The following is a 57671-nucleotide window of genomic DNA, read 5'->3' as shown; positions in this document are numbered from 1 at the left end:
CGACCCGCGCACGAAGGCCTACAGCCAGAGCCTGGCCAACATCACCTTCGCCGGGATCCTGCCCGCCGACCACCCGAGGTTCGTCGTCGGCATCCGCCTCGACGCCCCCGACACCACGCTGCCGGCCGGGCACTCGGCTGGCCCGCTGTTCCACTCCATCGCCTCGTACCTCACGCAGCGCTACCAGATCCCGCTGTCCGACGGTCCGTCGCCGGAGGTCCCGCTCATCATCCCGTGACGGTTCCGCGACGTTCCCGCGACACGACCGGAACGCCTTCGCAACACACGGCCCGGGGCCGCCTCGCACCGAGCGAGGCGGCCCCGGGCCGTGTGTTTCCGGCTGCGATAGTCCACATCGGCTGGTGGCGGCGGGCGGAAACGCTTGCCCCGCAACGACGTTGCGCGCGCCGCATAGCACACACGGTGCGCGGCGGCGCTTTCGCCGTACCGCCTTGGGTCACCCGATCGCGCTCTCGGTAACCTCTCGGACGTGTCCGTGTCCTCGTCCAAACCCCAGAGCGGGCCGGCTGCCTCGTCGCTGCCGGAAAGCCCGGTGAAGGCGGTCGCCGCCCCGCCCCGCCCGGCCCGGATCGACCCGGTCCCGCTGGCCACCCTGCTCGCGCGCGCGGGCGCCCGGCTGATCGCCGAGAGCCCCGAGGCCGCCGACCTCACTGTCACCGGCACCACGCTGCGTGCGCAGCACGTGCTGCCGGGCGACCTGTTCGCCGGCTTGCCCGGCGCGCGCGCCCACGGCGCCGACTTCAGCGACCAGGCCGTGGCCGCCGGCGCGGCCGCGGTGCTCACCGACGCCGAGGGCGCCGAGCGCCCCGCGTTGCGCGACGCCGGTATCCCGGTCCTCGTGCACCCGGACCCGCGCGCCGCGCTCGGCGAGATGGCCGCGTGGATCTACGGGGAGCCGTCGCTGCACCTGTCGGTGCTGGGGGTCACCGGCACGTCGGGCAAGACCACCACCTCCTACCTCGTCGACTCCGGGCTGCGTGCTGCGGGCCTGACCACGGGCCTGATCGGCACGGTCGAGACGCGCATCGCGGGCGAGCGCCTGGTCAGCGGCTTCACCACGCCGGAGGCGCCGGACCTGCAGGCGCTGCTCGCGGTGATGCTGGAGCGCGGCGTGACCCACGTGCCGATGGAGGTTTCGAGCCACGCGCTGTCGCTGGGCCGCGTCAACGGCACGCGCTTCGCGGTCGGCGCGTTCACGAACCTCTCGCAGGATCACCTCGACTTCCACCACGACATGGAGGAGTACTTCGCCGCCAAGTCGCTGCTGTTCGACGGCCGTTCGACCACCGAGGTCGTGGTCGTGGACAGCGCGTGGGGCCGGGCGCTGCTCACGCCGCAGACGGTGACGGTGTCGATCGAGCAGGGCGTCGACGCCGCGTGGCGCGCCTCCGACATCGAGCCCACCGCGGCGGGGGAGCAGACCTTCACCCTCCATGGCCCGGACGGGCTCACACTCGCCGCGAAGATCCCGCTGCCGGGTACGTTCAACGTGGCCAACGCCGTGCTCGCCGCCGCGATCCTGGGCAGCGCCGGCGTGGACCCGGCGGCCATCATCGCGGGCCTCGGAGCCGTGGAGGTGCCGGGCCGGATGGAGCGCGTGTACCTGGGCCAGGACTTCACCGCCGTCGTCGACTACGCGCACAAGCCCGCGGCCGTCGCGCAGGGACTCGACGCACTGCGCGCCCGCACCGACGGCCGCATCATCACGGTGCTCGGCTGCGGTGGTGACCGCGACACGGCCAAGCGCCCGATGATGGGCGAGGAAGCCGTCCGCCGCAGCGACGTGCTGATCGTGACCGACGACAACCCGCGGTCCGAGGACCCGGCCCTGATCCGCGCCGCGATGCTCGCCGGTGCGCGGGGCGTCGGGCCGTCCCACGGCGGTGAGATCGTGGAGATCGGCGACCGCCGCGAGGCCATCACCCACGCCGTGTCGCTCGCCCGCGCGGGTGACATCGTCTTCATCGCCGGCAAGGGCCACGAGACCGGCCAGGAGGTCCAGGGTGTCGTGCACCCGTTCTCCGACCGCGACGAGCTCGAGGCCGCCATTCGCAAGCATCTCGAGGTGAGTGCGTGATCGAGCTCAGCCTGGCCGAGATCGCCGACGTCGTCGGCGGCCGGCTGCACGGAGCCGACGGCTCGTTGACCGTCACAGGGTGTGTCGAGTTCGACACGCGCAAGGTCGGGCCCGGCGGCCTCTTCGTCGCCCTTCCCGGCGAGCGCGTGGACGGACACGACTTCGCCGCGAAGGCCGTGGCGTCCGGTGCCGTCGCGGTGCTGGCCGGCCGCGAGGTCGACGCGCCCGCGATCGTGGTGCCGCCGCTGCCCGAGGGCCAGGCCAACGACCGTTCGGTCGCGCTGGCCGGCGACACCGACGGGTCCGGCGCCGCGGTGCTGGCCGCGCTCGCGAAGCTGGCGAACCACGTCGTCGGTCGGCTCGCCGCCGAGGGCCTCACGGTCGTGGCGCTGACCGGCTCGTCGGGCAAGACCTCGACCAAGGACGTCATCGCGCAGCTGCTGGAGCCGATGGGCCCCACGGTCGCGCCGCCCGGCTCGTTCAACAGCGAGCTGGGCCACCCGTGGACCGCGTTGCGCGCCGACCACCGCACCAAGTACCTGGTGCTGGAGATGTCCGCGCGCGGGATGGGGCACATCGCCGACGCGGCCGCGATCACACCGCCGCGCATCGGGGCGGTGCTCAACGTCGGCAGCGCGCACGTCGGCGAGTTCGGCTCGCGCGAAGCCATCGCGAAGGCCAAGGGCGAGCTCGTGGAGGCGCTGCCGAGCGCCGACGCGGGTGGAGTCGCCGTGCTGAACCTCGACGACCCGCTGGTCGCCGCCATGGCCGGCCGCACGAGCGCCCGCGTGGTCGGCGTCGGCGAGACCGCGTCCGCGCAGGTCCGCGCCGCCGACATCACGCTCGACGCCGAGGCCCGCGCATCGTTCCGGCTGATCACTCCCGACGGCGAAGCGTCGGTGACGCTGCCGTTGCACGGCGAGCACCACGTCGGCAACGCGCTCTCGGCCGCCGCCATCGCGCTGGAGCTCGGCGCGACGCCGGCCGAGGTCGCGCAGCGGCTGTCCGCCCTCGAGCGCCGCTCGGCCCACCGCATGGCCGTGACCACGCGCGCCGACGGCGTCACCGTCCTCAACGACGCGTACAACGCCAACCCCGAATCAGTGCGAGCCGCGCTGAAGGCCCTCGCGTCGATGCGCCGGACCGGCCGCCGCGCGTGGGCCGTGCTCGGGGTGATGGGCGAGCTCGGCGCCGACTCCGTGACCGAGCACGACTCCATCGGCCGCCTCGTGGTGCGCCTCAACATCGACAAGCTCGTCGTCGTCGGTGACGAGGCCGCGCCGATGCACCAGGGCGCCTCGCAGGAGGGCTCCTGGAACGAGGAGTCGGTGCAGGTACCCGACGGCGACGCCGCCGTGGCCCTGCTGAATGATCAGCTCCGTCCCGGAGACGTGGTGCTGGTCAAGGCCTCCAACGCCGCCGGCCTGTGGCACGTGGCCGAGGCGCTGCTCGCCCCCTCCGGGCCGGGCTCGCAGTCGACTTCCTCTTCCCCATCTCATTCCTCCCTGTCTCTTTCCTCCTCCCCGTCCCCCTCCTCTGAACGCTCGAACGGTGGTCACGCGTGATCAACATCCTGATCGCGGCCGCGGCGGGTCTGCTGGTCTCCATCCTGCTCACGCCCTACCTGATCCGGGTCTTCTCCCGGCAGGGCTTCGGCCAGGAGATCCGCGAAGAAGGGCCCCAGGGCCACAAGTCGAAGCGCGGCACCCCGACGATGGGTGGCGTCGCGATCATCATCGCGATGGTCGTCGGCTACTTCGTCGCACACCTGATCAGCTGGCTCGGCAACTCCCACAGCTCGGCGCCGTCGGCGTCCGGCCTGCTGGTGCTCATACTGGCCGTGGGACTCGGCATCGTCGGGTTCCTCGACGACTTCATCAAGATCCGCAAGCAGCGCAACCTCGGCTTGAACAAGACCGCGAAGCTGGTCGGCCAGCTCGTGGTCACGATCCTGTTCGCGGTGCTGTCGCTGCAGTTCGCCGACGAGCACGGCCTCACGCCCGCGTCGCAGAGCCTCTCCTATGTGCGCGACCTGGCGCTGATCACGTTCCCGTGGATCGTGTTCGTGATCTTCTGCTACGTGGTCATCTCCGGCTGGTCGAACGCGGTGAACTTCACCGACGGCCTCGATGGCCTGGCCGGCGGCGCCGCGGCGATGGTGCTGGCGACCTACGTGATCATCTCCTTCTGGCAGGCGCGCCTCTCCTGCGCCGACGGGCCCACGACCGCCTGTTACGACGTGCGCGACCCGCTGGACCTCGCTGTGGTCGCCGCCGCGGCGACCGGCGCGTGCGTCGGCTTCCTGTGGTGGAACGCCGCGCCGGCCAAGATCTTCATGGGCGACACCGGTTCGCTGGCGCTCGGCGGTCTCGTCGCCGGCCTGTCGATGACCACCCGCACGGAGCTGCTCGCCATCGTGATCGGCGGCCTGTTCATGGTCGAGATGATCTCGGTGGTCACCCAGATCGCGGTGTTCCGCACAACGCGGCGAAGGCTCTTCCGGATGGCGCCCTTCCACCACCACTTCGAGCTCGCCGGGTGGGCGGAAACCACGGTGATCATCCGCTTCTGGCTGCTGTCGGCCATCTGCTGCATGTTCGGCCTGGGGCTGTTCTACAGCGAACAGCTCGGTGTCGGGAGCTAGGTCGTGACCGACAGGGAGCTCCTGCTCGAAGGCAAGAACGTGCTCGTGGCAGGCGCCGGCGTCACCGGGAAGTCGGTGGTGCCGGTTCTGCGGGAGCTGGGCGCCCACGTGACGGTCACCGACGGCAACGCCGAGCGGCTCGAAGAGCTGGCGGGCCTCGGTGCCGAGCTGGTGCCGGGGCTGAGCGCTCCGCCGCCGGGCACCGTGCTCGTGGTGACGAGCCCGGGCTGGCGGCCCACGTCGCCGCTGCTGGCCGCCGCGGCCGCTGCCGGCGTCGAGGTGATCGGCGACGTCGAGCTGGCCTGGCGCCTCGGCCAGCTGCGGGAGCACCCGCCGTCGTGGCTGGTGATCACCGGCACCAACGGCAAGACCACCACCGTCGGCATGCTCGAGTCGATGCTGCGTGCGGGTGGCGTCGACGCCGTGGCCTGCGGGAACGTCGGCTACGCGGTGCTCGACGCCGTGCGGGCCGGCCACGCCGTGCTCGCGGTGGAGCTGTCCAGCTTCCAGCTGCACTGGTCCTCGACGCTCGCGCCCGACGCGTCGGTGGTGCTCAACCTCGCCGAGGACCACATCGACTGGCATGGCTCGATGGAGGAGTACGGCGCCGCGAAGGGCCGGGCTCACGAGCGCTCGCGCGTGGTCGTGCACAACGCCGACGACGAGTGGTCCACCCGCATCGCCGACGAGCACGCGCCCGAGAGCGCCCGGCGCATCGGGTTCCGCCTGGACACGCCGTACGCCGGTGAGCTCGGGTTGGTCGAGGACCTGCTGGTGGACCGCGCGTTCGTCGCCGACCCCGCCACGAGCGCGGAAGAGCTGGCGACCATCGCCGACGTCCGCCCGGCCGGGCCGCACAACGTCGCCAACGCGCTGGCCGCCGGCGCCCTCGCGCGCGCCCACGGCGTGTCGCCCGAGGCCGTGCTCAAGGGGCTGCGCGAGTACCAGCCGGCGCCGCACCGCGCTCAGGAGGTCGCCGAGATCGGCGGCGTGCGCTACGTGAACGATTCGAAGGCCACCAACCCCCACGCCGCGGGCGGTTCGCTGCGGGCCCACGAGAGCATCGTGTGGATCGCCGGGGGCCAGCTCAAGGGCGCCGCGGTCGACGAACTCGTGGCCTCGATCGCTGGCCGGCTTCGCGGAGTTGTGCTACTCGGCGTGGATTCACCCGTGATCGCAGCCGCTGTTGCGCGACACGCGCCGGATGTCCCGGTGAACCGCCTCCGTCCGGGTGACCATGAACCCATGACTGCGGCGGTGGATGCGGCCAGCGCGATGGCTCGCCCTGGTGACGTGGTGCTGCTCGCGCCCGCCGCCGCCTCGTTGGACATGTTCCGCAACTACGGCGAGCGCGGCGACGCGTTCATCGCGGCGGTGCGTGTCCTCGCGGGCGGTGCGGCGGGGGCGGCGAATGACGGTAGTTGACGACAAACGGACCCAGGACCGGCCCGAGCGGCCGCGGCGGCGCGAGCGCAAGGAAAGCCCGTTCGTGGCGTTCCGCACCGCGCTGACGGCGTGGCTCTCACGGCCGCTGGCGTCGTTCCACCTCGTGCTCGCGCTCACCGGCGTGCTGACCGTGATCGGCATCGTGATGGTGCTGTCGGCGTCGTCGGTCGCCTCTTACGACCCCAAGACCGGCAGCGGCGTGTACTCGCTGTTCTTCCGGCAGCTGATGTTCGTCGCCATCGGGTCGGTGGTGTTCTGGGTGGGGCTGCGGATCAAGCTCGAACGCATCCGCCGGATGTCGGCCACGATGGTGGTCGTCTGCCTCGGCATGCTGATGCTCGTGCTGACGCCGCTGGGCGCCACCGTGAACGGCTCGCAAGGCTGGTTCAAGCTCGGCGTGTTCACGTTCCAGCCGGTGGAGGCCGCGAAGGTCGCGCTGGCGTTCTGGGGCGCGCACATCCTGGTGATCAAGTACAACGTGATCCACCAGTGGCGCCACCTGCTCGTGCCGGTCGTCCCGGTCGCGCTCGTGATGTTCGCGCTGGTCATGCTGCAGCCCGACCTCGGCGGCACGGTCACGCTCGCCGTCGTGCTGCTGGCCCTGCTGTGGTTCGCCGGCGCGCCGAAGCGGCTCTTCGGCGTGATCCTCGCCGGCGGTCTCGCCGGCATCCTGGTGCTGGCGATCATCGCCCCGTACCGGCTCGCGCGCGTGATGTCGTTCCTGTCGCCGAACGCCGACACCACGGTGGAGGGCTACCAGGCCAACCAGGCCAAGCTCGCGCTCGCCGACGGCGGCCTGTTCGGCAAGGGCCTCGGCCAGGGCGCGTCCAACTGGGGCTACCTGCCCAACGTGCAGAACGACTTCATCTTCGCCCTCGTCGGCGAGGAACTCGGGTTCGTGGGCTGCGCCGTGGTGCTGGCCCTGTTCGCCCTCGTCGCCGTGGTGGGGCTGCGGATCGCGACGCGGAACATCGACCCGTGGATCCGGATCGTCGCGGGCACGCTCACGATGTTCCTGGTCGCGCAGGCCGCCATCAACATCGGTTACGTCGTCGGCCTGCTGCCCGTCACGGGCGTCACGCTGCCGTTGATCTCCTACGGCGGCACCTCCCTGGTGATCACGATGCTCATCATGGGCGTGCTCGCCAACGCCGCCCGGCACGAACCGGAGGCGGTGGCCGCACTGCGTTCGCAGGGCCCGGGTAAATTCGGACGCCTGCTGAGGCTGCCCGCGCCCGACCCGTACCGCCCGCCCACGACCACCCGCAAGGGACTGGCCGGGCGGGGGACCGGTTCGGGGGCCAAGGCGGCCCGGCCGGCGCCTCGCGCGGCCCGGCCCGCACCGGCGCAGGAGCGCCGCAGGTCGGTCCGCCAGCCGACGCGGCGCAGCACTGCCGCACGGACGAACGCGGCGCGGACAACAGCGAACCGCGGTGCCAGGGGTACCGCGAACCGGAGAGGTCATTGGTGAGTAACCCCGTCAAGGGAGCCGAGCGATCACCCTCGGGCAAGGTGCCCGTGGTGGTCGTCGCCGGAGGTGGCACCGCAGGACACATCGAACCCGCCCTCGCCCTGGCCGACGCCGTCATGCGGCTGCGCCCCGACGCCAAGGTGATCGCCCTGGGCACGGCGCGCGGCCTGGAGAACAAGCTGGTGCCGGCTCGCGGTTACCCGCTGGAGCTCATCCCGCCGGTGCCGTTGCCGCGCAAGCCGACCCCGGAGCTGCTGCGGCTCCCGCTGAAGGTCCGCGACTCCGTGCGCCGGACCCGCGACGTGCTGGAGCGCGTCGGCGCCGACGTCGTGGTGGGCTTCGGCGGCTACGTCGCGCTGCCCGCGTACCTCGCCGCGCGCGGCCGTACGCCGATCGTGGTCCACGAGGCCAACCAGTCGCCGGGCCTGGCCAACAAGGTGGGCGCCCGCTTCGCCGCGCGCGTCGCCGTCGCCGTGCCGGGCACGCCGCTGCCGAAGGCCGAGGTCGTCGGGATCCCGCTGCGCCGGTCGATCACGTCGCTCGACCGCGCCGCGCTGCGCGCCGAGGCCCGCGAGTTCTTCGACCTCGACGCGGACGCCCCGACGCTGCTGGTGTTCGGCGGCTCGCAGGGCGCGCAGTCGATCAACAGCGCCGTTTCCGGCGCCGCGAAGGAGCTGGCCGAGGCCGGCGTCGGCGTCCTCCACGCCCACGGCCCGAAGAACACCCTCGTGGTGCAGGAGTTCCCGGGCAAGCCGGCCTATGTGCCGGTGCCCTACCTGGAACGCATGGACCTCGCCTACGCCGCGGCCGACGTGGTGCTGTGCCGCTCGGGCGCGATGACCGCGGCCGAGGTATCCGCCGTCGGGCTGCCCGCGGTGTTCGTGCCGCTGCCGCACGGCAACGGCGAGCAGGCCGTGAACGCCCGTCCCGCCGTCGACGCGGGCGCCGCCTTCCTGGTGCCCGACGGAGAGCTGACCCCGGCCAAGGTGGCCGAGCTGGTGGTGCCGCTGATCACCGACGCCGCGCGCGTCGCGAAGATGAGCGAGGCCGCCGTGGGGATGGGACACCGCGAGGCCGACGAGACGCTCGCCAAGATCGTGCTGGAGGCCGCAGGTGCCTGAGCTGCCCGAAGAACTGCGCCGCGCGCACCTGATCGGCATCGGCGGGGCCGGCATGTCCGGCATCGCGCGGATCCTGCTCGCCCGCGGGGCGGCCGTGTCCGGTTCGGACGCCAAGGAGTCGCGCGCGCTGCTGTCGCTGCGCGCCCAGGGCGCCGAGCTGTTCGTGGGCCAGCGCGCGGAGAACCTCGACGCGCTCGCCGAAGCCCCGTCGGCCGTCGTGGTGTCGACGGCGATCAAGGAGTCCAACCCGGAGCTGGCCGCGGCCCGTGCGCGCGACATCCCGGTGCTGCACCGCGCGCAGGCGCTCGCGGGGTTGATGGAGGGCCACCGCGTGGCCTGCATCGCCGGCACGCACGGCAAGACGTCGACCACGTCGATGCTCACCGTGGCGCTGCAGCACTGCCGGCTCGACCCGTCGTTCGCGATCGGCGGCGACCTCAACGAGTCGGGTGCCAACGCGCACCACGGCGAGGGCGGGGTCTTCATCGCGGAGGCCGACGAGAGCGACGGTTCGTTCCTCACGTACTCGCCGTCGGTCGCCGTGGTCACCAACGTCGAGCCCGACCACCTCGACCACCACGGCACGGCCGAGGCCTACGTGAAGGTGTTCACGGAGTTCGTCGGACGCCTGCAGCCGGGTGGCCTGCTCGTGGTGTGCGCCGACGACCCGGGCGCCGCGAAACTCGGCGACGAGGCCGCGGCCGAGGGCGTGCGCGTGCGCCGCTACGGCCGCACCGCCACCGGCGAGGGCGACGCGCGCGTGCTCGACTACAAGCCCGCCCCGGACGGCGGCCAGGTCCGGCTTTCGCTCGACGGCGAGGAGCTCGACCTGCGCGTGGCCGTGCCGGGCGAGCACATGGCGCTCAACGCGGTCGCGGCTCTGCTGGCCGGGCTCGAGCTGGGCGCGCCCGTGGCCGGCCTGGCCGAGGGGCTCGCCGCGTTCGGCGGGGTGCGCCGGCGCTTCGAGTTCAAGGGCCGCTCCGGCGATGTCCGCGTGTACGACGACTACGCCCACCACCCGACCGAGGTGGCCGCTCAGCTCAGGGCCGTGCGCACGGCGGCCGGGCTCGGCCGGGTGCTCGTGGTGTTCCAGCCGCACCTGTACTCGCGCACGCAGACCTTCGCGGCGGAGTTCGCCGAAGCGCTGTCACTGGCCGACGAGGTCGTGGTGCTCGACGTGTACGGCGCTCGCGAAGAACCGGTGCCGGGCGTGACGGGCACGCTGATCGCCGACCGCGTGACGAGCCCGGTGCACTACCAGCCCGCATTCGACCTCGCGGCGAAGCTCGTGGCCGACCTCGTGAAGCCGGGTGACCTCGTGGTGACCATGGGCGCGGGTGACGTGACGCAGCTGGGCCCGGAGATCCTGGCCGAGCTCGACCGGAGGACCGCGGGCGCATGACGTCGACCAGGGAGCGCCGCAACCCGCCCTCGTCCGAAGAGGACGAGCGGGATCGCGCTGCCCTGGCCCGGGCCCGGCGGGGGCGGCGCTCGGAAGAGGAGCGCCGCCGTACCCGTTCGAGCCGCTCGACGGCACCGCGCTCGGGCCGGGCGACTCGGGCGGAGAGCCTGCGCGCGCGTCCGACGCGGAAGAAGGAGATCCGGCGCCGCTGGGTCGCGCTGCTCGTGGTCGTCACGCTCGTGGGCCTGGGGTATCTGCTGTTCTTCAGCTCCATGCTCGGGGTGAAGGACGTGGCCGTGCAGGGTGCGAAAGCGGTGTCGGCGGAGCAGATCCGGGCCGTCGCGGCCGTGCCGGCCGACAAGCCGATGCTGCTCGTCGACGTCGACGGGATCCGCGACCGCGTGGCGGAGATGCCGGGTGTCGCGACCGTGGACGTGTCGCGTTCGTGGCCCAACACCGTGGACATCGCGGTGACCGAGCGCACGGCCATCGCGTTCTTCGACAGCGGCCCGGGCGGCGACGGGGTGCACCTCGTCGACGGTGGCGGAGTCGTGTTCAAGACCGTGAAGACGCGCCCGGCGGGGCTGCCGGAGCTGAAGCTGCCGAAGGTGTCGGCCGACGACCCGGTGACGCGTGCGGTGACCGCGGTGCTCGGCGTGATCCCGCAGGCCCTGCTCAAGCAGGTCACCACCGCGACGGCCCAGACGCCGGCCAGCGTCCAGTTCACCCTCACCGACGGCAAGACCGTCCGCTGGGGCGACGCCGGCAAGACCGATCGCAAGGCGAAAGTCCTGGCCGCCCTGCTCACACAGAAGGGCAAGGTCTACGACGTCTCGGCGCCCGAGCTGCCGACCATCACGTCCTGACCTCGTCTTTTCCACTGGCACCACCTTCTCCGTATGCTGTACGCTGTTTTATTTCGTACGGCATACGAGAGAAGGTGGGGCAGCATGCCGATCCTGGTGACGGGTGCGACCGGAAACGTCGGGCGGCTCGTGGTCGACGAACTCCTGGCCCGCGGCGCGGCGGTGCGCGCGCTGACGAAGGACCCTGAGCAGGCGGCGCTGCCGGCCGGGGCCGAGGTGGTCGTGGGGTCGCTCGCGCGGCCGTCGACGTTGCCGCAGGCGCTCAAGGGGGTCGAGGAGGTGTACCTCGCGCCGATGGCGCGCACGGTCACGCGGTTCTGCGAGCTCGCCGCCGAGGCGGGAGTGCGGCGGGTGGTCGCGCTGTCCGGCAGCAGTGTCGGCGACGAGCACGACGGGTCGAGCGGGCCGGAGTTCGCGGCGGTGGAGGCCGCCGTGACGAAGGCCGGGTTCGCCAGGACGTTCCTGCGGCCGGGGGTGTTCATGGCGAACTCGCTCGGTTGGGCGCATTCCGTGCACACGCACGGGGAAATCCGCACCGCGTATGCGGAAGCGGCGCAGACGCCGATCGACCTGGCCGACATCGCGGCCGTCGCCGCGCACGTGCTCACCACCGAAGGCCATGACGGGCAGACTTATGTCCTCAGTGGACCGGAGGCGCTCACGTTGCGGGAGATGGCCGGGAAAATCGCCGAAGCGCTGGGCCGCGACGTGCCGTTCGTGGAGCTGACCCGGGAGCAGCAGCACTCCGAGTGGGTCGAGCTGGGGATCCCGGGGGAGATCGCCGACTGGCTGCTCGACGGGTTCGCCGCCGCGGTGGCGCGGCCGGAGGTACCGACCGGGGTCGTGGAGGACCTGCTGGGCCACCGCGGCGTGACCTACGCCGAGTGGGCCGCGCGTCACACCGGCGCGTTCTCCTGAGCGCGGGTCCGTTGTCAGTACTCAGTTGTCGGTGCTCGGTTGTCGGCGCTCGGTTGTCGGCGCTCAGTTGTCAGCAGAGCGCCGTTCGGTTGTCCACCAGGCCAGCGCGATCAGCGGGATGGCGGCGCCGAACACCGACACGGCCGTCCAGCCGCCCAGGTGGTAGAGGACCGACCCGATCTCCGACCCGATCGCTCCGCCCACGAAGAACGTGGCCAGGTAGATGCTGTTCACGCGGGCGCGGGCGTTCGGGTCGAGCTGGTAGATCACGTGCTGGCCGGACACCATCGTGGTTTGCACGGCCATGTCGAGGGCGATCGCCCCCACAGCGAGCAGGATCACGCTGTGCGCGCCGAACCCGCCGACGGCGAACGCCACCGCGCACAACAGGAAGGACGCGCCGGTGGCCACGCGGCCGTGGCCGTGGTCCGCCCAGCGCCCGGCGAGCGGCGCGATGGCCGCCCCGGCCGCGCCGACGAGCGCGAACAGTCCGACGCCGAGTTGCGAGTAGCGGAACGGCGCGGAGGTGAGTACGAACGCGATCGTGGTCCAGAAGGCGCTGAACACCGAGTAGAGCGCGGCCTGGTACAGCGCGCGGCGGCGCAGCGCCGGGTGGTCGCGGGCGAGCCGCAGCGTCGAGCGCAGCAGCTCTCCATAGTGGACGGACGTCTTCGGCGCGCGCCGCGGCAGGCTGAAGCGCAGTGCCACGGCGAGGATGGCCATCAGCCCGGCCGAGATCAGGAACACGACCCGCCAGGTCGTGACCTCGGCCAGCAGGCTCGCCGCGACGCGGGAGAGCAGGATGCCGAACAGCAGCCCGCTCATCACCCGCCCGACGATGCGCCCGCGCACGGCGTCGGGCGTGAGGTCGGCCGTGAGCGGGATCAGGATCTGCACCACCACCGACGTCGAGCCGGCGATGAGCGACGCGATCAGCAGCACGGAGAACTGCGGCGCGAGGCCGGTGGCCACGAGCCCGGCGCACGCGATGGCCAGCAGCAGTGACACCAGGCTGCGGTTCTCCACGCGGTCGCCGAGCGGGACGATCAGCAGCATGCCCGCCGCGTAGCCGATCTGGGTGGCGGTGACCACACCGCCGGCCGCGGCCTCGCCGACGTCGAACGTGGTCCGCAGCTCGTTGAGCAACGGCTGCGCGTAGTAGAGGTTCGCGACTGTCAGTCCACAAGAGACGGCGAGGAGCAGGACGAGCCACGAGGGTGGCGCCTGCTGGGGCGCCGCGGGAGACGTGGTCTCGGCTTCGGGCTGGGCCACGGGCACCTCGTTCTCGACAACCGGAATAACCGGTTCCCGATTCTAACAGCCGGTAACCGGCGGCCCGGGGTGATCTTCGCGACCCGGAACCGCTTGCGTACCGCCGGTTTCCGTCCGGAGTGTCCGGGTTACCCGGAGCGCGCTCCGGCCACTGTGGACAGTGTTGCGCTCGCTGGCGCGGCCGGAGCGGCCACCCGCCGGCAGGCGCGGGAATCGCCCTCGGGCGGTCCGGGTGACTTCGCCGGGCCTGTTTCGCCGCGGACGATCGTGGCCTCGGGCGCGCATGTCCGGCGTCGCAGCCCATTGGCGGGTGGCGGACAGCCGTGGGGCGGCATGGGGAGCGGCCCGGGTGACTTCGCGGGGCCCGTTTCGGCGCGGACGATCGTGAGGCTCGGCTGCTCTGGCGTCCGGCAGGCAGGCGAACACCTCGTGGACCGGACAGCGCGGTGAAAGCCCCTCGGGATGGAGGGGCTTTCACCGCCTGGTGAATCAAGCGAGCGCCGCGTCCATCGTGATCGTGGTGCCGGCGAGCGCTTTGGTGACCGGGCAGGTCTTCTCGGCGGTCTCGGCCAGCTCCGCGAACTGCTCCGGCGTCACGCCGTCGAGCTTCGCGCGCAGGGTGATGGCGATGCCGCTGATCTCGAAGCCGCCGCCCTGGGCCGGGCCGAGCGTGACCTCGGCGGAGACGTCGATGGACTCCGCCTCGAGCTTCTGTGACTCCAGCACGCCCGACAGGTTCATCGCGAGGCACGAGGAGTGCGCGGCGGCGATGAGCTCTTCGGGGCTGGTCTGGCCGTCGGGGTTGCCCGAGCGGGTGGGGAACGACACGTCGAAACTGCCGGCATTGGACGAGTCGAGCGTGACCTCGCCCTTGCCCTTCTGCAGTCCGCCGGTCCAGTGGGTCGTCGCGTCGCGGCTGGGCACAACTGCCTCCTCGGTGCCGGATCCCCCGGGGTGGGGGATCGCTGTGGTTCATCTGTCATGAACATATTGCGCAATCAGATTGTGCGCAACCTATCCGGCGAAAAAAGATTGCCCGGTGCGGAAGGCTGCACCTCGTGACCACCGCGCCGGAACGCCCCGACCCGCCCATGGACGCCGACGAGCGCACCCAGCTCACCGGTTTCCTCGACTTCCTTCGCGCGACCGTCGTCTGGAAAACCAGCGGGCTCACCGACGAGCAGGCCCGCCGCCGCCACCTGCCCAGCGAGCTGACCACCATCGCCGGCCTGCTGAGCCACCTCACGCTCGTGGAGAACTGGTGGTTCCGCGTGGTGCTCGACGGTCAGCCCGACGAGTGGGAAGAGGCTCTGGAGCTCGACCGCGACGCCGAGTTCCGCGCGGCGATGACGACCCCGATCGAGCAGCTCGTGGCCGGCTACGAAGCCGAAATCGCGCTCAGCCGCGAGGTCGTTGCGGCGCGCGAGTTCACCGACACCGTGCTCCACAAAGGCGACCGGCAGCTCAACGTGCGCTGGGTCGTGACGCACATGATCGAGGAGACCGCCCGCCACCTCGGCCACCTCGACCTGCTGCGCGAGCTGACCGACGGGCTCACCGGCGAGTGAGCCTCTTCGGCGGCAACGGGAAGAACCCGCTGGTGCGCTCCACGTACGTCGCGTAACCCGGCCGCGTGCGCGCCATGCTCTTCTCCAGCATCGGTTTCCCGGTGCCGCGGGCGAGGGTGAACGTCATGGCGATCGGCGAGAGGATCGTCGCCGCGCCGGGCCACGTCGAGCAAGCCAGCAGGTACAGGCCCCACCACACGCAGGCGTCGCCGAAGTAGTTCGGGTGCCGCGTGTAGCGCCACAGCCCGGTGTCGAGCACCTCACCACGGTTGCCGGGGTCCGCGCGGAAACGGCTCAGCTGGGCGTCGCCGACGGACTCGAAGGTGAAGCCGAGCACCCACACCGCGACGCCGATCCAGCCGAGCACGCCGAGGCCGGTGCCGTACACCGCGAACTGCACCGGCAGCGAGACGAACCACAGGATCCCGGCCTGCAGGAGGTAGACGCGGACGAAGATCCGCGCACCTGGGTTGTCGCCGGCGCGCTCGACCATCCGCTGGTAGCGCGGGTCCTCGTCGCCGCCGCGGTTGCGCAGGTGCAGGTGGACGGCGAGCCGCACGCCCCACACGACCGTGAGCGCGGCCGTGACCAGCCGCAGCACGAGTGGTCCGCTGCCCAGCGGGAACGCGACCACGGCGACCAGGGCGAACCCGAGCCCCCAGAACGTGTCGATGGTGTCGCAGCGGCGGCGCAGGCGGGCGATCCCGAACGTCACCGTCACCGCCACCAGCACCACGCCGGCGGTGATCGCGACGAGCGGGCCGAGGCCGATCACGCCCACTCCCGCGTGGCCGGCAGCCCGCTTCCGCCGGTTTCGGTCGGCCGCACGGCCAGGATCTGGTCCACGCCCATGCGGTTCTCCTCGAACGCCAGCGCGCCACCGACGAGGTAGAGCCGCCACACGCGCGCCTCGGCCTCGCCGACCAGCGCGACGGCCTCGGCCCAGTGGAACTCCAGGGTCTCGGCCCACTCGCGCACAGTCGTCACGTAGTGCTCGCGCAGCGCGTGCACGTCGCGGATCTCGAACCCGGCCGTCTCGAGGTGTCCGAGCGTGCGGCTCAGCGGCCGCATCGTCATGTCCGGGGCGATGTAGCGCTCGATGAACGCGCCGCCACCGGGCGCTGTGTCCCCGGCGCGCCCGCGCGACATCTGCTGCAGCACGAGCCGCCCGGCCGGGTTGAGCATGCGGAACAGCGTATTCGCGTACGTCGGATAGTTCTTTTCGCCGACGTGCTCGCCCATCTCGACCGACGCGACGGCGTCGAACGGCTCGTCGGTCAACTCTCGGTAGTCCTGCTGCCGCACCTCGACGCGGCCTTCGAGGTCGTGCTGGGCCAGGCGCCCTCGCACGTGCTGCACCTGCTCGGCCGACAGCGTCACGCCCACCGAGTGCACGCCGTGGTGCTTGGCCGCGTGCACCAGCAGCGAACCCCAGCCACAGCCGACGTCGAGCAGCCGCATGCCGGGGCGCAGGCCGAGCTTGCGGCAGATCAGCTCCAGCTTGTCGTGCTGCGCCTGCGCGAGGCCGTAGCCGGGCGCAGGAGGGTTTCCGGCCGTCCAGTACCCCGACGAGTAGGCCATCGAGTCGTCGAGCAGCAGCTGGTAGAAGGCGTTGGACAGGTCGTAGTGATGGGCGATGGCCGACCGGTCGCGCCGCAGGCTGTGCAGCACGCCGGTCAGCCTCGCCTCCTCCGCGGGCGGTTTCGGCGGCAGGCCCAGCACGCCCAGGCGCGCGGCGAGCCCCACCGCGCCGGCCCAGTCCCGTGGGGCGAGCTGCACCCTCCTCAGCTCGCCCGAGCGGGTCAGCGCCCAGATCCGCCGGAACCCCTCGGTGAGGTCTCCTTCCACGTCGAGGTCGCCCGACACGTACGCGCGCGCCAGGCCCAGCTCGCCCGGTGCGTAGAGCAGCCGGCGCCGCGCGCGGCGGTTCTTCAGGACGACGGTCGGGCCCTCGGGGCCCACGCGCTCGCCGTCCCACGTGCGGACGGCGATCGGCAGCGGCGCGCCGAGGAGGCGTTCGACGAAGGTGGCCAAGCGGTTCGCGGTGCTGTTCGGCATACCCGGGGTTCGGAGCCCTCCGCCAGGCGGATGGGGCCCGATTCCCACCAATCCACGGCGGCACCGGTCCCGAATCCCTGCCGTGCACCAGACCACAGGACACCGCATCGCTGTCATCGGCAGCGGGGTCGCCGGCCTCACCGCCGCCTACCTGCTGCAGCGCCGCCACGAGGTGCGGCTGTTCGAAGCCGACCCCCGGCTCGGCGGGCACGCCCACACCCACGACGTGCCCAGTGCCCACGGCGGCACGATCGGCGTGGACTCCGGCTTCATCGTCCACAACGAACGCACGTACCCGACGCTGCTGCGCTTGTTCGGCGAGCTCGGCGTGCGCACCCGCGAGACCGAGATGTCGATGAGCATCCGCTGCGACGGCTGCGGCCTCGAGTACGCCGGCGCGAAGGGCGTGCGGGGCCTGTTCGCGCAGCGGCGCAACGCCACCGACCACCGCTACCTGCGCATGCTCACCGAGGTCAAGCGCTTCCACCGGCACGCGGCGCGGCTGCTGCAGCGCGAGGACGCCGGCGACGTGGGCCTCGGCGCGTTCGTCGCGATCGGCGGGTACTCGCGCTACTTCGTGGACCACTTCGTGCTGCCGCTCGTGTCCACCGTCTGGTCGGCCGACCGCACGGACACGCTGAAGTACCCGGCGCGCTACCTGTTCGAGTTCCTGCGCAGCCACGGGATGCTCACGGTGAAAACTTTGGCGGACGGTCGAAGGCGGCTCGCGCGAGTACGTGGAGCTGGCCGCGAAGCAGCTCACCGCCGTGCACCTGTCCACGCCGGTGCGCTCGGTGCGGCGGACCGCGCGCGGCATCGAGATCCGCGACGACGGCGACACCCGCCACCGCGTCGACCGCGTCGTGGTCGCCACCCACGCCGACCAGGCGCTGCGGCTGCTGGCCGACCCGACTCCCGCCGAGCGCGAAGTGCTCGGCGCGTTCCGCTACTCCCGCAACGACGCCTGGCTGCACACCGACACGAGCGTGCTGCCGAACGCCGAGGCCGCGCGGTCCGGCTGGAACTACCGCACGCCCGTGTGCGGCGCGGGCAGCGACGCCGTGCAGGTGAGCTACGACATGAACCGCCTGATGCGCCTCGACGAACCCACCGGCTACGTCGTCACGCTCAACCCGCGGGCCGAGCCCGACGCGTCGTCCGTAGTCGCGAAGATGACCTACGATCATCCCGTTTACACGCCGGAATCGGTTGCGGCGCAACGGAAGCTCGCCGCGTTGAACGACGGGGTGATCGCCTACGCCGGCGCCTACCACGGCTGGGGGTTCCACGAGGACGGCTGCTCGTCGGGCGTCCGCGCGGCCGAGAGCTTCGGGGTGGGCTGGTGACCGCCGCGCTGTACGACGCCACGGTCGGCCACGTGCGCCGCGCCGACCCGCCGCACGCGTTCGTGCACAAGCTGTACCTGTGGCTGACCGACCTCGACTCGCTGCCGCGGCTGCCGTGGTGGCTGCGGCCCTTCGCGACATTCGACGGCCGCGACCACTTCGACCCCGGCGACCCGGGCGACATCCGGTCCAAACTGGACCGCTGGCTCGCCGACCACGGGGTGGACCTGCGCGGCGGGGCGGTGACGATGCTCGCGTCGGCGCGCGTGCTGGGCTACGTGTTCAACCCGATCACCGTCTACTGGTGCCACACGCCGGACGGGGCGCTCGAGTGCGTCGTCGCCGAGGTCCACAACACCTACGGCGGGCGGCACGCGTACCTGCTGCGCCCCGACGCGGCGGGTGAGTCCCGTGCCGAAAAGGAGTTCTACGTGTCGCCGTTCCAGGAGATGGCGGGGGAGTACCGCGTGCTCTTGCCGCGGCCCGACGCGCTGCTCGACCTCACCGTCGCCTTGCACCACCGTGCCCGAAACAGTGACACCGCGCCGTTGCTCGCTACGCTGCGAGGAGTCCGGAGGCCGGCCGGCGCGCGTTCGCTCGCGCGGCTCGTGCTCGGCCGGCCCCTGCAGCCGCAGCGCGTGGCAGCCCTGATCCGCCGCCACGGCGTCACGTTGTGGCTGCGCAAGGCCCCGGTGGCCACCCGGACCCCACAGAACTCGTCAGGAGCGCTCCATGGATGAGACCGCCCGCCCGCGCCCGGTCGCGGCCGTGCCGGTGGGCGCCGAGCAGGCGGCGCCCACCGCCGAAGACCTCATGGCCCAGGTCGCCAAGGGCGACGAGCGCGCGTTCGAGCTGCTCTACGACCAGCTCGCCGGACCGGTCTACGGCCTCGTGCGGCGGATCGTGCGCGACTCGGCGCAGTCGGAGGAGGTGACGCAGGAGGTGCTCGTCGAGCTCTGGAAGACCGCCACGCGCTACTCGCCCGAGAAGGGCAGCGCGCTCAACTGGGCGATGACGCTGGCGCACCGCCGCGCCGTGGACCGCGTGCGGTCCGCGCGGGCCGGCACCGAACGCGAGCAGAAGGCGACGTTCGAGGCCGCGCGCGGCCGGCCGTTCGACGAGGTGGCCGAGTCGGTCACCGCCCGGCTGGAGCGCTCGCAGGTGCGCCGCTGCCTCAAGTCGCTCACGGAGCTGCAGCGCGAGTCGGTGCTCCTGGCCTACTACCAGGGCTACACCTACCGCGAGGTCGCCGACGTGCTGGCGACTCCGCAGGGGACGATCAAGACGAGGGTGCGCGACGGGCTGATCCGGCTGCGCGACTGCCTGGGGGTGACCGCGTGAACTCGCCGGAGATGCACACGTTGACCGGTGCGTACGCGCTCAACGCCCTTTCGGACACCGAGCGCGCCCTGTTCCGTCGGCACCTCGAGCAGTGCGTGGCCTGCGCGCAGGAGGTCCGCGAGCTGCGGGCCACCGCGGCCCGGCTCGGCGCGGCGATGGCCGAGGAGCCGCCCGCGTCGCTGAAGCAGCGCGTGCTCGCCGAGATGCGCTCGACACCGCAGCTGCCGCCGTTGTCCGGGCCGGAGCCCGGGGAGCGGTCGCGCGGCCGGCGCCGTTGGCCGCTGATCCTGGCCACGGCGGCCGCGGTCGTGGGCCTCGCGCTCGCCGGAGTGTTCGGCGGGCTCGCGGTGACCACGCAGGGGCGCCTCGACGCGGCGCAGTCGCAGCTGGACCAGGCGCGCGTGCGCTACCAGCCCGTCGCGGAGATCCTCGCCGCGCCGGACGCGCAGGCGATCCACGGCACCGCGCCCGGCGGGGGCGGGGGCACGGTGGTCGTGTCGAAGCAGCTCGACCGCATGATGTTCATGGAATCAGACCTGCCGCCGTATCCGGCGGGGCACGTCTACCAGGCATGGCTGATGGGCCCGGACCTCGCGCCGCGCCCGGCCGGGCTCCTGCCGGGCGGACCCGCGGGTTCGCTGGTGGTGGCCGACGGGCTGGCCGGCGCGGACCAGTTCGCGATCAGCGTGGAGCAGGCCGGTGGCTCGCCGACCGGAAAGCCTTCGGACGACGTGGTTCTCGTGATGTCGATGCCCGCCTGATCTGGTGCTGACGCTGCGGTGATTCCGCCAGGAGCGGCGGTACCGGTTTCCCGCCGGTGCCGCCGCTCCCGTGTTTCTCCGGTGCCATAGCAGACGAGTGGATCACGGGGTGATCGGGTTCCCGGCCTTGCGCAGGCGTTCGCGTTGTGGCAAAACACCTTTGCCGCACACGGCGTGGCTACTGGATTAGAGCCTGCCTGGTGCCTACCGTCCTGCTCTAACGCCGGTGGTTGACATAACTCTCATTCTCGGGTTGAGGGTCAGGGTTGCGGCCCCGGTGGGCAGCACGAGCACATCACGATCAGGAAGGCGGCCACGATGACGCCCCCGCACAACTACCTTGCGGTGATCAAGGTCGTCGGCATCGGCGGCGGCGGCGTGAACGCCGTGAACCGGATGATCGAGGTCGGCCTCAAGGGTGTCGAGTTCATCGCGGTGAACACCGACGCGCAAGCACTGCTCATGTCCGACGCCGACGTCAAGCTCGACATCGGCCGGGAACTGACTCGCGGCCTCGGTGCCGGCGCCGCCCCCGAGGTGGGGCAGAAGGCCGCCGAGGACCACCGCGAGGAGATCGAAGAGGTCATCAAGGGCGCCGACATGGTGTTCGTGACCGCCGGCGAGGGTGGTGGCACCGGCACCGGTGGCGCCCCCGTGGTCGCGCAGATCGCCCGCAAGCTGGGCGCGCTGACCATCGGCGTGGTGACCCGCCCGTTCACCTTCGAGGGCAAGCGCCGCGGCAAGCAGGCCGAGGACGGCATCCAGTCGCTGCGCAACGAGTGCGACACGCTGATCGTGATCCCGAACGACCGGCTGCTGCAGCTCGGCGACATCGGCGTGTCCCTCATGGACGCGTTCCGGTCGGCCGACGAGGTGCTGCTGTCCGGTGTCCAGGGCATCACCGATCTGATCACCACGCCCGGTCTGATCAACCTCGACTTCGCCGACGTGAAGAGCGTGATGTCCGGCGCGGGGTCCGCGCTCATGGGCATCGGCTCGGCGCGCGGCGAGGGCCGGGCCATCCAGGCGGCGGAGAAGGCGATCAACTCGCCGCTGCTCGAGGCGTCGATGGACGGCGCCCACGGCGCGCTGCTGTCGATCGCGGGCGGCTCCGACCTGGGCCTGTTCGAGATCAACGAGGCCGCGTCGCTGGTGCAGGAGTCGGCGCACCCCGACGCCAACATCATCTTCGGCACGATCATCGACGACTCCCTCGGCGACGAGGTCCGCGTCACGGTGATCGCGGCCGGCTTCGACGCCGGCGCGCCCACGCACAAGAAGCTCGACCCGCCCGCGTTCGGTTCGCGCTCGGGCGGCACCACGGCGTCGGCCTCGGCCGGGCACGTGGGCGGCTCGCAGCCGCCGGCTCCGTCGGGTGGCGCCACGCCGGTGCCGCCGGCGAGCAGCTCCGGCTACCCGGTGGCGCCGCCGCGCACCCAGCCACCGCTGCCGCAGCCCGGCACCCCGCCGGGCGGCCTGCCCCAGCCGGGCGGCGGCTCGCGCGGTTACTCGCCGATCGGCTCCGGGCCCACGACCGGCAGCCTGCCGAGCCGTCCGGCCACGGTGCACGACGACCCGTCGGACGACGAGGTCGACGTGCCGCCGTTCATGCGCCGGTAGGGAACCCGTTCACCGCGAAGGCCACCTCGACCCGCCGTCGAGGTGGCCTTCGGCGTGTTCCGGCGTGCTTTGGAAGGATGGCCGGGTGCGAGTACGACGAGTCGTGACGACCAGGGCGGGCGGGGCTTCCCGGCCGCCGTACGACAGTTTCAACCTCGGCGACCACGTCGGGGACGAAGAGGGCAACGTCTTCGCGAACCGCGAGCGGCTGGCTTCCGAGCTCGGCCTCGCGAAGGAGCGGCTGGCGTGGATGGAGCAGGTGCACGGCCGCACGGCCACCGTGGTGGACGGCACCGAGACCCGGGCGGCGGAGGCCACCGACGCGCTGGTGACGGACAAGCCGGGCGTCGCGCTCGTGGTTCTCGTCGCCGACTGCGTGCCGCTGCTGCTGGCCGACCCCGAGGCGGGCGTGGTCGCGGCGGTGCACGCCGGACGCGTGGGCGCGCGCATCGGCGTGGTCCCGGCGGCGGTGGAGGCCATGCGTGGCCTTGGCGCCGAACCGGCCCGCATCGAGGCGCTGCTCGGCCCGGCGATCTGCGGCGCTTGTTACGAAGTGCCCGCCGACATGGCGGCCGACGTCGAGAAGCACGTGCCCGGAAGCGCCTGCAAGACCCGCCAGGGCACGACGGGGCTCGACCTGCGCGCCGGGCTGTGGCGTCAGCTGGCCGGGCTCGGTGTCGGGCGCATCGGCGTTGATCCGCGGTGCACGGCGGAGGACAAGACGCTTTTCAGCTACCGCCGCGACGGGACCACCGGCCGGATCGCCGGGATCACGTGGCTGGAGGCGGCGTGAGCACCCGATCGCGCCGGCCTGCGCGTGCCGCCGACCAGGTGCGGGTGTCCCGCAAAACATGGGAGGCGGCATGAGCGAGGCCGCCCGGCGGGACGAACTGGCGGCCTCGCTGGCCGCGATCGAGGACCGGATCGCCGCGGCGTGCGCGGCCGCGGGACGCGCGCGCGACGAGGTGCGGTTGGTCGGGGTGACCAAGACCTTCCCGGCGTCCGACGCGGCGCTTCTCGTGGATCTGGGGCTGCGTTACCTGGCCGAGAACCGCGACCAGGAGGCCGGTCCCAAGGCTGCGGAGGTCGGGCAGCTGCGCCCCGACGCCGCGCCGCGCTGGCACATGGTCGGCAGCCTGCAGCGCAACAAGGCGCGCTCGGTCGTGCGCTGGGCGGCGGAAGTCCAGTCGGTCGACTCGGCGCGGCTGGCCGACGCGCTGGGCCGCGCGGCGGGCACCGCGCGGGAGGCGGGGGAGCGGGCCGATCCGCTCGACGTCCTCATCCAGGTGAGCCTCGACGGCGACCCGGCGCGGGGCGGCACACCCCTGTCCGACCTCGCCGCGCTGGCCGACCACATCACTCACGTGAGTGAGCTCAGGTTGCGTGGCGTGATGGCCGTCGCACCCCGGGAAGAGGATCCGGGCAGGGCCTTTGCCCTGCTTGCCCAGGTGTCGGAGCGACTTCGCAAAGATCACCCGAATGCCGCAGAAGTCTCCGCCGGGATGAGCCATGATCTCGAACAGGCGATCACGCACGGCTCGACATGTGTGCGTGTCGGAACCGCACTGCTCGGTGGGCGCGGTTTAGCCTCGCCGTAGGGAGTCCGCGTGGCCGTCACGTTTCGTGATCGGTCGGGTGGGGTAGCACGGTGCGGGAGCGGTTAGGGCTAGGGAGAGGCATGAGCGCGCTGCAGAAGCTGAAGGCCTACTTCGGGATGGTGCCCGCGGACGAGGACGGCTACGACGTCGAGGACGAGGACTACCGGCGTGACTACGACGACGAGTACGACTCCTACGACGAACCGCCGGCGCGATCGCGCTCACGGTACCGTGAGGCCGATGACACTTACGACGAGCCCGCTTCGCGGGCCCGGTCACGGTCGGTCACCGCTGCGGAACCGACCACGCACGGCGCTCTCGCCGTGGACCGCCAGCCCGAGCCCGTCGCCCGGCTACGGCCGGTCACCGAGCCCGTGCGCGCGCCCGTCCGCGATCCGTTGAGCCGCATCACCACGCTGCACCCGACGAGCTACGTCGAGGCGCGCGCGATCGGCGAGCACTACCGCGAAGGCATCCCCGTGATCATCAATCTCACGGAGATGGAGAACGCGGACGCCAAGCGGCTCGTCGACTTCGCCGCGGGGCTCGCGTTCGCGCTCCGGGGGTCGATGGACAAGGTCACCAACAAGGTGTTCCTTCTCTCACCGCCGGATGTCGACGTGACCGCGGAGGACCGCCGGCGGATCGCCGAGGGCGGACTTTTCCTGCGCAGCTGAAGTGCGGCTGAAGTCCGGCAGACCGCTGGGCGCAGCCAGACGTGATTTTGTCGACTCGGCGCCACGCCGGGGCTGCTGGCTGCGACTTCCCCCGGCGTCCCCCGCTAGAGTGGTCGAGTGAATGCTGTGTGGCTGGTGGTCTGGTACGTGCTGTTCGCCTTCTGGCTTCTGTTGACGGCGCGTATCGTGATCGAGCTCGTGCGGACCTTCGCACGAGAGTGGCGTCCCGCCGGAGGGGTTGCGGTCACGCTCGAGACCATCTACACAGTGACCGACCCGCCGGTTCGTCTGTTCAGACGAATGATCCCGATGGTTCGGATCGGCGGGATGGGACTGGACTTATCGATTATGGTGCTGCTGTTGGTTGTGTTCTTCGCGATGCAACTGGCAACTCCCAGGTGATCGGGGAAACCTGGGTGGACCCTGCAGGCCATGGAGTGCGTGAGGTGATCTGATGTCGTTGACCCCCGCTGACGTGCATAACGTCGCGTTCAGCAAGCCGCCCATCGGCAAGAGGGGCTACAACGAGGACGAGGTGGACGCGTTCCTCGACCTGGTGGAGACCGAGCTTGCCCGGTTGATCGAGGACAACAACGAGCTGCGCCAGCAGATCGAACAGCTCGACAACGAGCTGGAGTCGACCCGGGGCGAGCTCGAGAACGCGAAGGTGAGCGGTCCTCCGCCGGTGCGGGACGAGCCGTCCCGCCGCCTGGCGCCCGTGCCGCCGCCGGCTTCGGCGATGGAGCAGACGCAGGCGCACTCGATGGTCGGTGACAGTGGTGAGCCGAACGTGCAGGCCGCCAAGGTCCTCGGCCTCGCCCAGGAGATGGCCGACCGGCTCACCGCCGAGGCGAAGACCGAGTCCGACGGCATGCTGGCGGAGGCGCGGACCAAGTCCGAGCAGCTGCTTTCCGACGCCAGGGCGAAGTCCGACTCGATGGTCAACGAGGCGCGCACTCGCGCCGAGACCATGCTGAACGACGCGCGCACGCGCGCCGAAACGCTCGAGCGCCAGGCGCGCGACAAGGCGACCACCATGGAACGCGAGTCGCAGCGCAAGTACACCGAGACGATGAACAACCTGAACGCCGAGAAGGGTTCGCTGGGCAAGAAGATCGAAGAGCTGCGCACCATCGAGCGCGAGTACCGCACTCGCCTGCGCGGCTTCCTCGAGTCCCAGCTGCGCGAACTCGACGATCGCGGGTCCGCGGCCCCGGCCTCGGCGTCGTCGAACTCGGGCCAGTCCTCCGGCTCCAGCAGCGGCCAGGGCTACTCCTTCGGCCCCCGCGCCGAAGCCGGCTGAGGTTCTTCGCTTCTCTGAGTCTCTGACTTGGCTGATGCCCCGCCGGATCCCCGCTCACCGGGGATCCGGCGGGGCTTCGTCATGCGCGTCGAACGGGTCGTCGTCCTGCGGTTTCCGCATTTTCGGTAGTCGGGTAGTGGCAATTCGTGATCGGCGTTTTCGGACGGCTTGGAATGCCCCTGCGCATTAGGTGATGGAATGCGCACGGAATGTCGCGGGCGTGAATTCCGGGATGGGCTTTCGGGCCGGGAAACTGCCCGTTCGGGCCGACCTTGATCGCAAGTTTTTTCCGGGTGGCCTGGCGATTTCCGGTTGTTGCTCCGAGGCGGTGCGCACGGAGTGCGCCGGCCCGCTCGCGCTCTGCGAGACCGGGGTTCGCTCGGTCGGCTTTGCGGCGCCCGACGCGCCCGGGGTCCGGACCGACTTTCCGTGACGTGAGCCTCGCCTGACTCGCGAGGCGCTGGCTCGCCGGGAGCGGACCGGTTCGGCGAGCGCGGCGACCCACGGCGGGCAGGTGTCCTCGGCGCCCCTGATTCGGGAGGGCTTCGGCTCGTTGGGTGCGTCGGGTGGAGTGTTCGGGTTGGCCAGTTCGAGTGGGTGTGCCGGAGATACCCCGGGGTTGGCGAGTGCGGTGCCGCCGCCGCAAGTGATCGACGGCAGGGCGAGTCTTGCGGCTGGGTGGAAGTAGTTTTCCTCGGCGCTCGGCGCGAGTACTCGACCGCCGGGCGAAGCCGGAGTGCTGCCGTTCGGTTCGGTGAATCCGGTGGCGCCCGCGGTTGGCGCGGCGTCGGCCCAGCGGGAGTGGGCGCGTCCGGTCGGTCCGGTGTTGCGGTGGATCGCCGGTTTGTGCGGTTCGGCGCAAGTGATCAACCGCTTGGCGACTGGGGGCCGGCGGGTGAGTGGTGGGGTGGTTGTCGCTGGGGGTGGTGTGGATCTTGGGGGCGGGGGCGGCGGTGGGGTGGCCACGGAATGCATCCGGTGCGGTACCCGGCGTGGGCGGGTCGTGTCCCGGGATCCGGGTTTCGCGTGCTGTAATTCAGCGTGCTCTACATCGTCCTCGTTCTGGTGCTGGCGGCGCTCGCGCTGCTCGTCACGGCGCTCATCACGGCAACCTCGCTGTGGGCGTGGGTCTCGATCGGCCTGTCGGTGCTCGCCGGGCTGATCCTGCTCGTGGACTGGCTGCGGCGGCGCAACCGCCCCGAGCCGGGCGAGGCCAAGGCGGCCGTCGAGGACGCTGGGGCGGGTGAGAAGGCCGCCGAGGTCGAGAATTTCGACGCCGAGCAGACCGCCCTGCTGCCTTCGCGGGGCGAGCTCGGCAACCTGGCCGACGTGCCCGAGCCCGAGATCGAGCCGGCACCCGAGGCGGAGGCCGAAACCGCGCCCGCACCTCAGCCGGCCGGAGCCGCCGCGGACAGCGATGCCACCGTGGACACCTCCGCAGCAGCCAAGGAGACCGCGACCACCGCGACCGCCGAATCCTCGACGGCTGCGACGGCCGCGACCGCTACCGCCGCGACGGCCGAGCCGGCGACCGCCGCCGCCGAAAAGGCGCCTGTCCGCGAAACCCCGCCTGCCGAGGAAAACACGAGCGCCGAGGATCTCGCGGTCGTCAAGGAGCTCGAGGACGTGGTCGTGGTGGTCGACGAGTACCCCCGCTACCACCTCGTCGACTGCCCCTGGCTCTCCGGCCGCGACACCATCCCCATCGGCGTCGGCGAGGCGCGCCAGCTCGGCTTCACCCCGTGCGCGCGCTGCGGTCCCGACGCCGTCCTCGCCGCCGCGCACCGCTGACCGGCCGCGCGCTAAATCCCGAGGATCTCGCCCAGTGCGGCGCTTCCCGCGGGCGTCAGCCGGACCGCGCGATGGGCCTGAGTGCGGCGGCGCAGCCAGCCCGCGTCCAGCAACCGCTCAGCAACGGCCGCACCGAGCGCACCCGCCAAGTGGTGCCGCTGTTCGCTCCAATCCAGACAGAAGCGCAACAACGGCCGCCGCGCTGCGGAAGCCGCCTCGAGATCGACGCCCAAAGAAGCGAACACCGCCGGAGCGGCGGGCCCCAATGCATACGGATGATCCTGTAGCTGCGCGGAAATCCGGTCACCGGGCCGACGCGCAGTGCTCGGGTCACCGTCCACAGTGATCAGTGCGTCGTGCGAAACCAGGGCCGCCGTGATGGCGACGCCCAGCTGACCGGCGACGTGGTCGTAGCAAGTCCGCGCCGAGCGCAAGGCGCCCGCCCGCGTGCCTTCGCGCAGCGAACGGACCGGTCGCGCAGGGGAGAACCGAGCCAAAGTCTTCAACAGCTCCGGGGCCGGGCCGGCGATGCGGTAGAAGCGGTGCCGGCCGGAGCGTTCGGCCGTGACGAGCCCCGCGTCGAGCAGTTTGGCCAGGTGGGAGCTCGCGCCCTGGGCCGACAAGCCCGCCTCGGCGGCCAGCACCGACGCGGCCAGCGCGCGGCCGTCGCCCAGGGCGAGCAGCACGCGGACCCGCGCAGGGTCGGCGAAGAGGGCCGCGGTCGCGGCGATGTCTGCGTCTCCGTCCACGATGTCCAGGGTGCACCCGCGACACTTCCACCGCGACGGAAGCGTCCACGAGGTCCACTGGGGACCATGAGACCGGCGCTCCTGATCACCCTGTGCACCGGGATGTTCCTGGTGCAGCTCGACGTCACCGTCGTCAACGTCGCCCTCCCCACCCTCGGCGAGCAACTCCACGCAGGACTGACCGCGCTGCAATGGGTCGTCGACGGCTACTCCGTCGTCCTCGCGGCGCTGCTGCTCGCGGGCGGCGCGCTCGGCGACGTCCTCGGCCACCGCGGCGTGGTGCTCACGGGGCTGGTGGTGTTCGGCGTCGCGTCCGCCGCGTGCGGGTTCGCCCAGTCCGCGTCCTGGCTGATCGCCGCCCGGGCCGTACAGGGGATCGGCGCCGCGCTGCTGCTGCCGGGCACACTCGCCGTGATCAACCGGCAGTGCCCGGATCCGAGCACCCGAGCCCGCGCCCTCGGTGTCTGGGCCGGCGTGTCAGCGCTCGCCTTGCCCGCCGGCCCGCTGCTCGGCGGGGTGCTCGTCTCCCTCGCCGGCTGGCGACCTGTCTTCCTGCTCAACGTGCCGATCGTCGTGGCAGCGGCGCTCGCCGTCCGGAAGCTGGTCCAACCCGGCGCCCGCACACCCGGCCGCATCGACCTGCCGGGTGCCGCCACGGCCGCCCTCGCCCTCGGCGCCGGCGTCTACGCCGTGATCGGACACCAGCCCGTCGCCGCCGTCATCGCCGTGACGGCGGCGGCGACATTCCTCGTCGTCGAGTACCGCTCCGCCGACCCGATGCTGCCCCTGGGCCTGCTCAAATCCCGCCGCACCGCCGGCGCCACCACCATCTCCGCCGCCATGAACTTCGTCGGACTCGGCGCGGTCCTTGTGTTCACCCTCTACCTGCAGAGCGTGCTGTACCTGAAACCGCTCGACGCGGGACTCGCCCTGCTCCCGCTCTTCCTGCCCCTGGTCCTGCTCGGCCCGTTCAGCGGCCGCCTCACCGCGAAGCTCGGCCCCCGCTCGCCGATCATCGGCGGACTCCTCCTCGGAGCGACCGGCCTCGGCGCACTCCTGCGCGTCGACACGACAACGACTTACCCCACCCTCCTGCCCGCGCTTCTCGGCCTCGGCGCAGGCATGGGGCTGCTCACCGCCGCCGTCGTCACGGCCGCCGTCACCGACGCGCCTCCCGAACGCGCGGGCGTCGCCGGCGGCGTCAACAACGCCGCCCGCCAAGCCGCCGGAGCACTCGGCGTCGCGGTTTTCGGCGCAGTCGCGGGAGATCCGGCGAACCACCCGGCCTTCGTGCACGGCCTCCACACCCTCGGCGTCATCGCCGCCGCACTCTGGCTCGCCGCCGCGGCCCTCGCCGCCGTCACCACCGGACCCCGGGCCACCGCAAACGCGGTTGCGCACCCGGGCTAACCTGGTACCAGCAAGGCGTCGATCCGGCCATCACCGGGGAGCCTCCGGAAGAACGGGGCGCGTGCGTCCCCAGTAGACCCGGACGGGGCGGCCCGTCACAGCCGACGAACGAGTGGCCCGGCAGTACGAACGCCGGGCAAGCGGGGTGGTACCGCGTGACGCGCGAGCGTCTCGTCCCCGTGTGGGTGACCGGTAGGCACCGGTCATCCGTACGCGAGCGACGAACGCAAGGAGCGCACCCCGATGTACCCGAAGGCCCAGGTGGACGGCGAGACGTCGGTCCCGGCCCAGCCGTCGTTCCCCGCGCTGGAGCAGCGCGTGCTCGAGTACTGGGAGACCGACCGGACGTTCCAGGCCTCGATCGACGCGCGCCCGGCCGGGGCGAACGGCGACAACGAGTACGTGTTCTACGACGGCCCGCCCTTCGCCAACGGCCTGCCGCACTACGGGCACCTGCTCACCGGGTACGTGAAGGACATCGTCCCGCGCTACCAGACGATGAAGGGCAAGCACGTCGACCGCCGGTTCGGCTGGGACACCCACGGCCTGCCCGCCGAACTCGAGGCGATGCGACAGCTCGGCATCATGGAGAAGGAAGAGATCGAGGCGATGGGGGTCGCCAAGTTCAACGACGCCTCCCGCGAGTCCGTGCTGCGCTACACCAAGGAGTGGGAGGAGTACGTCACCCGCCAGGCGCGCTGGGTCGACTTCGACAACGACTACAAGACGCTCGACCTGCCCTACATGGAGTCGGTCATCTGGGCGTTCAAGCAGCTGTGGGACAAGGGGCTGGTGTACGAGGGCTACCGCGTGCTGCCCTACTGCTGGCGCGACGAGACGCCGCTGTCCAACCACGAACTGCGCATGGACGACGACGTCTACCGCACCCGCCAGGACCCGGCCGTCACGGTCGGGTTCCGCTTGGAGGGCAACGGGAACGAGCTCGACGGCACGTACCTGCTCATCTGGACGACCACGCCGTGGACCCTGCCCTCGAACCTCGCCACCGCCGTGCACCCCGAGGTGCGCTACGTGGTGGTGGAGAGCGAGAACTTCCCCGGCAAGCGGTTCCTGCTCGCCGAAGCCCGCGTCGGCGCGTACGCGCGCGAGCTCGGCGAAGAGCCGACGGTCGTGGCGCACTACACCGGTGCGGAGCTGCTCGGAAACCGTTACGCCCCACCGTTCCCGTACTTCCTCGGCCGCGAGAACGCGCACCGGGTCCTGTCGGCGGACTACGTCACGACCGAAGACGGCACCGGCGTCGTGCACATCGCTCCCGCCTACGGTGAAGAGGACAAGGTCGTCACCGACGCCGCGGGCATCACGCCGGCCACCCCGGTCGACGCGCGCGGCCGTTTCGACGCGACCGTGCCCGACTACGAGGGCCAGCAGGTGTTCGAGGCCAACCCGAACATCATCCGCGACCTCAAGAACGGCACGGGTTCCGCCGCGCAGCAGAGCCCGATCCTGTTGCGCCACGAGACCTACGAGCACCCGTATCCGCACTGCTGGCGCTGCCGCAACCCGCTGATCTACCGGGCGGTGTCGTCGTGGTTCGTCGCGGTGACGCAGTTCAAGGACCGCATGGTCGAGCTCAACCAGCAGATCACGTGGTACCCGGACAACGTCAAGGACGGCCAGTTCGGCAAGTGGCTGGAGAACGCCCGCGACTGGTCGATCTCCCGCAACCGCTACTGGGGCTCGCCGATCCCGGTGTGGCAGTCGGACGACCCGACCTACCCGCGCACCGACGTCTACGGTTCACTCGACGACCTCGAGCGCGATTTCGGGGTGCGGCTGGACAACTTGCACCGGCCGTACATCGACGAGCTGACCCGGCCGAACCCGGACGACCCGACCGGGAACTCGACCATGCGCCGCGTGCCCGAGGTGCTCGACGTGTGGTTCGACTCGGGCTCGATGCCGTACGCCCAGGTGCACTACCCGTTCGAGAACGCCGAGTGGTTCGAGCACCACTACCCGAGCGACTTCATCGTGGAGTACATCGGGCAGACGCGCGGCTGGTTCTACCTGCTGCACGTGCTCGCGACGGCGCTGTTCGACCGGCCGGCGTTCCGCACCTGCATCAGCCACGGCATCGTGCTCGGCTCCGACGGGCAGAAGATGTCGAAGTCGCTGCGGAACTACCCGGACGTGACCGAGGTGTTCGACCGCGACGGGTCCGACGCCATGCGGTGGTACCTCATGGCGAGCCCGATCCTGCGCGGCGGCAACCTCGTCGTCACCGACCGGGGCATCCGCGACGCCGTGCGCCAGGCTGTGCTGCCGCTGTGGAACTCGTACTACTTCCTCGCCCTCTACGCCAACGCCGAGGGCGTGGAAGGCCGGTGGCGTACGGATTCGGCGCACCTGCTCGACCGCTACGTGCTCGCGAAGACCCACGAGCTCGTGACGGACGTCGAGTACGCGCTGGACAACTACGACATCGCCGGCGCGTGCCAGACCGTGCGCGACTTCCTGGAGGTGCTCACGAACTGGTACGTGCGCCGTTCGCGCGACCGGTTCTGGGCGGGTGACCAGGACGCGATCGACACGCTGCACACGGTGCTCGAGGTGACCTCCCGCGTCGTCGCGCCGCTGCTGCCGCTCACGACCGAGACGGTGTGGCGCGGCCTCACCGGCGGCCGTTCGGTGCACCTGACCGACTGGCCGAGCTCGCTCGACCTGCCGGCCGACGCGGCGCTGGTCACGGCCATGGACCGCGTGCGGCAGGTGGCGTCGACGGCGCTCTCGCTGCGCAAGGCCAACAAGCTGCGCGTGCGGCTGCCGCTGGCGAAGCTGCTGGTCGCGGCCGAGGACGTGGAGGCGCTGCGCGAGTTCACCGACATCCTGCGCGACGAGGTGAACGTGAAGTCGGTCGAGCTGACCACCGACGTCGCGGCGCACGGCTCGTTCGAGGTCGCCGTGAACGCGCGGGCGGCCGGGCCGCGGCTGGGCAAGGACGTGCAGAAGGTCATCAAGGCCGTGAAGGCCGGTGACTGGACCACGAACCCGGGCGGCGTCGTGGTGGCGGCAGGGGTCGAGCTGCTCGAAGGCGAGTACGAGCGGCGCTTGGTGGCCAAGGACGGCGGCGCGGCGGCCGAGCTGCCGGGCGGCAGCGGGCTGGTGCAGCTCGACACCGAGGTCACGGCCGACCTGGCCGACGAGGGCATCGCCCGTGACCTGGTGCGCGTGGTGCAGCAGGCCCGCCGCGAAGCCGGCCTCGACGTGTCCGACCGAGTCGCGCTCACGATCGACCCCCCGGACGAGGTCGTGGCCGCGGTGCGCAAGTTCGAGGAGTTCGTGGCGTCGGAAACGCTGGCCACCTCGGTGACCTACGGCGACGCTCCCGAGGGCTTCGAGGGCACTGTCGGCGACGGCGTGAAGGTCCGCGTGGCGGTCGAGAAGGCGTAGCGAACCGGCCTTCCCGGCGTTGATCACGAATCGGCGTCGGGAAGGCCGCTTTCTCACCTGTAACGCCTCTTGTCCGTCAGCGATGGGCAAGCTGGGCCGAGTGCGCGCACGTCGCACGGGCCTGGGGGAGAGTCGCAAGTGAGTCCAGCCGGTAAGAGAGCTGTCCTGATCGGTGGCGCGGTCGCGATGGTGGCGATCGTCGTCGCGGCGGTGGTGCTGCTGACCGGCGGTTCGCCGGCGCCCGAGGCAGCGGCCGAGCCGACCGAGAGCTCGGTCGCGGCGGGACCGGTCGCCCCGGACCCGACGTCGGCGGCGCAGCTCTACCTGAACGACTTCGCGGGCAACCAGACCGACGAGGCCAGCCTGCTCACCGACAACCCGCACGACGCGGCCGCCGCGCTGCGCGACGCCTGGTACACGCTCAAGCCGCAGGACGTGCAGGCCAAGATCGACAAGGTCGAGCCTGCCGCCGCGACTGCGACGAAGACGGCCGCGAGCTACACGCTCACCTGGAACCTCGGCCCCGGCCACGTCTGGTCCTACAGCGGCAGCTTCGACGTGGTGAAGTCCGGCGACAGCTGGCGGGTGCACTGGACGCCCGCCACGCTGCACCCGAAGCTGCAGGCCGGCCAGCGGCTCGTGATCGCGGCCGCGGCGGCCGACGAGGCCGTGGTGGTGGACCGCGACGGCAAGCCGGTGGTCATCAGCGGGCCGGGTGGCACGCACCTCGATCCTGCCGCGAAGTTCCCGTTGCTGACGCAGGCGCTGACCGGACAGGGCACGTCGGCGCCGTCGGACACCTTCGCGGTCCAGCGGGTCGACACCTCGGGCAAGGCGCTGGAAACGCTCTTCGGCAAGACCGAGAGCGGGCAGCAGGCGGTGAAGTCCACGGTGAGCGTCTCCGTGCAGAACGCGGCCCAGTCGGCCGTCGACTCCTACCGCGGCAAGGCCGTGATCGTGGCGATCCAGCCGTCCAACGGCGGGGTGCTGGCGGTGGCGCAGAACGCCGCCGCGGGTACGAGTCCCTCGGCGCTGAACGGCCTGTACGCGCCGGGTTCGACGTTCAAGATCGCGACCGCGACGGCGGCCCTGGAGGCCGGCGTTGTCACGAAGGACTCGCAGGTGCCGTGCCCGCTCACCGCGCGGATCGGCACCCGCACGATCTCCAACGAGGGCTTCGACCTCGGCACCACCACCGTGCACCGCGCGTTCGCGCATTCGTGCAACACCTCGTTCGGTCAGCTCGCCTCGCAGCTGCCGCCGGACGCGCTCGCCAAGGCCGCGAGCCAGTACGGCCTCAACGCCGACTTCGACATCCCCGGCCTCACCACCGAGATGGGCAAGGTCGGTGCCGCCGGCAGCGCCGACGAGCAGGTGGAGGACGGTATCGGCCAAGGCACCGTGCAGGTGAGCCCGTTCGGCGAGGCGGTGATGGCCGCGACGGTGGCCGCGGGTAAGGCGGTGACGCCGAAGCTGTGGCTGGACGCCTCGTCGGCCACGACCGTGAACGAGGGCTACCGGGCGCCGTCGGCGAGCGTGCTGGCCTCGGTGCGCGCGATGATGCGCGAGGTCGTCACGGGCGGTACCGCGACCGGACTGGCGCGCTCGGGCACCGTCTACGGCAAGACCGGCACCGCGCAGTTCGGTGACGGCGCCGAAGCGCACGGCTGGTTCGTGGGCTACCGCGGAGACGTCGCGTTCTGCGTGTTCCTGGAGGGCGGCAACGACTCCGGCCCCGCCGTCACGCTCGGCGCGAAGTTCCTCGCCGGCGTGAAGTAGCGCTTCGGCGGCGGCCGAAGCGTCGGGCTCCTACGGTGAGGGCATGGAGACCGTCGCGCTGGCCGAGGTGGCCGCGGTGCTCGCCGACCCGAGCCGGGCGACGATGTGCCTCGCCCTGCTGGACGGGCGCGCCTGGACGATCGGCGAGCTGGCCGCGGCGGCACGGATCGCGGTGTCGACCGCGAGCGAGCACGTGACCCGGCTGCACGACGCCGGGTTCGTCGCCCGGGTGAAGCAGGGCCGGCACGCGTACGTCCGCATCGCCGACCCGCGCGTGGCCGAGCTGATCGAGCACCTGGCGCAGCACGCCGAGCACCGCGAACCGGTGGGGCTGAAGGCGTCCCTGCGTACGCAGCGGCTGAGTTTCGCGCGCAGCTGCTACGACCATCTCGCGGGCACCGTCGGTGTGGCGCTGCGCGAGGGCTTGATCGCGAAGGGGATCGTCGACACGGGGGACGGACTGACGCTGACCGCGGCCGGGCGCGAGGTGCTCGGCCAACTCGGTGTCGCCGTGCCGGAGCGCGGCCGGCGCCCCTTGCTGCGTGACTGTCTGGATTGGACGGAGCGGCGCGACCACCTCGCCGGTGCCGTGCCCGCGGCGATCCTGGCGCGGGCCGTCGACGCGGGGTGGGTGACCCGGGACCGGCAACGCGCGGTGCGGTTGAGGCCGGCCGGGGAGAAGCCGTTCGCGGCGCTCGGTGTCGATCTGGCGACACTGGGTGGCGATCGAGTGTCCTAACACACCACTTTGCCCGAGTTGTCCAGTGGTGCACGAACGAGTGAACGCCCCCGTCTCTCTATTCTGGAAGCCCACGGCGACCGGGAGGGGGCGGAGATGGATCAGCTTCCCCTGCTGCTCGGCGTCGGCGGAGTGGTGCTGCTCGCGTCGGTGGTCGCCGTGCGCGTGTCGATCCGGCTGGGCCTGCCGTCGCTGCTGCTGTACCTCGGCATCGGCGTGGCGCTGGGCGAGTCGGGCATCGGCATCCAATTCGACAACCCCGGCCTGACGCAGTCGCTCGGGCTCGCCGCGCTCGTCATGATCCTCACCGAAGGCGGGCTCACCACGCGGTGGCAGGCCGTGAAACCCGCACTGGGGCTGGGTATCCTGCTGTCCACAGTGGCCGTGATCGTGACCATCGCGGCGACCGGCGCCGCGCTGCACTGGCTGCTCGGGCTCGACTGGCGGCTCGCGCTGCTGTGGGGTGCGGTGCTCGCCTCGACCGACGCGGCGGCGGTGTTCTCGGTGTTGCGTTCGGTGGGGGTGCGCCCGAAGCTCGTCGGCGCGCTGGAGTTGGAGTCCGGCATCAACGACGCGCCGGCGTACATCGCGGTGATCGTGCTCGCGTCGGGGGCCGCCGTGGACTGGACCCTGCCGCTGTTGGTCGTTTACGAGCTCGCCGCCGGGCTCGTGATCGGCTTGCTGTTCGGCTGGCTGGGCGCGATGGCGCTGCGCCGGGCCGCACTGCCGGCCACCGGCCTGTACCCGCTGGCGACGGTGGCCGTGTGCATCCTCGCGTACTCCTCCGGCCAACTGGCGCACGCGTCCGGGCTGCTCGCCACGTACGTCGCGGCGCTGGTGCTGGGCAACTCCAGGCTGCCGCACCGCTCCGACACGCTCTCGTTCGCCGAAGGCCTCGGCTGGCTCGCGCAGATCGGCCTGTTCGTGCTGCTCGGGCTCTTCGCGTCGCCGAGCCGGCTGCTGGAGACGCTCGTGCCCGGCCTCGTCGCGGGCGCGGTGGTGCTGCTGCTCGCGCGGCCCCTGTCGGTGGTGATCTCGCTGCTGCCGTTCCGGCTGCCGTGGCGGGAGCAGGCGTTCCTGTCGTGGGCGGGCCTGCGCGGAGCCGTGCCGATCGTGCTCGCGATGATCCCGCTTTCGCAGGGCGTGCCGGGTGCACAACGGCTGGTCGACGCCGTGTTCGTGCTGGTCATCGTGGTCACGCTGCTGCAGGGGGTCACACTCGGGCCGTTCGCGCGCCGGCTCGGGCTCACGAAGAGGGCCGAGGCCCAGGAGATCGAGGTCGACGCCGCGCCGCTCGACGAGCTCGGCGCGGAGTTGCTGCAGGTGCGCATCCAGAAGGGCTCGAAGCTGCACGGCGTATACATCTCCGAGCTCGGGCTGCCCGCCGGCGCCACCGTGAGCCTCGTGGTCCGCCACGGCTCCGGGTTCACGCCGCAGAAGACCAGCCGCCTGCAGGAGGACGACCAGCTGCTGGTGGTCACCACGGCGGCGGTCCGTGACGCGACCGAGCGCCGGATCCGCGCCGTCGACCGGGCCGGGCGGCTCGCGCGTTGGCGCGGTGAGCTGGGCCGCTGAGTCGAGCTGGCGTCCTCGAAGCGGGAGTTACCGCAGGGACGCGAGCACGGGCTCCAGCTCCTCCGGCGCGTGCCACAGCGGCAGCCGCAGATGCGTCCGGAACCCGTCGTAGACCGAAAACGCGGGCCCCGGCGCCAGTTTCACCCCCGTGGCGAGCGCCCGCTGGGCCAGGCGCACGGCGTCTTCGCCGGTGTCGGTCCACAGCCCGGTGCCGCCGGCCGGCCGCGTCCAGCGCCAGTGGGGGAACAGCCGGCCGAGCACGTCCACAGTGGACTCCAGGCGCGCGGTGAGCAGCGTGCGCCGGGCTTCCCGGGCTTCGGCGGCCCGCCGGAGCAACCCGACGGCGAGCAGCTGGTCGACGACCGAGCAGCCCAGGTCGATCGCCTTGCGGGCCTCGACCAGCCGGGCGACCGTCGGCGCGTCCGCGCGGATCCACCCGATCCGCACGCCGCCCCAGAACAGCTTCGACGCGGTGCCGATGCTCACCAGCAGCTCCGGTGGCACGTGTGCGGCCAGCCCTGGCGCCGTGCCGCGGAACACCAGGTCGGCGCTGCTGCGGTCCTCCACGGTGCGCAGACCGGCGGCCGTGACGAGCTCGCCGAGCTCACGCCGCGCGGCCGCGGGCATGCGCTCGCCGGTCGGGTTGTGTACGGACGGCTGGCAGTACAGCAGCGCGGGGGAGCGGCGCAGCGCGGCGCGCAGGTGGTCGCGGTCGATCCCGCCCGCGCTCCAGCGGATGCCCCGCAGCCGGGTCCCGGCGCCGGCGAACGCTTCGAGCGCGCCGCGGTAGCTCGGTTCCTCCACCAGGACCAGATCACCCGCCGCGACCAGCGTGTTGGCCACGAGCCACACGGCCTGCTGGGCGCCGGCGGTTACCACGACCTGCTCCGGGGCGGTGGGCACGCCGTCGTCGGTGAGCAGCCGGGCGATCGTGGCCCGCAGCCGCGGGACGCCGGCGGGGAAGTAGCCGTCAGTGTCGAGATAGGGCACCAGATCGGCGGGGCCGAGCGCGGCGAGCGCGTCCGCGGTCAGGGCCGAGCCGGGCAGGGCGCCGCTCGACAGGTCCGCCGGCGCCGCCGCACCGGTGAACGAGACGAGCCGGCCACCCGGCACGCCCGGGCCGCCGGGCTGGCGCCGCCGCACCCGGGAGCCGGAGCCGGCTTCGGCCGTGAGGAGCCCGTCGGCTGCCAGCCGGTCGTACGCCGAGGTCACCGTGCCCCGGGAAATGCCGAGTGCTCGCGCGAGCGGCCGCTGTGCCGGCAGGACGGCGGCTTCGGGCAGCACGGCGGAGTCGACCAGCTCGGCCAGCGTGGTGGCGAGCGCGGCCGGGAGCGTGGGGCCGCCGCCGCGCCACGCGCCGAGTAGCCGAGCCAGTTCGGCGGTCTCGACCCGGTGCATGGGCACCTCCTTCACCAGCCAGTTTGGACCACTTCCGGCCAACTGGCCCAGCGGCGGCGCCCGCGGGGGGCGACGATGGCGGGCATGGCCACGGTCTGCCTCGTCGGCACCCTCGACACGAAACACGCCGAATACGACTGGCTGCGCACCCGCCTCGAAATCGACGGGGTGCACACCCTGCTGGTCGACGCCGGTTCGTCGGCGTCCGACGGCGCCGACGTGCCCGCCGAGGAGGTGGCCCGCGCCGCCGGCGTCGACCTCGCGTCACTGCGGGGAGACCGCGGACGCGCCGTGGAGACGATGGCGCGCGGTGCGGCGGTGGCCGTGCGACGGCTGTTCGACGAAGGCCGCGTCGACGCCGTCCTGGCGGTCGGTGGCTCGGGCGGCTCGTCGATCGCGGCGGCCGTGATGCGCGAGCTGCCGGTGGGGGTGCCGAAACTGCTGGTCTCCACCATGGCGTCCGGCGACGTGCGCCCGTACGTGGGCGAGACCGACGTGACGCTGATGTACTCCGTGGTCGACATCGCGGGCCTCAACACGGTGTCGAAGACCGTGCTGGGCAACGCGGCGGCCGCGATCGCCGCCATGGCCCGCCACCACGAGACCGGCCGGGAGACCAGCGAGCGGCGGGTGGTCGCGGTGACGATGTTCGGCGTCACCACCCCCGCTGCCGACGAGGCCCGCGCCGAGCTGGAACGGCTCGGCTACGAGGTGCTCGTGTTCCACGCGACCGGATCCGGCGGCCGGGCGATGGAGAAGCTGGTGTCCGACGGCCTGCTGGCCGGTGTCCTCGATCTGACCACCACGGAGCTGGCCGACGAGCTCGTCGGCGGGGTGCTGTCGGCGGGCCCGCACCGGCTGGAGGCTGCGGGGCGAGCGGGCGTGGCGCAGGTGGTCAGCGTCGGCGCGCTCGACATGGTCAACTTCGGCCCGGCCGACACCGTACCGGAGCGGTTCGCGGGCCGGCACCTGCTGGTGCACAACCCGACTGTCACGCTCATGCGGACCACACCGGAGGAATCCGCGGAGCTGGGCACGCTGCTCGGGCGCAAACTCCGGGCGGCACAAGGGCCGGTCTCGGTGTTCCTGCCGCTCGGCGGAGTGTCCGCTGTGGACGTTCCGGACGGCCCGTTCCACGACCCTGCGGCCGACGCCGAGCTGTTCGCCCACCTCACCGAAGCGTTGTCCGGCAGCGCGGTGACCGTGACCCGGCGCGAAGAAGCCATCAACGACGCCGGGTTCGGCGCCGCCGCCGCGAGCGAACTGCACCGGCTCATCGGCGAAGGGAAGTCCTGACGTGGACCGCGAAACAGCGCTGACCCGGCTCACCGCGGCGGTCGCCGAAGGCAGGCCCGTGATCGGCGGCGGCGCGGGCACCGGCCTGTCCGCCAAGGCCGCCGAGGCCGGCGGCATCGACCTGCTGATCATCTACAACTCCGGCCGCTACCGCATGGCCGGGCGCGGGTCGCTCGCCGGACTGCTGGCCTACGGCGACGCCAACGGCATCGTCGTGGACATGGCGCGCGAGGTGCTCCCGGTCGTGCGCGACACGCCGGTACTGGCCGGTGTCAACGGCACCGACCCGTTCCGGCTGATGGGCCCGTTTCTCGACGAGCTCAAGCGGACGGGGTTCGCCGGCGTGCAGAACTTCCCGACGGTCGGGCTGATCGACGGCGTGTTCCGCCAGAACCTGGAGGAGACCGGCATGGGCTACGGCCTGGAGGTCGACCTCGTCGCGCTGGCCCGCGAACGCGACCTGCTCTCCGCGCCGTACGTGTTCGACCCCGAGCAAGCCGCCGACATGACCCGCGCGGGCGCCGACGTGCTCGTGCCGCACCTCGGGCTCACCACGAGCGGCACGATCGGCGCGCGCACTGCCGTCACGCTCGACGAGGCCGTGACCCGTGTGCAGGCGATGCACGACGCCGCCAAGCGGGTGAACCCGGACGTGCTCGTGCTGTGTCACGGCGGCCCGATCGCCGAGCCCGCCGACGCGCAGTACATGCTCGACCACACCGAGGGAATTGTGGGTTTCTTCGGCGCTTCCTCGATCGAACGGCTCCCGGCCGAGCGCGCGATCCGTGAGCAGACGGAAGCTTTCCGCGCCCTGCGGCGGTGATCGCCGGCGTGTGAGCGCCATCTCAGATCACGGGACGGGGCTTTCTTCGCACGGCCGGAATCAGTTACCTTCATCAACAGGTCATGAGTGCCAGCGTTCAGCCCCGGCTTGCTGGCCGGCAACCCTCCTACCGCGGTGGGGTGCCCCGGGTGAAGACCGGGCCGGTCGTGTTGTGCGACGGGCAAGCGCGGGCCCCTCGCCGGGGGTCCCCCGGACTGCCGAGGAGGCACCGCCATGACTCTCGCTCTGGACCGCACCGCTGAAAACACCGAAACCGTTGCCGCACAGGGGATTCCCGGCGTCGCGGGGGCGGCGCTGCGGGTGCCGCTGGTGACCGGCGGCGAGATCGGCTACGCGAACCTCGACCACGCCGCGAGCGCGCCGTGTCTCGACGCGGTCCGCTCCGCCGTCGACGAGTTCCTGCCCTGGTACGCGAGCGTGCACCGCGGCGCGGGCTTCGCTTCGCAGGTGTCCACGCGCCTTTACGAGCGCACGCGCGACATCCTGCGCCGGTTCGTCGACGCGCGTGCCACCGACACCGTCGTGTTCACCCGCAACACCACGGATTCCTTCAACCTGCTGGCGCGTTCGCTGCCGCGGCGCACGTCCGTGGTCGTGTTCGACACCGAGCACCACGCGGCCCTGCTGCCTTGGCGCGGCCCGAATGTGCGCCGCGTGCAGCTGCCGCGCACGCGCCTGGCCGCGGTGTCCGTTGTGGACGAAGCGCTGGCCGCCTGTCCGGAGGGACCGCGGCTCGTGGTGGTCACCGGAGCGTCCAACGTGACCGGCGAGCTGCTGCCGGTGGCCGAGATCGCCGCCGTGGCACGGAAGCACGGCGCCCGGGTGGCGCTGGACGCCGCACAGCTCGCGCCGCACCGCCGGATTTCCCTGCGGGAGCTGGACGTCGACTACGTCGCGCTTTCGGGGCACAAGGTCTACGCGCCCTTCGGCGCCGGCGCGCTCATCGGCCGGTCCGACTGGCTGCGCGCCGCCGAGCCGTACCTCGCCGGCGGGGGAGCGACGAAGCTCGTGACCGAGGACGCCGTGGTGTGGAACACCGGTGCCGAGCGGCACGAGGCCGGTTCGCCGAACACCGTCGGCGTCTACGCGCTCGGCGTCGCGTGCGAGCAGCTGTCCGCGCGCTGGGCCGCCGTGGGCGAGCACGAGGCCACGCTGCTGGAGCGGCTGCGCAAGGGCCTGTCCGGCGTGCCCGGCTGCGCCGAGCTGCGCCTGTTCGACGCGCCGGTGGACCGCGTGGGCACGGTGAGCTTCATCGTCGACGGCTTCGAACCCGGCTGGCTCGCCGCGGTCCTTTCGGCCGAGTACGGCATCGGCGTACGCGACGGCGCGTTCTGCGCCCACGTCGCCACCAAACGCCTCATCGGCGAATGCGGCCGCGACGGGCAGCAGGCCGTGCGCGTGAGCCTCGGCCTGGGCAGCACCGAGGAGCACGTGGACCGCCTCGTGTTGGCGCTGCGCCAGATCGTCGCCCGCGGCGCCCGCTGGGAGTACACGAAGGTCGACGGCCGCTGGGCCCCGGTGGGGGACCCGCGGGAGCTGCCGCCGTTCTGCGCCTGAGCCCGCTCGCTACCCTCGGCGCGTGGGGAGATCTTGGGGTTTCTGGGTTCCGCTCGCACTGCTGGGCTTCGCCGAGCTGATCCTGGCCGCGGTGCGGCTCGCGGCCGGTGCCGGTTCTGCCGTGGGCGAGTTCGTGAACCTGTCCGCGGTGCCGATGGACCGCGTGCACGTGGACTACTTCGGCACGGCCATCGGCGGTGAGCAGTTCCTGAGCCAGGATTCGCTGCCCGCGCCGGCCTCCACGTCGGCGCTGGGCTGGCCGATCGCACTCGCGCTGGTCGTGGCGATCGTGCTCTTCGGCTATGCGCGAGCCGGGACCAGGCCGAAACCCGGCCGGATCGCCCTGGTCCTCGCCGGCGGTGTGCTGGCGGTGCCCGTGCTCGACCTCGCCGCCTACGCCCAATTCGACCTCGACGCCGACGCCCGCGGCCCGGCGCTGGCCGCCGTGGGGCTGGTGGTGCTGGCGGGGTACGAGCGCAGTCTCCTGGTCCTCGCGGTCACAGTGGGCTTCGTGGCGGTGGCGGTGCTGCTACCGGGGGTCGCGGGGGTGGTTTCGTCGGCAGTGGTGCTGCTCGCGGCGGCGTTTCTGGTGGTCGCCGGACCCGTGAAGGGGCGTTCGCGGCCTGCCGCCGCGAACGGGTGAGGCCGGGGCGTGGACAATGGGGGCGTGAGCACCGAGCCCTCCTCGTCCGAACACGATCTGTCCGAGCCCGGTTCGCCCGAACCCGGCCGGCCCGAAGGCGCGCCCGCCGTCGAACCGGCGGTGAGCGGTGACGCGGCCTCAGCGGTCTCGGAGGAGCCCGAAGCGCCCGTGGTGCTGCCCAAGCGCCGGGTCGGGCTGGTGTTCGCGGTCGCGGCCCTGATCTGGGTGATCGACCTGGTGTCGAAGAACCTCGTGGCGGCCAACCTCGAGGGCAAGGAGCCGGTGCGCGTCCTCGGCGGGCTCATCTACCTGCAGGTGATCCGTAACCCCGGTGCCGCGTTCTCGATGGCCACGGGCATGACGTGGGTGCTCGCGCTGGTCGCGGCGGCCGTGGCCGTCGCCATCATCTGGCTCTCGCGGCGGCTGCGCAGCGTCGGCTGGGCCATCGGCCTCGGCCTGGTGCTCGCGGGCGCGCTCGGCAACCTCACCGACCGCATCTTCCGGGCCCCCGGCCCGCTGCGCGGCCACGTCATCGACTTCATCTCGGCCTTCGCCCCCAACGGCGAGGGCTTCGCGATCTTCAACATCGCCGACTCCGCGATCTGCTGCGGCGGCGTGCTCATCGTGCTGCTGTCGCTGCTGGGCAAGGACTACGACGGCACCTCGACCCGCGACAAGAACAGCAAGAAGGAGACCGCGTGACCGCGCGCCTGCTGCCCGTCCCCGACGGGCTCGACGGCATGCGCGTCGACGCCGGCCTCGCCAAGCTACTGGGCCTGTCCCGCACGGTGGTGGCGGAGCTCGCCGAAGCCGGGGACGTACTGGTGGACGGCCGGCCCGCCGGCAAGTCCGACCGCCTGACCGCCGGCGGCCTGCTCGAAGTGACGCTGCCGGAGCCGGAGTCCCCGATCCAGGTCGTCGCCGAGCCCGTGGAGGGCATGAAGATCCTCCACGACGACGACGACATCATCGTGATCTCCAAGCCGGTGGGCGTCGCCGTGCACCCGAGCCCCGGCTGGACCGGGCCGACGGTCGTCGGCGGCCTGGCCGCCGCGGGCCTGCGAATCTCGACCTCGGGCGCCGCCGAACGCCAGGGTGTGGTGCACCGGCTCGACGCGGGCACCACCGGCGTGATGGTGGTGGCCAAGAGCGAGCACGCGTACACGGTGCTCAAGCGCGCGTTCAAGGAGCGCACCGTCGACAAGGGCTACCACGCCGTGGTCCAGGGCCACCCGGACCCGACGCGCGGCACCATCGACGCGCCGATCGACCGCCACCCGCGCCACGACTACAAGTTCGCCGTGGTCGCGGGCGGACGCCCGAGCGTGACGCACTACGAGGTGGTGGAGGCGTTCCGAGCCGCGTCGCTGGCCCACGTGAAGCTCGAGACGGGCCGCACGCACCAGATCCGCGTGCACTTCTCCGCGCTGCGCCACCCGTGCGCGGGCGACCTGACCTACGGCGCCGACCCGGTGCTGGCGCGCCACCTCGGCCTCACGCGGCAGTGGCTGCACGCCCGAACCCTCGGCTTCGCGCACCCGGCCGACGGCCGCTGGGTCGAGTTCGAGGCCGAGTACCCCGACGACCTCGCCCGCGCGCTGGAGATCCTGCGCGAGGAGAGCTACTAGCCCTCGACGGCCCAGGTCAGCGTGCGGTCGTCCGGCTCAGGGCGGGGGGGCTCCAACGGACCGAGACCACGCGCGTCGTGTCCGGGATGACGTAGACGGTGTGGCCGCCGAGCGTCTCGCCGGGCCGCACGCCGATCTTGTGCGGCGGCCGGGAGGTCAGCGACACGGGCGCCTTGGCGACCGTCGTGCCGTCGGCCGTGACGAGCTCCAGATAGTTGTCCGGCAGCGACGCGAACGGCACGTTGCCGCGGTTGGTGATCTCGGTGTGCACGACCACCGCCCGCTCGCCCGCGTCGAGCCGGTAGCCGGCGGCGCCGAACAGGTAGTCGGCAGGGTCCTGCACTTCCAGCAGCTGCACGGTGAGCTGCTCGCCTTCGAGCCCCTGCGTCGCGAGCGTCTCGCCGATCCGGCCGCGTTTGCCCTCGGCGGGCCCTGCGCGGCGCGGTTCGTCGCCGCGCGCCCAAGACGCCGTCTGCGGCACCCCCCACGTGCTCAACGCGGGGTCGAGCGGGGGCGGTGCAGCCGCGTACGCGCCGGACGGCACGCCATAGGAACCCGAAGGGACTCCGTACGGGCCGGACGGCACGCCGTGCACGGGTCTCGACGGTCCACCGTGGACGGACGGCGCACCCGGCGTTCCGGGTCCGTTCCCGGGACGCGGAACGGGGGCGCTCGGTGGGGCCGCGGCCGGAAGTCCTTGTCCCGTCGGCATCCCGGGACCCGCTCCGTCCGGCATGCCCGGGCCGGGCCGTCCGCCGGGCGCGGCGACGGGCATCGCCCCCGAGGGCGGCGGGGCCTGCTGCCACGACGGCGGCGCCCCCGCGATCGCCGCGCGCAGCCCGGCCGGGTCGCTCTCCACGCCCACGAGCAGCGGCAACCCGCTACCGGACAAGGCAACCAGGCGGTAGGCGACCTCACGCGGGTCCATGCCCACCTTCGCGGCGAGGTCGTGCACGGCCGTTTTGCCCACCTCGGCGAGGGCGGCGAGCAGGCGGACATCGGCGGGATCGGTCACGGCCACTCGGGGAACGCTACCTTCCGGGCCGCTCCGGGCGAGGCCGGGCCGCGTCGCCCGGTCCGGTGGCCCCAGCCCGGTTTCGGTGGCTCCGGGTATCCGGAACGGCACGGATCCGCCGTTCACCATGGGTGAACGGGACGCTCGTGCCGGAACGCCACCCCGGGGCCTGGGTCTCCATTAGGGTCGGAATCGCACGGCACCACCGAACCCCGGGAGTCCGCACCCATGACCGTCGTCACCGATCTCGCCGACGAGCTCGTCGACGAGATGTTCGGCTTCGAACCGCTCTCCGCCGCGATCCTGGGCATCAAGCCCGACGCGCCGGGGCTCGGCGACCCGAGCGCTGCCGCCGAAGCCGCATACCGCGAGCGGCTCGCCGGGCTGCTGGAGCGCGCGCGGGCGATCGAGGCCGGCGAGCTCGACGCGACGGACCGCGTCACGCGCGAGGTGGTGATCAACTCGATCGAGGGCAAGCTCGACCTCATCGACAGCCACTTCGGCGAGTTCACCGTGACCGACCTGTTCGTCGGACCCGCGGCGGGCCTGCTCTCGGCGCTGCCGATGGTGCCCGTGCTGCCGGGGGACAAAGCCGCCGTCCACCTCGACCGGCTGGCCGGGATCCCGGCCTTCCTGCGCGCGGTCGCGCTGCGGCACCGCGAGGGCATCGAGGCCGGGCTGGTGCCGGTCGAACGGCTGGTGAAGGGCGCGATCGCCCATGTCGACCGCTACCTCGCCGAGCCGGCGGGCGACCCGCTGCTGCGCCAGCCGGCGCCGGACGCGGGGTTCGCGAGCCGGCGTGAGGAGCTGCTGCGCGACGTCGTGCGCCCGGCGTTCAAGGAATACCGCGACTTCCTCGAAGCCGAGGTGCTCGCCCACGGCCGGCCCGACGACCGCGTGGGCGTGTCGTGGCTGCCCGGCGGGGACGAGATCTACGCGCGCCTCGCGCGCATGCACACCACCACCGACCGTTCGCCGCAGGAGCTGCACGACACCGGCCTCGAGGTGATCGCGGGCCAGGTCGAGCAGTACCAGGCACTGGGCGAGCGCGTGTTCGGCACGCGCGACCTGCAGGAGATCTTCGAGCGGCTGCGCACCGACCCGAAGCTGCGCTGGACGAGCGCCGAGGAGCTGCTCGACACCGCGCGCTCGGCCATCACGCGCGCGGCGGCCGAGTCGCCGAAGTGGTTCGGCACGATCCCGCCGCAGCCGTGGACGGTCGAGGCCGTGCCGGAGGACTCCGCGCCCGGCGCACCGCCCGCGTACTTCATGCCGCCGGCCGTCGACGGCTCGCGCCCGGGCACCTACTTCGCCAACACCTACGAGGCCACCGAACGGTTCCGGCACACCGCCGAGGCCACGGCGTTCCACGAGGCGATCCCGGGCCACCACTTCCAGCTGAGCACCGCGCTCGAGCTCACCGACCTGCCGCTGCTGCGCCGCCTCGGCGATTTCAACGCCTACGTGGAGGGCTGGGGTCTCTACACCGAGCGCCTCGCCGACGAGATGGGCCTGTACTCCGACGACGTCTCGCTGCTCGGCATGCTCACGCTGGAGTCGATGCGCGCCGGGCGGCTCGTGGTCGACACCGGGCTGCACGCGCTGGGCTGGACCCGGCAGCAGGCCGTGGACTACCTCGTCGGCAACACGCCCATGGGCCGGTTGGAGATCGAGGCCGAGGTCGACCGCTACATCGGCTACCCGGGCCAGGCGCTCGCGTACCTGGTGGGGCGCCTGGAGATCCAGCGGATCCGTGCCGCCGCCGAGACCCGGCTGGGCGGTGAGTTCGACGTCCGCGCGTTCCACGATGTGGTGCTCTCCGGCGGCGCGCTCCCGCTGTCGGTGCTCGACACCGTGGTCGCGCAGTGGGTCGCCGGCCACGGGGACACCGTCGCGGGCCTGGCCGAAGACCTGTTGGAGCTCGAGTTCGAACGCGAGCCGCTCGTGCGCACGATGTACGGCTTGCCCGGCGACCACGGCGCGCTGCCCGACCCGAGCCTCGCCGCGACTGCGAGCTTCCGCGCCCGCTTCGCCGACCTCGCCGACCGTGCGGAGGCCATCGACCGCGCCGGCCTTTCGGCCACGGACGCCGTGACGCGCGACGTGGTGATCGCCCGCGCCCGCGGCGTCGTCGACACGCTCGACTCGAGACTGCCCGGGTTCGCCGTGAGCGACGGGTTCAGCTCGCCCGCGCTGAACCTCGTCACCACTCTCTCGGCGATGGTGCCGGACGACGAGGAGAAGGCGCGGGGCTACCTGCGCCGGCTCGCGGGCTACGGCGGCTACCTCGACGCGGTGATCGAGGCCCAGCGCGCCACCCTGGCCGACGGGTTCGCTCCGCCGGACTTCCTCGTGCGCGTGGGCATCGAGTACGTCGAGCGCTACCTCGCCGCCGGGGACGCCGACCCGCTGCGCGTCAGCCCGGCCATCGAGATCGCGGGGTTCGCGGAGGAACGCGACCGGCTGCTGGCCGAGGTCGTGCACCCGGCGTATGCGCGCTACCGTGCGTTCCTGGCCGACGAGGTGGCGCCGCTGGCCAAGCCCGAGTCGGAGCCGGGCATCGGGCACCTGCCGGGCGGGCAGGAGAAGTACCAGGGCCTGATCCGCGCCGAGACCACCACCGACCGCACGGCGCAGGACCTGCACGACACGGGTCTGCGGATCGCCGAGAAGCTGGCGGGGGAGTACCGCGAGCTGGGCGGGCGGGTGTTCGGCACCGAGGACCTCGCCGAGATCTTCGAGCACCTGCGCAGCGACCCCGAGCTGCGCTGGCGCGACGGCGAGGAGCTGCTGGCCGGCGCGCGCGCCGCCATCACGCGGGCGGAAGCCGTTGCGCCGCAGTGGTTCTCACGCGTGCCCGCGGCGAAGTGCGTGGTGGCGCCGGTGCCCGAGGCCGACGCGGCCAGCGGCACCATCGCCTACTACCTGCCCGCGTCGCTCGACGGCTCGCGGCCGGGCACATACTACGCCAACACCCACGAGGCGAGCTCGCGGCCGCGGTTCACCAGCGAGGGGATCGCGTTCCACGAAGCCGTGCCGGGGCACCACTTCCAGCTCTCGTTCGCGCAGGAGCTCACGGACCTGCCGCTGCTGCGGCGGCTGGTGCCGTTCAACGCCTACATCGAGGGCTGGGGCCTCTACTCCGAGCGGCTGGCCGAGGAGATGGGCCTGTACTCCGACGACGTCACACGCCTGGGCATGCTCACGCAGGACTCGATGCGCGCCGCCCGCCTCGTGGTCGACACGGGCCTGCACGCGCTGGGCTGGACCAGGCAGCAGGCCGTGGACTACGCCGTGGCCAACACGCCGATGGCACGGATCGAGATCGAGGCGGAGATCGACCGCTACGTCGCGAACCCGGGCCAGGCGCTCGGCTACATGGTGGGGCGCCTGGAGATCGAGCGCGTGCGCGCCGCGGCCGAGGAGGCGCTGGGCGCGGACTTCGACATCCGCGAGTTCCACGACGTGGTGCTGGGCAACGGGAACCTGCCACTGTCCACACTGGACACGCTCGTGACCGGGTGGATCGCCGCCAGGCAGGCGGAGGGCGCGCGGTGACCTGGCTCGACCTGTCCGAGGACACGGACTTCGGGCTCGACAACCTGCCCTACGGCGTGTTCTCCCGCGGCGGCGAGCCCGAACGCCGCGTCGGCGTGGCGGTGGGCGAGCACGCGCTCGACCTGTCGGCGGCGGCCGAGGAAGCGGCGGCGCCGTTCGCACAGCTGCTCACGAGCGGCGTGCTCAACCCGCTGCTGGCGGCCGGGCCCGCGACGTGGCACGACGTGCGCGAGCAGGTGCGGGAGTGGCTCACGGCCGAGCGCTACGCCGGCCAGGTGCGCCCGCACCTCGTGCCGCGCACGGAGATCACGAACCACCTGCCGTTCGAGGTCGCGGACTACGTCGACTTCTACTCGAGCGAGCAGCACGCGATCAACGCCGGGCGGATCTTCCGCGGCGCCGACGACGAGCTGATGCCGAACTGGAAGCACCTCCCGATCGGCTACCACGGGCGCGCCGGCACGGTCGTGGTGTCGGGAACGCCGGTCGTGCGGCCGTCGGGGCAGCGCAAGCCGCGCACGGCCACGGAGCCGTCGTTCGGGCCGTCGCGGCTGCTCGACATCGAGGCCGAGGTCGGCTTCGTGGTGGGCACCCCGTCGACGCTGGGCACGCGGGTGCCGGTCGAGGACTTCGCGAAGCACGTGTTCGGCGTGTGCCTGGTCAACGACTGGTCGGCGCGCGACATCCAGGGCTGGGAGTCGCAGCCGCTGGGGCCGTTCCTCGGGAAGTCGTTCGCCACGTCGGTGGCGCCCTGGATCGTGCCGCTGGCCGCGCTTGAGCACGCGCGCGTGCCGCAGCCGACGCAGGATCCGGAGCCGCTGGAGTACCTGCGGGTCACCGAGCCGTGGGGGCTGGACCTGGCGCTGGAGATCCGGATCAACGGCCACCTCGTGTCGAGCCCGCCGTTCGCCACGCAGTACTGGACGGCGCCGCAGCAGCTCGCGCACATGACCGTGAACGGCGCGAGCCTGCGGACCGGCGACTTGTACGCGTCGGGCACCGTCACCGGCGCGGCCAAGGAGCAGCGCGGGTCGCTGCTGGAGCTGAGCTGGGGCGGGCGCGAACCGTTCGCGCTGGGCGACGGCGAGACGCGGACGTTCCTCGAAGACGGCGACGAGGTCTCGATCAGCGCCACCGCGCCCGGGCCGGCCGGCAGCCGGATCGGCTTCGGGGAGGTGGCCGGGCGGGTCGTGCCCCGCTAGGCCGGGAGGTTCCGCTCCCGTCGCGACCACCGGCGCCGCACCGTGAGAGCTCCGTCGGAGTGCCGCATGGGTGCGAGGAGAGCGGCGTGCAACTGCTGCGGACGGTGCCCGACAACCCCTGCGCGTTCGCGCCGCAATCCGTGGTGGCAGCACGCGAACACCCCAAGGGGCCGTACCCGCGTGGGCACGGCCCCCGAGGCGCGCAGGCAGATCCGCGCAGCCGAAAACTCCGAGGTGATCGGGGATGGAGTGATCACACGGAGTCGAGGTCGGCACTCCCTCGGGCCAGTGCCGCCCGGCTGACGCCCAGCACGCAGCCCAGCGACAGCAACGACACCAGACAGACGTAGACGGCGACCGAGACGACCGAGCCGGTGGCCCGCACCAGTGAAGCCGCGATGATCGGCGCGAGCGCGCCGCCCAGCAGGACACCGATCTGGAAACTGGTCGACGCGGCGCTGAACCGGACCCGGGCGTCGAACATCTCGACGATGAAGGTGGCCTGCGGCCCGTAGCTGATGCTGAAGAAGACCGCGCCCACGAGGTAGGCCGCCATCACGGCGGCGAAGTTGCCGCTCGCGACCGCGAGGATCGTCGGGTAGATCCACGCCGCCATCGCGGCGAGGCCGATCAGGATCATGCGGCGCCTGCCGAACCGTTCGCTCATCGAGCCGAAGTACGGCAGTGCCGCGCACGCGACCACGCCGGAGACCATGATGGCGGTGAGCAAGGAGGCCCGGTCGATGGTTTTCGCCGAGGCGGCATAGCTCAGGGCGTAGGCGTTGACGATGTAGTAGTAAGCACCGGTGCTGACCATCGACCCGATGGCGAGCAGGATCTGCTTGGGGTACGCGCGGATCGCGGTGATCAGCGGCGCGCGCTGAGCCTCGTTGCGTTCACGGACCTTCTCGAACACCGGCGTCTCGCGCAGCTGCAACCGCACCACGAGCCCCACGGCCACCAGCACGATGCTGATGAGGAACGGAATCCGCCAGCCCCACGCCATGAACTGCTGCTCGGGCAGCTGCGAAACCAGCAGGAACACCAGCGTGGACAGCACCAGCCCGGCCGGGACGCCGATCTGGGGGAGGCTGCCGTAGAGGCCGCGCTTGCGGGGCGAGGCGTATTCCACGGCCGTGAGCACGGCGCCGCCCCATTCGCCACCGACTCCGAAGCCCTGCACCAGGCGCAACAGCACCATGAGGATCGGCGCCCACACGCCCACTTGCGCATACGTCGGCAGCACGCCCATGAGGAAGGTCGCGAACCCCATCATGGTCAGCGACAGGACCAGCATCTTCTTGCGGCCGATCCGGTCGCCGAAGTGGCCGAGGATGATCCCGCCGATCGGCCGGGCCCCGAACCCGATCGCGAAGGTGGAGAACGCGAGCAACGAGCCGGCGAGCGGGTCCGCGGATGGAAAGTACAGCGGTGCGATGACCAGGGCGGCGGCGATCCCGTAGAGCTGGAAGTCGTACCACTCGATGGTCGTGCCGATCAGCACCGACAGGGCGACCCGCCGCATCGGTGGACGAGCTTGGGGCGACGGCCCCGCGGAAGCACCCTCCGCGGTCGCGGATCTCGATGTGCTCGGTGACCGGTCCGGCGTCAGCTCACTCGCCATGTACCTCTCCTCGTCGTTTTGGGGGCGGCGGGAAGCGCCGTCCGAACCCGATGACTGCATTGGCATCCAGGAGCGAGGGCGGCCGCGTGGCTGTGGCTGAGTCGGCCGTTCGCGAGATCGATCGGCCGGAGTCGGCCGATCGACGGTTAATTAACGTTCATTAATGGGTGGAAAAGGACGATAGTCTGGAGCTGTGACCAAGTCAACGGCCGTCTCGCCGCAGGCCGTGCACGAAGCCGCTCGCGATCTGTTCGCGAGCCGGGGCTACAGCGGCACCTCGATGAAGGACATCGCGCAGGTCTTGGCGGTCTCCGCGCCGAACCTCTACAACCACGTCACGTCCAAGCAGGATCTCCTCTACCGGATCATGGACGTGGCGATGGACCGCGCCCTGGCCGCGCTCGCCGCCGCCCTCGACGGGGTGACCGACCTGGCGGACCAGCTGCGGCGGGCCACCGAGGTGACGGTGCTGGACTTCCTCGAGAACCCCGCCGAGGTCACGGTCTGCAACAGCGAGATCCGCAACCTGGAGACACCGTTGCGCCAGGCCATCATCGACAAACGTGACGCCTACGGCGCGCAGATCCTCGCCATCGTCGACCGCGGGTGCGCGCAAGGCCGGTTCGACGTGCCCGAACCGCGGGTCGCCTCGTTCGCGATTCTGGAGATGGGCAACAACGCGAAGGCCTGGTTCCACCCGGACGGTCACTACACCGCGGCCGAAGTGGCCGCGCTCTACGGCACTTTCGCCCTGCGGATCGTCGGCTGCCGGCCCGCGCAGCCGTGATCCGTGCGGGCGGTGGTCGCGCGGGTCGTGCCCCGCTGGGCCAAGCGCGCGCTTAGTAGAGAGAACTGCGGAAACATCCCTGGTCGGGGATGGCGGGACAGGGGAGCTTCCTGTCGATTGAGGCTCGGACCTTCCTCTCAGGGCAGGACCAGGGCGCCTGACCTGGAAGGGTGCAGGTCGGCGGCCGCGCCTCCCGCCCGGCGTGCCCTCAGCGGCGACGGGTGCCTCGGGCTGCCCGCGCAAGTCCGCCACCTTCGCCGAACCGGGAAATGCGCGGCTCGGCAGTGATGCGACCTTGATTCGAAGAAAAGAAGCCAGGGTGGGAGAGAATTCCGACTCTCCCGCCCTGGCTTCTTCTTGCCCGGCATGCCGCTCAGTGGTTACCGTGCGGTGCCCAGATCCTGAATTGGCCGCTGTCGTAGAGCAGCCCGAGCAGGTAGAGCATTCCGTCGTAATAACGGGCCCGCCCGGTCGGGATCGGCGTGTTCCAGAAATCCCGGATAAAAGCGTTCTTGTCCGGATTGGTGGCCGAGATCGCGGATGTCGAGTTCATCGCCACGAGCCCCTCGGCGTGCGCGGGTTCGTAGGTGTTCTGGCCGGAGGTCAACGGTGTGCCGTCGAGGTGGTAGCGGCTGACATACGTGCTGACGCCCTGGCCCTGGAAGAAGCGCTCCAGCGTGTTGGAGTACTGCGTCTCCCACGGCTTGACGCCGTACCAGGAAGCGTCGACGTTGGCGTTGGCGATGGCGCGCCACGCGTCTTCCTGGAAGTTGTGGTCATAGGCATTGTCGGTGGCCGTCTCGGTCGGCCGCAGGTAAGGCGTGCCGTCGAAGTGGGCGTAGTCCGGCGCCAAGCCCGTCGCCGGGTTCGCCGCTTTCTGCAGCAGCTTTTCGCCCGCGGTGTAGGCCTTGTCCCACAGCTCGCGATCCGACGGATCGGCCGCGGCGAACACCCTGTAGAACCCGGTGAGGCTGTAGGAGGGATCGGTGTAGCCGACCGCGAACGGCGGCGAGAACGTCGGCAGGGAGGACTGGCGGTCGAACATGTCGACGCCGCCGTGGTCGGACTCGTGCCACATCGCGTGCAGGATCTGCTCCGCCTGCTGCCCGTAGTCGTAAGTCCCACGCCCGTCGCCCCACCGGCCGGACGCGAAGTCGAGCGCCGCGGCGATCCACTGGTCCCCGTCGGGTGCCACGCCGGTGTCGATGATCTTCCCGGTGGTGTCGGTGTGCCAGGCGAAGTAGTACTGCTCGGGCCCGCTCTGGATCTGCATCTTCGTCTTGGCGAAGTTCCACAGCGAGTCGAACTCCTGCTTGTGGCCCAGTTGCACCGCGATCATCATGGCGTAACCCATGCCTTCGGTGCGCACGTCCTGGTTGCCGATGTCCTCGACGTAGGCCAAGTCCGGCGCGAGCTGGTAGTACAGCGTCTGGCCGTCGTAGCGGTTCGCGTCGGTGCCCGGGCTGCCGTGGAAGAGCTGTTGCCAGGTGGCGTTCACCTTGGCATCGACCTGTCTCTTCGAGTACCCGGCGCGGGCGAACGCGTCGGGGTACGGCCCGGCGTGCAGATTTCCGGGTGGATTGTGGGCGGGGAATGGTGCGGCGAATGCGGTCGCGGATACGGAGGACAACAAAGCAGCGGTCGCGAGAATCAGCGTGCTGAGTTTCATCGTCTTGCGCACACGACACCTCCTCGTGTCAGGGCGGGCACGGTGGCTGCGGGGCCGTCGTCAACTTAAGAGGCCGAGATAGAGCGAGTCAATGGCCAACCCCCGCCAGAAATGGGGGAGGTTATTTCAATTATGGGGCTAACCTTGCTAACGTGACCGGAGTGGAAACGCGACAAATGCGCAATCGGCGCACAGTTCTCGCCGCGGCACGATTCGGGCGGCCGACGACTCGTCTCGAGATCGCGCGCATGACGGGCCTCTCGGCGGCCACTGTCTCCGGCCTCGTCGCCGACCTGATCACGGACGGTGTCCTGGTCGAGCTGGCCCAGCGAGTCCCCGCCGCGGGCGTGGCGGGCGGGCGCCCGGCGGCGGCGCTCGCCGTAAACCCGGCGCTGGGCGCGCTGATCGGCATCCACCTGGCCCACGCGGGGGTCCGGATCCTGCTCGCCGGTGTGGACGGCACCGTGCGCGCCGAACACACCCACGACATCGACGTCGAACACCAGCCGGCCGACACCCTCGAGTATGTGGCCTCCACGGCGCTCGACCTCGTCGCGGACCTCGAAATCCCGCACCGGGAGCTGCTGGGCGTCGGGGTGGCGGTCTCGGCTCCGGTGTTGCTGCGTTCGCAGACCCTCAGCTCGCCGCCGATGCTGAGCAATTGGGGGGAGGTCGACATCGCGGCCCGGCTCGGGAAGCGCATGGGCCTGCCGGTGCACGTCGGCAACGACGCCGACCTCGGCGCGCTCGCCGAATGGCGCCTCGGCGCGGCGGCGTCCGCGGACAACTTCGTCTACGTGATGCTGTCCGAGGGGGTCGGCGCCGGCCTCGTCCTGCAGGGCCGGCTCTACGAGGGTGACGCCGGTGCCGCGGGCGAGCTCGGGCACGTCACGGTGGTACCGGACGGGCACATCTGCCGATGCGGCAACCGGGGCTGCCTGGAGACCGTCGTCGGGGCTCGCGCACTCGCCGCCACGCTCGCCCACAGCCACGGCCCCACCTGCAGCTTCGCCGATCTGATCTCCCTGGCGCGCCAGGGAGATCCCGGCGTCCGGCGCCTGCTCGGCGACGCGGGCCGGGCCGTCGGCATCGCGCTGGCCCCCGTCTGCACCGTGCTCAACCCGAAACTGGTCGTCGTCGGCGGCACCCTCGCGCAGACCGGCGAGCCCCTGCTCACCGGTATCAGGGAGACGCTGGCGCGCAACGTTTCGCCGGTCACCAACCGGACGCCGGAGGTTCTCCCGGGTGCGCTCGGCACCGGCGCCGAAGCGCTCGGCGCGGTGATCACGGCGAACCAGTTCGCCGACCTCGGCTGAGAGCCGTCACCAACGCCGATCGCTCGACTCCACGGCGCCGATCGCGTTCGTCACGCACCCTCGCCCCGTGTGCCTTCCGGACCCGAGGCTCTTTCGTACCGGGCGCACGGCTGTGGTTTCCCGGCTTTCGATGGGAGCGCGACGCGCCGAGACGCTGCGGGGTCGACGGAACGCTGGTGGCGATCCGGCGAAATGCCGGCGGCGCCGGTGGCCGGGAGAGCGGACGGTCCGGCCATTGCGCGTCGGTGCAGGAGGTGCGGGAAACGTGCCGGCGCCGATGAAGTCGGCGCGGGCGCCGTGTCAGCCGCGAGAGCCCCGGTAGCCTCCACTTAGCGCACGCTTAGCCAGGCTGGCGCGCCGGGCCGTGGGAACGAGGGAGCACGATGAGGATCGGGACGGGCATCAACTACTCCGGCGGGTTCGCCGACAGCGTGGCGGACATCGTCGAGCTGGAGAAGGTCGGGCTCGACATCGCCTTCGTCCCGGAGGCCTACAGCTTCGACGCGGTGAGCCAGCTGGGGTACCTCGCGGCGAAGACCGAGCGCGTGCAGCTGGCGTCGGGGATCTTCCAGATCTATACGCGCACGCCGAGCCTCACCGCAATGACGGCGGCGGGCCTGGACTTCGTGTCCGGCGGCCGGTTCACGCTCGGGCTGGGCGCGTCGGGCCCGCAGGTGATCGAGGGGTTCCACGGCGTGAAGTACGACGCGCCGCTGGCCCGCACGCGCGAGATCGTGGAGATCTGCCGGCAGGTGTGGCGGCGCGAGCGAGTGGTGCACGAGGGCAAGCACTACCCGATCCCGCTGCCGCCGGAGCAGGGCACGGGGCTGGGCAAGCCGCTGAAGCTGATCAACCACCCGGTGCGCGAGCGGATTCCGATCCTGCTGGCGGCGCTGGGGCCGAAGAACGTCGCGCTGACCGCGGAGCTGGCCGAGGGCTGGGAGCCGATCTTCTTCCACCCGGAGAAGGCGAACGACGTGTGGGGCGAGGCGCTGGCCGAGGGCAAGGCCAAGCGCGACCCAGCGCTGGGTGAGTTGGACGTGTTCGCGGGCCCGGCGCTCGCGATCGGTGACGACGTGGAGCACCTGCTCGACCGGATCCGGCCGCACCTGGCGCTCTACATCGGCGGGATGGGCGCGCGCGGCAAGAACTTCTACAACACCCTCGCCCAGCGCTACGGCTTCGAGGCCGAGGCGAAGGAGATCCAGGACCTCTACCTGGACGGCAAGAAGGACGAGGCCGCGGCCGCCGTGCCCCTGGAATTGCTGCGCGCGATCTCGCTCGTGGGCCCCGCGTCGTACGTCAAGGAGCGGGTGGCGGCTTTCGAGGAAGCGGGGGTGACCACCCTTGTGGTCAGTCCACTGCAGCCCGGCCGTGAGGCCCGGGTCGACGCGGTGGCGAAGCTGACGGAGATCATCGGCTGACCTGCGCCGACGCGCCGGTGAGCGGGACGAACCGGAGTCGCTCAGGCGTTCGGTTTATCCTGTCGTAATAGGAAGGTGTGAAGAAGTCGCACCTCGAGCCCAGCGGCGGTGGTGGGAAAACCGTAAATCTGCCTCTGATGGGTCACGTCAGGTGTAGGAACGGTGTTCCGGGGGAACACGAAGGCGAAAGCGAGGTAGGCCTGACTGTGCGCAGAATAGCGGGGCCGGCTGCAGGAGTTCTGGACGTGGGTTCGTTCAGCGCTCGGCTCGTCGTCCTCGAGCCCGGGGGTACGCCGCTGGCCCCCGCCCTGAGCCATCAGACGCGGCTGCGCCTCGACCGTGAGCTCGACAACGACTGCCGGCTGAGCCCGCGTGGGATCGCTGCCATCTCCGCGGCGGTGGCCGACGGGGTGGGCGTGGCGAGGGATCACGGCGTAGGCGACGTGTTCCCGCTGGCGACGTCTTCGATCCGGGACGCGGCCAACGCCACCGAGGTGGTGCGCCGCGTCCGTCGCGACACCGGTGTGGAGCTGCAGTTCCTCTCCGGCCGGCGCGAGGCCGAGCTGACCTACGTGGGCGCGCGGCGCTGGTATGGCGCGTCCGCGGGCCCGCTGCTGGTGCTCGACATCGGCGGCGGCACGGTGGAGCTGTCCGCCGGCGGCGGTTCGCAGGCCGAGTTCGCCCGTTCGCTGCCGCTGGGTGCCCGCTCGGTCATGCGTGACTGGCTGCCGGCCGAGCAGCCG

45 protein-coding genes, 3 pseudogenes and 1 riboswitch (1 of these 49 running past the window's edge) are annotated in these 57671 nt (G+C 71.8%); of the genes and pseudogenes, 39 read left to right on the top strand and 9 right to left on the bottom strand.

The window, feature by feature from the left end; genetic code table 11:
- From AB0M56_RS41080 to AB0M56_RS41035, 10 genes are all read left to right on the top strand, one after another.
- Positions 1-238, top strand: the end of a protein-coding gene (locus AB0M56_RS41080) for a penicillin-binding protein 2 (RefSeq protein WP_364186387.1). It extends 1682 nt beyond the left edge of the window; only the last 238 of its 1920 coding nucleotides appear in the window; its start codon lies beyond the left edge, outside the window; its stop codon occupies positions 236-238.
- A gap of 315 nt (positions 239-553) precedes the next feature.
- On the top strand, positions 554-2098 hold the full coding sequence (locus AB0M56_RS41075) for a UDP-N-acetylmuramoyl-L-alanyl-D-glutamate--2,6-diaminopimelate ligase (RefSeq protein ID WP_364186430.1): 1545 nt from the start codon (positions 554-556) through the stop codon (positions 2096-2098).
- Complete coding sequence (murF, locus tag AB0M56_RS41070; RefSeq protein ID WP_364186385.1) at positions 2095-3663, top strand: UDP-N-acetylmuramoyl-tripeptide--D-alanyl-D-alanine ligase; 1569 nt, start codon at positions 2095-2097, stop codon at positions 3661-3663. Before AB0M56_RS41075 ends, murF begins: the two co-directional genes overlap by 4 nt.
- On the top strand, positions 3660-4742 hold the full coding sequence (mraY, locus tag AB0M56_RS41065; protein ID WP_364186384.1) for a phospho-N-acetylmuramoyl-pentapeptide-transferase: 1083 nt from the start codon (positions 3660-3662) through the stop codon (positions 4740-4742). Before murF ends, mraY begins: the two co-directional genes overlap by 4 nt.
- A gap of 3 nt (positions 4743-4745) precedes the next feature.
- Positions 4746-6167, top strand: coding sequence for a UDP-N-acetylmuramoyl-L-alanine--D-glutamate ligase (gene murD, locus AB0M56_RS41060; protein ID WP_364186382.1), 1422 nt, complete (start codon positions 4746-4748; stop codon positions 6165-6167).
- The gene (gene ftsW / locus AB0M56_RS41055; RefSeq protein WP_364186380.1) at positions 6154-7659 is read left to right on the top strand and encodes a putative lipid II flippase FtsW; all 1506 of its coding nucleotides are present in this window, start codon (positions 6154-6156) and stop codon (positions 7657-7659) included. Before murD ends, ftsW begins: the two co-directional genes overlap by 14 nt.
- Positions 7656-8780 (top strand): undecaprenyldiphospho-muramoylpentapeptide beta-N-acetylglucosaminyltransferase, encoded by a 1125-nt coding sequence (gene murG / locus AB0M56_RS41050; protein WP_364186378.1) that lies wholly within the window; start codon positions 7656-7658, stop codon positions 8778-8780. Before ftsW ends, murG begins: the two co-directional genes overlap by 4 nt.
- Entirely contained in the window at positions 8773-10182 is a 1410-nt protein-coding gene (gene murC, locus AB0M56_RS41045) for a UDP-N-acetylmuramate--L-alanine ligase (protein WP_364186376.1), read from the top strand. The genes murG and murC overlap by 8 nt, the downstream gene beginning before the upstream one ends.
- Positions 10179-11048 carry an FtsQ-type POTRA domain-containing protein gene (locus AB0M56_RS41040; protein WP_364186375.1) on the top strand — a complete coding sequence of 290 codons (870 nt, stop codon included), beginning with the start codon at positions 10179-10181 and terminating at the stop codon, positions 11046-11048. Before murC ends, AB0M56_RS41040 begins: the two co-directional genes overlap by 4 nt.
- Positions 11049-11132: 84 nt before the next feature.
- Positions 11133-11966, top strand: coding sequence for an NAD(P)H-binding protein (locus AB0M56_RS41035; RefSeq protein WP_364186374.1), 834 nt, complete (start codon positions 11133-11135; stop codon positions 11964-11966).
- Between the two features lie 63 nt (positions 11967-12029).
- Here the strand turns inward: AB0M56_RS41035 and AB0M56_RS41030 are convergent, their stop codons facing one another.
- Complete coding sequence (locus AB0M56_RS41030) at positions 12030-13238, bottom strand: MFS transporter (protein WP_364186373.1); 1209 nt, start codon at positions 13236-13238, stop codon at positions 12030-12032.
- A gap of 489 nt (positions 13239-13727) precedes the next feature.
- The gene (locus AB0M56_RS41025; protein WP_364186371.1) at positions 13728-14162 is read right to left on the bottom strand and encodes an OsmC family peroxiredoxin; all 435 of its coding nucleotides are present in this window, start codon (positions 14160-14162) and stop codon (positions 13728-13730) included.
- 134 nt (positions 14163-14296) lie between these two features.
- On the opposite strand from AB0M56_RS41025, the gene AB0M56_RS41020 reads away from it, so the two are divergent.
- Complete coding sequence (locus AB0M56_RS41020) at positions 14297-14806, top strand: DinB family protein (RefSeq protein WP_364186370.1); 510 nt, start codon at positions 14297-14299, stop codon at positions 14804-14806.
- Here AB0M56_RS41020 and AB0M56_RS41015 read toward each other — a convergent pair.
- Together AB0M56_RS41015 and AB0M56_RS41010 are read right to left on the bottom strand one after the other, a co-directional pair.
- On the bottom strand, positions 14793-15578 hold the full coding sequence (locus AB0M56_RS41015; protein WP_364186428.1) for a DUF1295 domain-containing protein: 786 nt from the start codon (positions 15576-15578) through the stop codon (positions 14793-14795). The two genes, AB0M56_RS41020 and AB0M56_RS41015, sit on opposite strands and share 14 nt — an antisense overlap.
- Positions 15578-16864 (bottom strand): cyclopropane-fatty-acyl-phospholipid synthase family protein, encoded by a 1287-nt coding sequence (locus AB0M56_RS41010; RefSeq protein WP_364186368.1) that lies wholly within the window; start codon positions 16862-16864, stop codon positions 15578-15580. Before AB0M56_RS41010 ends, AB0M56_RS41015 begins: the two co-directional genes overlap by 1 nt.
- A gap of 82 nt (positions 16865-16946) precedes the next feature.
- Between AB0M56_RS41010 and AB0M56_RS41005 the strand changes: the two are divergent.
- The 11 genes and pseudogenes from AB0M56_RS41005 (at position 16947) to AB0M56_RS40955 (ending at position 27301) form a co-directional block, all read left to right on the top strand.
- Positions 16947-18210, top strand: a pseudogene (locus tag AB0M56_RS41005) (FAD-dependent oxidoreductase).
- Positions 18204-18950, top strand: a complete 747-nt coding sequence (locus AB0M56_RS41000) for a DUF1365 domain-containing protein (protein WP_364186426.1) — start codon at positions 18204-18206, stop codon at positions 18948-18950. Before AB0M56_RS41005 ends, AB0M56_RS41000 begins: the two are co-directional and overlap by 7 nt.
- Positions 18943-19551, top strand: coding sequence for an ECF RNA polymerase sigma factor SigK (gene sigK, locus AB0M56_RS40995; protein ID WP_220242223.1), 609 nt, complete (start codon positions 18943-18945; stop codon positions 19549-19551). Before AB0M56_RS41000 ends, sigK begins: the two co-directional genes overlap by 8 nt.
- Positions 19548-20312 carry an anti-sigma factor gene (locus AB0M56_RS40990; protein WP_364186367.1) on the top strand — a complete coding sequence of 255 codons (765 nt, stop codon included), beginning with the start codon at positions 19548-19550 and terminating at the stop codon, positions 20310-20312. The genes sigK and AB0M56_RS40990 overlap by 4 nt, the downstream gene beginning before the upstream one ends.
- Before the next feature lie 318 nt (positions 20313-20630).
- Complete coding sequence (ftsZ, locus tag AB0M56_RS40985) at positions 20631-21932, top strand: cell division protein FtsZ (protein ID WP_364186365.1); 1302 nt, start codon at positions 20631-20633, stop codon at positions 21930-21932.
- Between the two features lie 85 nt (positions 21933-22017).
- On the top strand, positions 22018-22725 hold the full coding sequence (gene pgeF, locus AB0M56_RS40980) for a peptidoglycan editing factor PgeF (RefSeq protein ID WP_364186363.1): 708 nt from the start codon (positions 22018-22020) through the stop codon (positions 22723-22725).
- A gap of 70 nt (positions 22726-22795) precedes the next feature.
- Positions 22796-23530, top strand: coding sequence for a YggS family pyridoxal phosphate-dependent enzyme (locus tag AB0M56_RS40975; RefSeq protein ID WP_364186362.1), 735 nt, complete (start codon positions 22796-22798; stop codon positions 23528-23530).
- Positions 23531-23610: 80 nt separating this feature from the next.
- Entirely contained in the window at positions 23611-24207 is a 597-nt protein-coding gene (sepF, locus tag AB0M56_RS40970) for a cell division protein SepF (RefSeq protein WP_364186361.1), read from the top strand.
- Between the two features lie 126 nt (positions 24208-24333).
- Positions 24334-24609 carry a YggT family protein gene (locus AB0M56_RS40965; RefSeq protein WP_091616814.1) on the top strand — a complete coding sequence of 92 codons (276 nt, stop codon included), beginning with the start codon at positions 24334-24336 and terminating at the stop codon, positions 24607-24609.
- Positions 24610-24661: 52 nt separating this feature from the next.
- Positions 24662-25510: a DivIVA domain-containing protein gene (locus tag AB0M56_RS40960; protein ID WP_364186359.1), complete on the top strand. Its 849-nt coding sequence runs from the start codon at positions 24662-24664 to the stop codon at positions 25508-25510.
- A gap of 1041 nt (positions 25511-26551) precedes the next feature.
- Positions 26552-27301: a hypothetical protein gene (locus AB0M56_RS40955; RefSeq protein WP_364186357.1), complete on the top strand. Its 750-nt coding sequence runs from the start codon at positions 26552-26554 to the stop codon at positions 27299-27301.
- An 11-nt stretch (positions 27302-27312) separates the two neighbouring features.
- Here the strand turns inward: AB0M56_RS40955 and AB0M56_RS40950 are convergent, their stop codons facing one another.
- Positions 27313-28050: a metalloregulator ArsR/SmtB family transcription factor gene (locus tag AB0M56_RS40950; RefSeq protein WP_364186355.1), complete on the bottom strand. Its 738-nt coding sequence runs from the start codon at positions 28048-28050 to the stop codon at positions 27313-27315.
- Between the two features lie 66 nt (positions 28051-28116).
- Between AB0M56_RS40950 and AB0M56_RS40945 the strand changes: the two genes are divergently transcribed.
- The 5 genes from AB0M56_RS40945 (at position 28117) to AB0M56_RS40925 (ending at position 36967) form a co-directional block, all read left to right on the top strand.
- Positions 28117-29460: an MFS transporter gene (locus tag AB0M56_RS40945; protein ID WP_364186353.1), complete on the top strand. Its 1344-nt coding sequence runs from the start codon at positions 28117-28119 to the stop codon at positions 29458-29460.
- 243 nt (positions 29461-29703) lie between these two features.
- Complete coding sequence (gene ileS, locus AB0M56_RS40940) at positions 29704-32874, top strand: isoleucine--tRNA ligase (protein WP_364186352.1); 3171 nt, start codon at positions 29704-29706, stop codon at positions 32872-32874.
- Positions 32875-33012: 138 nt separating this feature from the next.
- Positions 33013-34653, top strand: coding sequence for a penicillin-binding transpeptidase domain-containing protein (locus AB0M56_RS40935; protein ID WP_364186350.1), 1641 nt, complete (start codon positions 33013-33015; stop codon positions 34651-34653).
- A gap of 43 nt (positions 34654-34696) precedes the next feature.
- On the top strand, positions 34697-35392 hold the full coding sequence (locus AB0M56_RS40930) for a helix-turn-helix domain-containing protein (protein WP_364186348.1): 696 nt from the start codon (positions 34697-34699) through the stop codon (positions 35390-35392).
- Positions 35393-35488: 96 nt separating this feature from the next.
- The gene (locus AB0M56_RS40925) at positions 35489-36967 is read left to right on the top strand and encodes a potassium/proton antiporter (protein WP_364186346.1); all 1479 of its coding nucleotides are present in this window, start codon (positions 35489-35491) and stop codon (positions 36965-36967) included.
- A 27-nt stretch (positions 36968-36994) separates the two neighbouring features.
- Here the strand turns inward: AB0M56_RS40925 and AB0M56_RS40920 are convergent, their stop codons facing one another.
- Positions 36995-38365, bottom strand: a complete 1371-nt coding sequence (locus AB0M56_RS40920; protein ID WP_364186345.1) for a PLP-dependent aminotransferase family protein — start codon at positions 38363-38365, stop codon at positions 36995-36997.
- Positions 38366-38449: 84 nt separating this feature from the next.
- On the opposite strand from AB0M56_RS40920, the gene AB0M56_RS40915 reads away from it, so the two are divergent.
- The 6 genes from AB0M56_RS40915 (at position 38450) to AB0M56_RS40890 (ending at position 44333) form a co-directional block, all read left to right on the top strand.
- A complete protein-coding gene (locus tag AB0M56_RS40915) occupies positions 38450-39661 on the top strand; it encodes a Tm-1-like ATP-binding domain-containing protein (protein ID WP_364186343.1) in 1212 nt (403 codons plus the stop codon).
- Position 39662: 1 nt separating this feature from the next.
- Positions 39663-40484: a phosphoenolpyruvate hydrolase family protein gene (locus AB0M56_RS40910; protein ID WP_364186341.1), complete on the top strand. Its 822-nt coding sequence runs from the start codon at positions 39663-39665 to the stop codon at positions 40482-40484.
- 79 nt (positions 40485-40563) lie between these two features.
- A riboswitch (SAM riboswitch) is annotated at positions 40564-40678 on the top strand.
- A gap of 40 nt (positions 40679-40718) precedes the next feature.
- Positions 40719-42062 carry an aminotransferase class V-fold PLP-dependent enzyme gene (locus AB0M56_RS40905; protein WP_364186340.1) on the top strand — a complete coding sequence of 448 codons (1344 nt, stop codon included), beginning with the start codon at positions 40719-40721 and terminating at the stop codon, positions 42060-42062.
- 22 nt (positions 42063-42084) lie between these two features.
- On the top strand, positions 42085-42705 hold the full coding sequence (locus AB0M56_RS40900; protein WP_364186338.1) for a hypothetical protein: 621 nt from the start codon (positions 42085-42087) through the stop codon (positions 42703-42705).
- A 120-nt stretch (positions 42706-42825) separates the two neighbouring features.
- Positions 42826-43407: a signal peptidase II gene (lspA, locus tag AB0M56_RS40895; RefSeq protein ID WP_364186424.1), complete on the top strand. Its 582-nt coding sequence runs from the start codon at positions 42826-42828 to the stop codon at positions 43405-43407.
- Positions 43404-44333: an RluA family pseudouridine synthase gene (locus AB0M56_RS40890; RefSeq protein WP_364186336.1), complete on the top strand. Its 930-nt coding sequence runs from the start codon at positions 43404-43406 to the stop codon at positions 44331-44333. Before lspA ends, AB0M56_RS40890 begins: the two co-directional genes overlap by 4 nt.
- Here the strand turns inward: AB0M56_RS40890 and AB0M56_RS40885 are convergent.
- Positions 44330-45354, bottom strand: a pseudogene (locus AB0M56_RS40885) (AsnC family protein). The gene AB0M56_RS40890 and the pseudogene AB0M56_RS40885 sit on opposite strands and share 4 nt — an antisense overlap.
- A gap of 222 nt (positions 45355-45576) precedes the next feature.
- Between AB0M56_RS40885 and AB0M56_RS40880 the strand changes: the two are divergent.
- Positions 45577-48906 (top strand): DUF885 domain-containing protein, encoded by a 3330-nt coding sequence (locus AB0M56_RS40880; RefSeq protein ID WP_364186334.1) that lies wholly within the window; start codon positions 45577-45579, stop codon positions 48904-48906.
- Positions 48903-50108: a fumarylacetoacetase gene (gene fahA / locus AB0M56_RS40875; RefSeq protein ID WP_364186332.1), complete on the top strand. Its 1206-nt coding sequence runs from the start codon at positions 48903-48905 to the stop codon at positions 50106-50108. The genes AB0M56_RS40880 and fahA overlap by 4 nt, the downstream gene beginning before the upstream one ends.
- A 253-nt stretch (positions 50109-50361) precedes the next feature.
- Here fahA and AB0M56_RS40870 read toward each other — a convergent pair whose 3' ends face one another.
- Positions 50362-51633 (bottom strand): MFS transporter, encoded by a 1272-nt coding sequence (locus AB0M56_RS40870; RefSeq protein WP_364186331.1) that lies wholly within the window; start codon positions 51631-51633, stop codon positions 50362-50364.
- 292 nt (positions 51634-51925) lie between these two features.
- On the opposite strand from AB0M56_RS40870, the gene AB0M56_RS40865 reads away from it, so the two are divergent.
- On the top strand, positions 51926-52519 hold the full coding sequence (locus AB0M56_RS40865; RefSeq protein ID WP_364186329.1) for a TetR/AcrR family transcriptional regulator: 594 nt from the start codon (positions 51926-51928) through the stop codon (positions 52517-52519).
- A 373-nt stretch (positions 52520-52892) separates the two neighbouring features.
- Here the strand turns inward: AB0M56_RS40865 and AB0M56_RS40860 are convergent, their stop codons facing one another.
- Complete coding sequence (locus AB0M56_RS40860; protein WP_364186328.1) at positions 52893-54200, bottom strand: glycosyl hydrolase family 8; 1308 nt, start codon at positions 54198-54200, stop codon at positions 52893-52895.
- A gap of 140 nt (positions 54201-54340) precedes the next feature.
- Here AB0M56_RS40860 and AB0M56_RS40855 point away from each other — a divergent pair, with 140 nt between their 5' ends.
- The 3 genes and pseudogenes from AB0M56_RS40855 to AB0M56_RS40845 form a co-directional block, all read left to right on the top strand.
- Positions 54341-55504, top strand: coding sequence for an ROK family protein (locus tag AB0M56_RS40855; protein WP_364186326.1), 1164 nt, complete (start codon positions 54341-54343; stop codon positions 55502-55504).
- 383 nt (positions 55505-55887) lie between these two features.
- Positions 55888-56928 (top strand): LLM class F420-dependent oxidoreductase, encoded by a 1041-nt coding sequence (locus tag AB0M56_RS40850; protein ID WP_364186324.1) that lies wholly within the window; start codon positions 55888-55890, stop codon positions 56926-56928.
- A 206-nt stretch (positions 56929-57134) separates the two neighbouring features.
- Positions 57135-57671, top strand: a pseudogene (locus tag AB0M56_RS40845) (exopolyphosphatase); the annotation flags it as partial.

Origin of the sequence: Amycolatopsis sp. NPDC051372 (genome assembly GCF_040682095.1) — a bacterium.
Classification (GTDB): domain Bacteria; phylum Actinomycetota; class Actinomycetes; order Mycobacteriales; family Pseudonocardiaceae; genus Amycolatopsis.
The sequence above is the reverse complement of the archived record's forward strand: the minus strand, read 5'-3'. Positions and strand labels throughout refer to the sequence as shown.

Coding starts and splice junctions, on each gene's coding strand:
- AB0M56_RS40880 (WP_364186334.1), top strand. CDS start 45,577: ATGACCGTCGTCACCGATCTCGCCGACGAGCTCGTCGACGAGATGTTC.
- sigK (WP_220242223.1), top strand. CDS start 18,943: ATGGATGAGACCGCCCGCCCGCGCCCGGTCGCGGCCGTGCCGGTGGGC.
- AB0M56_RS40930 (WP_364186348.1), top strand. CDS start 34,697: ATGGAGACCGTCGCGCTGGCCGAGGTGGCCGCGGTGCTCGCCGACCCG.
- AB0M56_RS40925 (WP_364186346.1), top strand. CDS start 35,489: ATGGATCAGCTTCCCCTGCTGCTCGGCGTCGGCGGAGTGGTGCTGCTC.
- AB0M56_RS40945 (WP_364186353.1), top strand. CDS start 28,117: ATGAGACCGGCGCTCCTGATCACCCTGTGCACCGGGATGTTCCTGGTG.
- AB0M56_RS40920 (WP_364186345.1), bottom strand. CDS start 38,365: ATGCACCGGGTCGAGACCGCCGAACTGGCTCGGCTACTCGGCGCGTGG.
- AB0M56_RS40915 (WP_364186343.1), top strand. CDS start 38,450: ATGGCCACGGTCTGCCTCGTCGGCACCCTCGACACGAAACACGCCGAA.
- AB0M56_RS41040 (WP_364186375.1), top strand. CDS start 10,179: ATGACGTCGACCAGGGAGCGCCGCAACCCGCCCTCGTCCGAAGAGGAC.
- AB0M56_RS40870 (WP_364186331.1), bottom strand. CDS start 51,633: ATGCGGCGGGTCGCCCTGTCGGTGCTGATCGGCACGACCATCGAGTGG.
- AB0M56_RS41035 (WP_364186374.1), top strand. CDS start 11,133: ATGCCGATCCTGGTGACGGGTGCGACCGGAAACGTCGGGCGGCTCGTG.
- AB0M56_RS40960 (WP_364186359.1), top strand. CDS start 24,662: ATGTCGTTGACCCCCGCTGACGTGCATAACGTCGCGTTCAGCAAGCCG.
- ftsZ (WP_364186365.1), top strand. CDS start 20,631: ATGACGCCCCCGCACAACTACCTTGCGGTGATCAAGGTCGTCGGCATC.
- sepF (WP_364186361.1), top strand. CDS start 23,611: ATGAGCGCGCTGCAGAAGCTGAAGGCCTACTTCGGGATGGTGCCCGCG.
- AB0M56_RS41010 (WP_364186368.1), bottom strand. CDS start 16,864: ATGCCGAACAGCACCGCGAACCGCTTGGCCACCTTCGTCGAACGCCTC.
- ftsW (WP_364186380.1), top strand. CDS start 6,154: ATGACGGTAGTTGACGACAAACGGACCCAGGACCGGCCCGAGCGGCCG.
- AB0M56_RS40975 (WP_364186362.1), top strand. CDS start 22,796: ATGAGCGAGGCCGCCCGGCGGGACGAACTGGCGGCCTCGCTGGCCGCG.
- ileS (WP_364186352.1), top strand. CDS start 29,704: ATGTACCCGAAGGCCCAGGTGGACGGCGAGACGTCGGTCCCGGCCCAG.
- AB0M56_RS40905 (WP_364186340.1), top strand. CDS start 40,719: ATGACTCTCGCTCTGGACCGCACCGCTGAAAACACCGAAACCGTTGCC.
- AB0M56_RS40850 (WP_364186324.1), top strand. CDS start 55,888: ATGAGGATCGGGACGGGCATCAACTACTCCGGCGGGTTCGCCGACAGC.